The sequence below is a fragment of the Rivularia sp. UHCC 0363 genome, assembly GCF_034931125.1.
Classification (GTDB): Bacteria; Cyanobacteriota; Cyanobacteriia; order Cyanobacteriales; family Nostocaceae; genus Rivularia.
Genome location: NZ_JAYGHM010000022.1, coordinates 3,968 through 47,822, shown reverse-complemented (window position 1 = coordinate 47,822; position 43,855 = coordinate 3,968). Strand labels below are relative to the sequence as shown.

The 43,855-nt window shown below is 38.7% G+C and carries 34 protein-coding genes; 19 read left to right on the top strand and 15 right to left on the bottom strand.

What is annotated here, in order from left to right:
- Window positions 1–310, top strand: a 310-nt coding sequence (locus VB797_RS14445; protein ID WP_323238380.1) for a hypothetical protein, incomplete at its 5' end; no start/stop codon positions are given.
- A gap of 17 nt (window positions 311–327) precedes the next feature.
- Here VB797_RS14445 and VB797_RS14440 read toward each other — a convergent pair.
- Window positions 328–993: a gamma-glutamylcyclotransferase gene (locus VB797_RS14440; RefSeq protein ID WP_323238379.1), complete on the bottom strand. Its 666-nt coding sequence runs from the start codon at window positions 991–993 to the stop codon at window positions 328–330.
- A gap of 814 nt (window positions 994–1,807) precedes the next feature.
- On the opposite strand from VB797_RS14440, the gene VB797_RS14435 reads away from it, so the two are divergent.
- From VB797_RS14435 to VB797_RS14420, 4 genes are all read left to right on the top strand, one after another.
- Window positions 1,808–2,866 (top strand): DMT family transporter, encoded by a 1,059-nt coding sequence (locus VB797_RS14435; protein ID WP_323238378.1) that lies wholly within the window; start codon window positions 1,808–1,810, stop codon window positions 2,864–2,866.
- A gap of 205 nt (window positions 2,867–3,071) precedes the next feature.
- Entirely contained in the window at window positions 3,072–4,292 is a 1,221-nt protein-coding gene (locus VB797_RS14430) for a peptidoglycan-binding protein (protein ID WP_323238377.1), read from the top strand.
- 155 nt (window positions 4,293–4,447) lie between these two features.
- Window positions 4,448–5,515 carry a glycosyltransferase family 4 protein gene (locus tag VB797_RS14425; RefSeq protein WP_323238376.1) on the top strand — a complete coding sequence of 356 codons (1,068 nt, stop codon included), beginning with the start codon at window positions 4,448–4,450 and terminating at the stop codon, window positions 5,513–5,515.
- A gap of 152 nt (window positions 5,516–5,667) precedes the next feature.
- On the top strand, window positions 5,668–6,606 hold the full coding sequence (locus VB797_RS14420; protein ID WP_323238423.1) for an LD-carboxypeptidase: 939 nt from the start codon (window positions 5,668–5,670) through the stop codon (window positions 6,604–6,606).
- 165 nt (window positions 6,607–6,771) lie between these two features.
- Here the strand turns inward: VB797_RS14420 and VB797_RS14415 are convergent, their stop codons facing one another.
- Complete coding sequence (locus VB797_RS14415; RefSeq protein WP_323238375.1) at window positions 6,772–7,503, bottom strand: hypothetical protein; 732 nt, start codon at window positions 7,501–7,503, stop codon at window positions 6,772–6,774.
- A 67-nt stretch (window positions 7,504–7,570) separates the two neighbouring features.
- Here VB797_RS14415 and VB797_RS14410 point away from each other — a divergent pair, with 67 nt between their 5' ends.
- Both VB797_RS14410 and VB797_RS14405 read left to right on the top strand, forming a co-directional pair.
- Entirely contained in the window at window positions 7,571–8,305 is a 735-nt protein-coding gene (locus tag VB797_RS14410) for a PEP-CTERM sorting domain-containing protein (RefSeq protein WP_323238374.1), read from the top strand.
- Between the two features lie 55 nt (window positions 8,306–8,360).
- On the top strand, window positions 8,361–8,537 hold the full coding sequence (locus tag VB797_RS14405; RefSeq protein WP_323238373.1) for a hypothetical protein: 177 nt from the start codon (window positions 8,361–8,363) through the stop codon (window positions 8,535–8,537).
- A gap of 395 nt (window positions 8,538–8,932) precedes the next feature.
- Here the strand turns inward: VB797_RS14405 and dnaK are convergent, their stop codons facing one another.
- A complete protein-coding gene (gene dnaK, locus VB797_RS14400) occupies window positions 8,933–10,849 on the bottom strand; it encodes a molecular chaperone DnaK (RefSeq protein WP_323238372.1) in 1,917 nt (638 codons plus the stop codon).
- Window positions 10,850–11,726: 877 nt separating this feature from the next.
- Here dnaK and VB797_RS14395 point away from each other — a divergent pair.
- From VB797_RS14395 to dusB, 3 genes are all read left to right on the top strand, one after another.
- Window positions 11,727–14,843 carry an MFS transporter gene (locus VB797_RS14395; protein ID WP_323238371.1) on the top strand — a complete coding sequence of 1,039 codons (3,117 nt, stop codon included), beginning with the start codon at window positions 11,727–11,729 and terminating at the stop codon, window positions 14,841–14,843.
- Window positions 14,844–14,976: 133 nt separating this feature from the next.
- A complete protein-coding gene (locus VB797_RS14390) occupies window positions 14,977–15,780 on the top strand; it encodes an Rpn family recombination-promoting nuclease/putative transposase (RefSeq protein WP_323238370.1) in 804 nt (267 codons plus the stop codon).
- A 150-nt stretch (window positions 15,781–15,930) separates the two neighbouring features.
- Window positions 15,931–16,935, top strand: coding sequence for a tRNA dihydrouridine synthase DusB (dusB, locus tag VB797_RS14385; protein ID WP_323238421.1), 1,005 nt, complete (start codon window positions 15,931–15,933; stop codon window positions 16,933–16,935).
- A 236-nt stretch (window positions 16,936–17,171) separates the two neighbouring features.
- On the opposite strand, the gene VB797_RS14380 is transcribed toward dusB, so the two are convergent.
- The 6 genes from VB797_RS14380 to VB797_RS14355 form a co-directional block, all read right to left on the bottom strand.
- Complete coding sequence (locus VB797_RS14380) at window positions 17,172–18,218, bottom strand: J domain-containing protein (protein ID WP_323238369.1); 1,047 nt, start codon at window positions 18,216–18,218, stop codon at window positions 17,172–17,174.
- A gap of 62 nt (window positions 18,219–18,280) precedes the next feature.
- Entirely contained in the window at window positions 18,281–18,469 is a 189-nt protein-coding gene (locus VB797_RS14375) for a hypothetical protein (protein ID WP_323238368.1), read from the bottom strand.
- Window positions 18,470–19,326: 857 nt separating this feature from the next.
- On the bottom strand, window positions 19,327–20,040 hold the full coding sequence (locus VB797_RS14370; protein WP_323238367.1) for a Crp/Fnr family transcriptional regulator: 714 nt from the start codon (window positions 20,038–20,040) through the stop codon (window positions 19,327–19,329).
- Window positions 20,041–20,358: 318 nt separating this feature from the next.
- On the bottom strand, window positions 20,359–21,078 hold the full coding sequence (locus VB797_RS14365; RefSeq protein WP_323238366.1) for a Crp/Fnr family transcriptional regulator: 720 nt from the start codon (window positions 21,076–21,078) through the stop codon (window positions 20,359–20,361).
- A 539-nt stretch (window positions 21,079–21,617) separates the two neighbouring features.
- Complete coding sequence (locus VB797_RS14360) at window positions 21,618–22,784, bottom strand: low temperature requirement protein A (protein ID WP_416350870.1); 1,167 nt, start codon at window positions 22,782–22,784, stop codon at window positions 21,618–21,620.
- Window positions 22,785–23,002: 218 nt separating this feature from the next.
- Complete coding sequence (locus tag VB797_RS14355) at window positions 23,003–24,580, bottom strand: MFS transporter (protein WP_323238365.1); 1,578 nt, start codon at window positions 24,578–24,580, stop codon at window positions 23,003–23,005.
- A gap of 286 nt (window positions 24,581–24,866) precedes the next feature.
- Here VB797_RS14355 and VB797_RS14350 point away from each other — a divergent pair, with 286 nt between their 5' ends.
- From VB797_RS14350 to VB797_RS14340, 3 genes are all read left to right on the top strand, one after another.
- Window positions 24,867–25,004, top strand: coding sequence for a hypothetical protein (locus VB797_RS14350; protein WP_323238364.1), 138 nt, complete (start codon window positions 24,867–24,869; stop codon window positions 25,002–25,004).
- Between the two features lie 613 nt (window positions 25,005–25,617).
- Entirely contained in the window at window positions 25,618–26,946 is a 1,329-nt protein-coding gene (locus tag VB797_RS14345; RefSeq protein WP_323238363.1) for an efflux RND transporter periplasmic adaptor subunit, read from the top strand.
- 383 nt (window positions 26,947–27,329) lie between these two features.
- The gene (locus VB797_RS14340; RefSeq protein WP_323238362.1) at window positions 27,330–27,800 is read left to right on the top strand and encodes a hypothetical protein; all 471 of its coding nucleotides are present in this window, start codon (window positions 27,330–27,332) and stop codon (window positions 27,798–27,800) included.
- A 95-nt stretch (window positions 27,801–27,895) separates the two neighbouring features.
- On the opposite strand, the gene VB797_RS14335 is transcribed toward VB797_RS14340, so the two are convergent.
- From VB797_RS14335 to VB797_RS14320, 4 genes are all read right to left on the bottom strand, one after another.
- A complete protein-coding gene (locus tag VB797_RS14335; RefSeq protein ID WP_323238361.1) occupies window positions 27,896–30,580 on the bottom strand; it encodes a glycoside hydrolase family 10 protein in 2,685 nt (894 codons plus the stop codon).
- Window positions 30,581–30,928: 348 nt separating this feature from the next.
- Window positions 30,929–32,248, bottom strand: a complete 1,320-nt coding sequence (locus tag VB797_RS14330; protein ID WP_323238360.1) for a TIGR03279 family radical SAM protein — start codon at window positions 32,246–32,248, stop codon at window positions 30,929–30,931.
- Between the two features lie 265 nt (window positions 32,249–32,513).
- Window positions 32,514–33,470: an undecaprenyl-diphosphate phosphatase gene (locus VB797_RS14325; protein ID WP_323238359.1), complete on the bottom strand. Its 957-nt coding sequence runs from the start codon at window positions 33,468–33,470 to the stop codon at window positions 32,514–32,516.
- Between the two features lie 56 nt (window positions 33,471–33,526).
- On the bottom strand, window positions 33,527–34,489 hold the full coding sequence (locus tag VB797_RS14320; RefSeq protein ID WP_323238358.1) for an undecaprenyl-diphosphate phosphatase: 963 nt from the start codon (window positions 34,487–34,489) through the stop codon (window positions 33,527–33,529).
- Between the two features lie 478 nt (window positions 34,490–34,967).
- On the opposite strand from VB797_RS14320, the gene VB797_RS14315 reads away from it, so the two are divergent.
- The 3 genes from VB797_RS14315 to nadB all read left to right on the top strand — a co-directional run bounded on the left by VB797_RS14315 (window position 34,968) and on the right by nadB (window position 38,237).
- Complete coding sequence (locus tag VB797_RS14315) at window positions 34,968–35,627, top strand: DUF3120 domain-containing protein (RefSeq protein ID WP_323238418.1); 660 nt, start codon at window positions 34,968–34,970, stop codon at window positions 35,625–35,627.
- A 261-nt stretch (window positions 35,628–35,888) separates the two neighbouring features.
- Entirely contained in the window at window positions 35,889–36,329 is a 441-nt protein-coding gene (gene psbU, locus VB797_RS14310; RefSeq protein ID WP_323238357.1) for a photosystem II complex extrinsic protein PsbU, read from the top strand.
- A 237-nt stretch (window positions 36,330–36,566) separates the two neighbouring features.
- On the top strand, window positions 36,567–38,237 hold the full coding sequence (gene nadB / locus VB797_RS14305) for an L-aspartate oxidase (RefSeq protein WP_323238356.1): 1,671 nt from the start codon (window positions 36,567–36,569) through the stop codon (window positions 38,235–38,237).
- Between the two features lie 90 nt (window positions 38,238–38,327).
- On the opposite strand, the gene VB797_RS14300 is transcribed toward nadB, so the two are convergent.
- Window positions 38,328–38,600 (bottom strand): hypothetical protein, encoded by a 273-nt coding sequence (locus VB797_RS14300; RefSeq protein WP_323238355.1) that lies wholly within the window; start codon window positions 38,598–38,600, stop codon window positions 38,328–38,330.
- Window positions 38,601–40,031: 1,431 nt separating this feature from the next.
- Here VB797_RS14300 and VB797_RS14295 point away from each other — a divergent pair.
- The 3 genes from VB797_RS14295 to VB797_RS14285 all read left to right on the top strand — a co-directional run bounded on the left by VB797_RS14295 (window position 40,032) and on the right by VB797_RS14285 (window position 42,893).
- Window positions 40,032–40,526: an NUDIX hydrolase gene (locus tag VB797_RS14295; RefSeq protein WP_323238354.1), complete on the top strand. Its 495-nt coding sequence runs from the start codon at window positions 40,032–40,034 to the stop codon at window positions 40,524–40,526.
- Window positions 40,527–40,760: 234 nt separating this feature from the next.
- Window positions 40,761–41,579 carry an alpha/beta hydrolase gene (locus tag VB797_RS14290; RefSeq protein ID WP_323238353.1) on the top strand — a complete coding sequence of 273 codons (819 nt, stop codon included), beginning with the start codon at window positions 40,761–40,763 and terminating at the stop codon, window positions 41,577–41,579.
- 624 nt (window positions 41,580–42,203) lie between these two features.
- A complete protein-coding gene (locus VB797_RS14285; RefSeq protein ID WP_323238352.1) occupies window positions 42,204–42,893 on the top strand; it encodes a hypothetical protein in 690 nt (229 codons plus the stop codon).
- Window positions 42,894–43,047: 154 nt separating this feature from the next.
- Here the strand turns inward: VB797_RS14285 and VB797_RS14280 are convergent, their stop codons facing one another.
- Window positions 43,048–43,770, bottom strand: coding sequence for a pantothenate kinase (locus VB797_RS14280; protein ID WP_323238351.1), 723 nt, complete (start codon window positions 43,768–43,770; stop codon window positions 43,048–43,050).
- Between the last annotated feature and the right edge of the window lie 85 nt (window positions 43,771–43,855).

The window sequence follows — 43,855 nt, the reverse complement described above, 5'->3', positions numbered from 1 at the left end:
AAAAACACTAACACCAAAAAATAAAAAAATGACAAGAACCGAAATTGGTAGATACTTAGGAAAATTTGGTGAAGAATACGAAAAAATCGTCAAATGCCGATTATATTCAAACTTAGATGTAATTTTTGAATGGTGGATTCCGAATACAGAAATGTACCATCATGAAGAGACGAAACTTGAAGATATCGCCATCGAAATACAGGTAGAACTTGCTAAAAACGCGATCGCGCATCCAGATTTCGCGCAACTACCTCCGGATATCCAAGAATTGCTAAATGAAAAAAGTAGATTAACGAGTAATTCTCAATAAATTATACCAATTACCAATTACCCATTATTCTGTTGCACTGATACAGCAGAATGTAATTGCAACAGTTGTTTATCTGCTATTCCCACCGTTTCCAATCCCTTAACGGTTTGCATTAAATATTCAGCACTCGAACCGAGTTCACCTTTGGCTGTAGCAATAGTATTAACGGTGGTTTCAAAAGATATTTTACCCGCGTAATCTGGATGATGGCGGTTGATGATAAATGCGATCGCCATTACTTCGTCGGTACCATCTACTACCTTTACCCATCGGGGAATATACGAACCAATCACCATTTCTCTCCGCCACAATAGCAACAATTCTGACTCCACGTCAGCGGCAGGTATACGATAAACAACACCGCGACAGCTACCCCCACAATCTAACCCCAGCACCAAACCGGGATGCTCCGGAGTTCCCCTACCAACTAGCGCCCGCAAACAAAAGCGGCGATGCCAACCGTAAACAGTTCCTACTCGACGCTCGGTAAATTTAAATATAGGATTCCAGATTAACGAACCGTAAGCGAACAGCCAAACATCCGTATTTGGTTTATGGGATTTTAGCGTAACGCGAATAGATTCTTGCAATTGGCTTTCGCTTAATACTTGCATTGCCAAGCCCGATTGCGAAATCATTTGATGCAACCGGCTAGATTCCAAGTCAGCGCGGGTTAGTGACATACTTTATATTGGGAATTGGGCATTGGGGATTGGGCATGGGGAAGAGTAAAATGTAGGTTGGGTTAGGCGCACGAGCAATATTAAAGCCGATACAAGAAATCTATATGCGCCGTAACCCAACATCGAATATTGCGCTATTTTTTAAAACTCAATTTTCGCTAAACGCTAAACTAAAAAACAATTCATTCCAGCAAAGTCTCTCTCACCAGCAGCATATCTTTTTAAAAAACTTTCACCGCCAATATACTTCCCTTCATTTTCCACAATCATGCCCCTATATAAAATAAAATATTTAATTTTAACTCTAAATTATTGTGGGATGGGCATCCCGGAGCGTCTGATTCTATTTAATAAAAATCAAATTTATACCATTTGTTTATAAAGATGCGCTTAATTCAGCCCACGCAGGTGGGCTTTGTTTGGGTAGCCCCACTCTTCCGTCTTTGAGGGTGATTTAGCGGAGCCTCATACAGAATTGGTATTACTACAATAACTATGAAAAAAGTTCTTAAACAACCATAATTTCATGTTGGGTTACGGCGCAAACATAAATTGTCTATATCGCTTCCAATATCTAAAATGCGCCTAACCCAACCTACAAAAATCTTAACTTCTGTATTCTACCTAAGTAAAAACCGCTATATAAATTGCTTGTATCGCTCCAAATATCCAAAATGCGCCGTTAAGCCCACCTAAAAAACTATGCCCAATGCCCAATCCCCCATGCCCAATTAAGTATTATTTCCTTCATAAAACGCAATAATTAGTTAAGATAAATTTAACCTTGACCTGCGTAAATCAAATCCGTAATCTCATGCAGTTAAATAAAAGTGCGTCCCTGGATTCTCCTCTTTTAAAGCCATTGTTATTAATTTCGCCTTTCTTCTTTTGGGGTACGGCGATGGTGGCGATGAAGGGAGTTATACCACACACTACGCCTTTTTTCTTGGCAGGATTACGAATATTACCGGCGGGGATGTTGATTTTAGTTGCAGCGGCGATTATGGGTAAACCTCAGCCCAAAGGTTGGAAGGCTTGGCTGTGGATTGCTTTGTTTGGATTGGTTGATGGAGCGCTGTTTCAAGGCTTTTTAGCGACAGGTTTAGTTAGAACTGGCGCGGGCTTGGGTTCTGTGATGATTGATTCTCAACCTTTAGCTGTGGCGCTGTTGTGTTCGTGGCTGTTTGCGGAAAGAATCGGTTTATATGGATGGTTGGGGTTAGCTTTAGGAGTTACGGGCATTAGTATCATTGGTTTACCAGATGAACTAATTTTAAGTATTTTCTCTAGTACTACCGATTTTGCATTTACGATTTCTCAATCATTTTTCCAAAGCGGCGAATTCTTAATGTTGCTAGCTGCGTTAAGTATGGCTGTGGGTACGGTAATGATTCGCTTTGTGACTCGTTATGCGGATGCTGTCACCGCTACCGGATGGCACATGATATTGGGTGGTTTACCGTTGTGGGGAATTTCCGCAACTACAGAATCTCAACAAATCCAAAATCTCATTCCCTCGGACTGGGTAGCTTTGGGTTATGCGACTATATTCGGAAGCGCGATCGCCTACGGGATGTTTTTCTACTTTGCTTCTAGTGGAAATCTCACCAGTTTAAGTTCTCTAACCTTCTTAACTCCGATATTTGCTTTAATATTCGGCAACGTATTGTTAAATGAATCTCTGACTTCTTTGCAGTGGGTAGGAGTTGCCATCACTTTAGCGAGCATTTATCTGATCAATCAGCGCGATGCTTTGGATAAGCGCGATCGCGACACTCTACCTCAGATAATTACGCAACCTAATTTAGAATTATCCGAAAAGCTAAATCCTTTAAAAATAAAAGTAAAAGAGTCAGAACCAGATCTCCCATAACTAAGATGTTTTTTTATCAATGTAATTAATGTAGAAACGTTACACTGCAACGTCTTCATCAATTTCGGTATAGATGGAGCAATATTCTACTTCTTCATCTAGTCATTAAACTTTTTTGTCAAGTTAAAAGTTAACATTTAAGTAGATTAAAGTTATTGTTGTCTCGATAACTTTTATACTACTAAATATTGCTGAAATTTGCTGTATGAGGCGATGCCATTACCCTATAGTTATATTTACTTATCTGAGTTGCTTTGGAATTGACATCAATTCGACGGTTGCAGCTAATTTTGAGAAAACACCATTTTTATCAGAAATTGCTCAAGCTAACTCCTCAGATCCCGTTTCACGCTCTAACCTGCGAGTAGGTAGTGCGGGAGAAGATGTAAAGGTGCTGCAAACTCAGTTGAAAAAATTGGGTTATTATGACGGCATCGCAGATGGAGAATTTGGTGCAACTACGCGCAGTTCTCTAGTTAAATTTCAGCGAGAAAAAGGTTTGCTACCGGATGGTATTGCAGGTAGTCGAACCAGAGAAATTTTACAGACAGAAATTACCAAAGCAAGTGGTTTTACTTCTACTCCCACCCCAGAAGCTGTTTCCGAACCAATTGAAGAAAATTCACAAAGTGATTTGATTCGGTTTGGTTTGATAGCTATGGGAATATTAGCGGGTATAGGAATATTGTTCTATATGATTCAATGGCTGAGATATTCCCGGCAATTAAACAATGCTGACACCTACGTGGATGATGATACTGAAGTAGCTCAAGCATTCCCAGATAAACTTGAAAACGTCAACCGAGAAGCATATATAGAAGATACAAATTTGGTTAAACCATCTTTACCTAAACTTAAAGGTGCTGACGAAGAATATTTGCCCAACAATAATTTTGATGATGCATCCACAATTACACCATCTCCAAAATTACTTGCAGCAGAAACTTCCCGTCTTGCTAAAGTCAACGTTGTTGATGAACTGATGGAAGATTTGGAGAGTTCCAACCCCACAAAACGACGTAAAGCGATTTGGGAATTGGGACAAAAAGGAGATTCGCGAGCAATTCAGCCGTTGGTGGAGCAAATGGTTGATAGTGACTCACAGCAACGTAGTTTAATTTTGGCTGCTCTTGCAGAAATTGGTACCCGTACTCTTAAGCCAATGAACCGCGCTTTAGCAGTTTCTCTCCAAGATGAAAGTCCCGACGTGCGAAAAAACGCCATCCGTGACTTAACCCGCGTATACGACATGATGGCTCAAATTAGTCAAATGCTGTCGATCGCAATGGAAGATGAAGATTCGGAAGTGCAGGAAACAGCAAGATACGCCATTTCACAAATGAATCGCATTCGTATCCTACCATCTGAGGGGCCAGAAACTCAAATTCAATATCCGCAAGAGTGGGAAGAAACTGATAGCGAATAATGTTAGGAATTGGGAATTGGGAATTGGTAGTTGGTAATTGCGAATTGTCCCCCCATCCCCTTGTCCCCTTGTCCCCTTGTCCCCCTCACACCCCGCTAGCTTTAAGCGACGGAGAGATTTAATATTTAGTTTGTATTAAGTCTTTAAAATTGCGGATGAAATTACTTTTTGTTTCTACCCCAGTCGGAGCGCTTGGTTCTGGACTTGGTGGTGGTGTGGAATTAAGTTTGTACAATATTGCTCAAGAAATGATGCGTCGGGGACACGATTTACAAATTGTTGCTCCTGCTGGTTCTGCATGGGATAACTTACCCATAGTGCAGATTTCGGGGAATTTACAAATTATTGCCCAAAGCTTAGAACGTGAAGCGGCGATCGCTATGCCAGAAAATTCAGTTTTAGCTAATATGTGGGATTACGTTCGTCAAGTAGAGGACGAATATGACTTAATTGTTAATTTTGCTTACGATTGGTTGCCTTTTTACTTGACACCTTTTTTGAAACGTCCTGTAGCTCATTTTGTCAGCATGGGTTCGCTTGCGGATGCTCTCGATCAAATTATTATCCAAATATCGCAGCAGTTTTCCGGCACAATTGGTTTTTATACTGCCGCACAAGCCGCAACTTTTCCCGAATTAACTCCACCTATATATTATCTGAGCAGCGGTATCGATTTATCTTTGTACCAATTTTGCAGCGAACCCAAACAACAGTTAGCTTGGTTAGGTCGAATTTCTCCAGAAAAAGGTTTAGAAGATGCGTTTGCTGTAGCAGAGAGTACTACCATTCCGCTTAAGGTTATGGGTAAAATTCAAGATGAATCTTACTGGCAGAAAATTCAGCAAGATTATCCAAACGCACCGATTGAATATTTAGGGTTTGTGTCTACTAAAGAAATGCAGCGAGTTCTCCGTGAATGTCGGGCATTAATTATGACACCCCGTTGGGTAGAAGCATTTGGGAATGTAGCAATTGAAGCTTTGGCTTGCGGAGTTCCAGTAATTTCTTATAGTCGTGGTGGTCCTGCATCTATTATTCAAGATGGTGAAACTGGCTTTTTGGTAGAACCAGATAGTATTGACGGATTGATCGTAGCAACAAAGCAATTAGATCGAATAAACCGTCAAACTTGTCGCGATCGAACACAAAAAGAATTCTCCTTAGAAGCATTAGGAGAACGTTTTGAAAAATGGTTTGTGGACATTTTGAATTTTCAACCTTAAAATTCAACTTTAAATTCAACTTTAAATTCAACTTTAAAATTATATTCCATCTCATTTTTACGGATAAACACCTAAAAATCGCGAATTAGGAAACACAATGTCTTCGAATGACAACTTCCCCGTTACCATCCATTACAAATAACCCTTCTTCAATGCAAGTCAAAATTCAACAGTCCAACTTACTTATACCGCAACCGTTGCAACCCGGAGATTTATTGAGAGTAATTGCTCCTAGCGGTGCTTTGCGAGAATTTGAAGCTTTAAAAAGTGGTGTAGAAATTTGGCGATCGCGAGGTTATCGAGTGGAGGTAATTCCGGAAATCGAAGGTAGATGGGGATATTTAGCTGGTAATGACGCAGAACGCCGCAATCATTTAGCTTCAGCATGGCAAGACCCCGAATGTCGCGGTATTCTTTGCGCTAGGGGTGGTTTTGGCACCACGCGGATTTTGGAAGAATGGACGTGGATGCTGCAAGATCGAAAAAACCCCAATGCTCCATGCCCCAAATGGTTAATTGGCTTCTCTGATATTACAGCTTTATTGTGGAGTCTTTACAATGCCGGAATTTGCGGAGTTCATGCACCCGTAATGACGACTTTAGTTGAGGAACCAGCTTGGTCAATCCAAAGATTGTTTGATTTAGTAGAAGGTAACTCCCTCGAACCTTTACAAGGTGAAGGCTGGGGAGGTGGTGTTGTTAGCGGTAGACTACTACCAGCAAACCTGACAGTAGCAACTCATCTATTAGGTACCCCGATGCAGCCAGACCTTGACGGTGTAATTTTAGCCATAGAAGACGTAACAGAAGCACCCTACCGTATAGATAGAATGTTAACTCAATGGCGGATGAGCGGAGCTTTAGCAAAAGTAGCCGGAGTTGCCGTAGGTAGCTTTACTAACTGCGAAGCCCCCCCAAATATACCTAGCTTTAGCGTAGAAGAAGTATTGCGCGATCGCCTTGGCGATTTAGGTATTCCCGTTGTTTCAGGCTTACCCTTCGGACATCAAGCACCCAACGCAGCTTTACCTGTAGGTGTGATCGCAACTTTGGACGCAGATCAAGGAGTTTTGATGAGCAGTGAGCAGTGAACAGTGAGTGTTACCCTGAGCTTGTCGAAGGGCAGTTATCAATTCAAATAAAACATAAATATTAGGACTTACGCATTGACAAAAAATACAAAATATGGATGTGGGGAAAGCCATATCTATCGTAGGGGTTTAGCAGTGCTAAACCCCTACTGCTAAATTCACTGCTCACTGATAACTGTTCTTCCGTAAGCGACAAAAACTAATAGCCGGAATCGCAGCTAAAATTAATGCTGTTAATCCTTGCTTTACTAAATATAAAGTTATATCGCGATGTACTGCTGGAATCAAGTTTTGCAGCAAAGAAACTAATAGCATCGAGATACTAATAAATAAATATGAAATAGACGGGACAAAATTCCACCACCATCCACTTTTTACATATTTACGTAATACCAACCATTGCAATAAACCCAGCCATATCCAAGAAAAAATATAGGCAGCAGTTGATAATATTCCGAAAAAGATCAATGCTTGTGACGATATTTGATTTGATGATGCGGCAATAGATGAAATATAGGCAATCCAGGCTGTGGATACAGTATCGGCGACTAACCAGCCAATTGTGGTGGCAAACATCCACGACCAACCGGAGATATATTTGCTTAAAGGAATGGATTGATCTGCTGCGAAAATTAAGGCAAATAAACTAGTAGCAATTAATTTTGCAATCCGGTACCACAACACTTCATTATCAGCAAAATAAGCGGGTATATTCTCTCGGAGAATCTTTTCTAAAGCAAGACTGGCAATTCCCCCACCAATCCATCCCAAAGCTGTCATAAAAGTAAACAATAAAAAGAATTCTCGCCGTTGGGAACGAGGTACAAGTAAGAATTTTTTCTCTTGAACATTAGCTTCAGATGGACTTTGCGGAATCTTCTTAAATAAAGATGGCATAACAATCAACAATAAAGGTAATTACGCTTTCACAACTTTAAACAGCAAAATTTCTAGAAACTTAAGTATGACTATCACTTATAAGTTATCTATTGTTGCGATCGCACAAATTACAACCTTTATAACTTCAGTACCCTCGAAAGTCCAAGCAGTTACATTTATTTCTCAAAATGCTTTGCAAGGTAATGACCAAGTTGATTGGTCTTTAGGTAAGGTCTTTAATCCACGTTCTCCCAATCCTAATGATTTTCTGTCCAATTCGTTTTCAGTAACATCTGCAAGAAATTTGGGATTACAAGTTGATATTCCCCAAGTAGATGGATTAACACCACCGTTCGTGTTTCAAACTTTACCTCCATCTGAAGGGGTTCCAACTAACTTCGCGAATGGCGATTTTCTTCTATTCACAGGTTTTTTACCCGGTACTTTTCCCGCTCCTGGAAACCCAGGTCTTTTGAGCATTACTTTTGATAGACCCGTCTCAAGTGCTGGTAGTCAAATAGCTGTATATGAAACTCTTAATTTCACTGCGTTCATTTCCGCTTTTGATAAACATAATAATTTATTAGGGACTTTTTCTAATCCCGGTACTTCTTCTTTAGCATTAGATAATTCTGCGGTTTTTCTGGGAATTCAAAGCGATAAAGCTAATATTTCCCGATTAGTTTTTAGTACTTCACAGCCCAATCGTGCATTTGCAATTAATAGGTTGAGTATTGCATCCGTTCCAGAACCAAGTAGTATTTTGGGTTTATTGGGAGTTTTAGGTATGGGTGTGATATTGAAGCAGAACAGAAAATAAGCAGCTAGAATTAATAGTTAAATTTGTTTTATTCCAATTTTTTGGAGCTAAAAAAATGCTTAAAATCTGGGCAATTGTTCGCAATGGCAAAGTTGAGCTACTGGAGGATATTCAATTATCCGAAGGTAGTAAAGTTTTACTGACTTTGATTTCTGATGAAGATGAAGAGCAATTTTGGATTACAGCTAGTGAAAAAGCTTTAAATAAGGTTTGGGATAATCAAGCTTGTTGACATTTATGCCGAATTACTCAAAAAATAGTGTAATTTTAGTGCGCTATCCTTTTTCCGACCTTTCAGCAATAAAAGTACGTCCTGCTGTTGTCGTCAATTCTGACTCTTTTTCCCAAGATTATCTTATCGTTCCCTTTAATAATAGTCTATTTCATTAATTTTGATAGGTAATAATTTTGTAGTGTCCGGGTCTCGCTCCGTGGTATAAATTAGCGAGCAAGATGCATGTCCTTACGGACACGCTGCGCTACCGCACTACAATTCTAAATATTAATAACTATGATTTTCTACAAATGATTTAGGGTTGCTATAAATCAAAAATCCCCACATTCCAAGTGCGGGGATAAAAAATATTATTTAAGTCAAAGCTGAGTTAGAAACTCACCGTAAACTTACTACTTGGACTCGGTAAAGTCAGCATCAATTACGTCATCACCAGTAGGAGCGCTACCTGCATCTCCAGTAGCACCAGCACCAGCCCCAGCATCATCGGGAGCAGCACCAGCACCGGCTTGCTGATAGATATTGCTACCAACTGTAAACAGTGCTTGCTGCAATTCTGGCGTTAATTTTTGAATTTGCTCGTCGTCTTCTTTGGTGACAGCATCTCTCACATCTTTGACTAAACCTTCAATTTTGGTTTTGTCTTCTGCGGGAACTTTATCTCCCAATTCTTGCAACTGCTTTTCTGCTTGATAAGCTAAGGAATCGGCTTGGTTCTTGCGATCGATTTTCTCGCGACGTTCTTTGTCGGTGGAGGAGAATTTGTCGGCTTCTTGAACCATCTTCTCGACTTCGGTTTTATCCAAAGTGGAAGCACCAGTAATGCTGATGGATTGTTCCTTACCAGTACCTTTATCTTTAGCGGTAACGTTCAAAATACCGTTAGCGTCGATGTCGAAGGTAACTTCAATTTGAGGTACTCCACGAGGTGCGGGAGGAATTCCATCAAGACGGAAGGTTCCCAAACTCTTATTATCGTTGGACATTTCACGCTCACCCTGGAGGACGTGAATTTCCACATTGGTTTGACCGTCTACAGCGGTGGAGAATACTTCGGATTTCTTGGTAGGAATGGTGGTGTTGCGAGGAATAATTTTGGTCATTACTCCACCCAGAGTTTCCACACCCAAGGACAACGGACTTACATCTAAGAGTAAGATTCCGGTAACGTCACCAGATAGTACACCAGCTTGGATCGCTGCACCGACTGCTACAACTTCATCGGGGTTAACGGTTTGGTTGGGTTCTTTTCCTAATACGCGCTTAACTACTTCTTGGACTGCGGGAATTCGGGTAGAACCACCAACTAATACGATTTCGTCAATATTTTCTTTGTTTAATTTCGCGTCACGTAATGCGTTTTCTACCGGAATGCGACAACGATCGATTAAATCCGAGCAAATTTCTTCAAATTTAGCGCGAGTCAGGGTTGTATCTAAGTGCTTCGGACCATCCTGAGTTGCGGTAATAAATGGTAAGTTAATTTCCGCTTGAGTAACGCTGGAAAGCTCAATTTTAGCTTTTTCTGCGGCCTCAGTTAAGCGCTGTAAAGCTTGCTTATCTTTACGTAGGTCAATACCTTCTCGCTTTTGGAAATCTCCAGCTAGGTAATCAACGATTTTTTTATCGAAGTCGTCACCACCAAGGTGAGTATCTCCAGAAGTTGAAAGTACTTCAAATACACCGTCACCTACTTCCAAGATAGATACGTCGAAGGTACCACCACCAAGGTCAAATACCAAGATAGTTTCGTTGCTCTTCTTATCCAAACCATAAGCTAAGGAAGCTGCGGTAGGTTCGTTGATAATCCGTAATACTTCAATCCCGGCAATCTTACCAGCATCTTTGGTTGCTTGACGCTGAGAGTCGTTGAAGTATGCGGGAACTGTGATTACCGCTTGAGTGATAGTTTCTCCGGTATACTTACTAGCGTCTTCAACTAGCTTACGCAGAACCTGCGCGGAAATTTCTTCAGGAGCAAACTGTTTACCAGCTTGGGGACAATCAACCTTAACGTTTGCGTTGCTGTCACGAGTAACTTTATAGGAAACTTCCGTTGCTTCGTGAGTGATTTCGTCATACTTACGACCGATGAAGCGCTTAACCGAGTAAAAAGTATTCTCAGGGTTCATTACCCCTTGACGCTTCGCGATTTGTCCTACTAAGCGATCGCCATTTTTAGCGAAAGCTACAACACTAGGAGTTGTACGAAAACCCTCTGCATTAGCAATAACCGTGGGTTTACCACCTTCCATGACTGCTACGCACGAGTTAGTTGTACCTAAGTCAATTCCAACTACTTTTGCCATCTTCTTTTTGGCTCCGTATAACTACAAAAACAATGAATGGGAATATAAAAAAATTAATTTTGAGGTAACTAGCTTAAAAAAGCAGCCAGTCAGACTTCAATAGGAAATGTAAATTGGGCATTATCCTGCTTACACTGTTATATATACTGAGCCTATGCAGCCTCTGAATGAAGGGTGGTTTCCCGAACCCGTAATTGGACGGTTATGCTTCATAAATTTTTTATGGCTTGTAATGGCTCAATCAGTGTTTGCTTTCATAATCACTAATGTATGAGAATTAATACTATGAGTAATTCGGGTGAACCGTAATATTAGAGTGGTGTTTGCCGTCTTTTCGGTTAAAAATAGGATTTTAATCAGGTTATTTCTGATAAATCTGGTTAGAAACTAACTTGAGAAACAGAATTTTTGTTTTTATTTGAAAAAGTTTCAAGGTTCTAAACTGTAAAATATATCTTGAAAATTATAATCCGCAGCGTCGGTGTACCGTAATAATTTTGTTTCTATTAGAATAATGACTATAAAACCGCAAAGACGCGGAGGACGCAGAGTCAAGATAATAGAGGTAGATAAGTAGTTAAGCAAAATAATTTATATAATTACTCGTGAGTTATATAAGCCTTCCCTATTCCCTATTCCCTATTCCCTACTCCCTAGACGAAATGTTTAATTTACTTTGCACGAGTACTTAAGTTGAAAGCTTGTTAGAAATAATATCAGTAAATAAATTTGAAAATTCTGACATTTAATCCTTTTGATATCAAGATATATTTCTTTGGGAAGTAAAACGGATGGTATCTGCTAGCTAGCGTGAGAACAGGTTATTTCGACTCAAGAAATAGCAATATCTCATTCATCTAGATAAAGGACTCAAATTATGTTTCCAATCCCAAATATTACTGGTCTTGGGTACTGGTTAATCGGACAATTACCACTAACACAAGGATATGTTACTCCCGAAGAAGCATCACTAATTTTTTCCGGACCCCAATTTTTAGTTGCTTTGGTATCTGGAATAGTAATGGCGATCGCGTTTCAATTACTCCTAACTAATTTATCAATTGCGATCGGCATCTCCGCGTTGGGAGGTGATTCGGATTCGGATTCTGACGATACTGATACTATCGGTGGAGCGATTAGCAAGGTGGAAGCGAAAGTTGGTATTTGGGCTTTAATTACCGCCACATTGGCTTTATTTATCGCTTCTTTTTTAGCGGTGAAACTGAGTTTCATCGAAAGCACGCTTTTAGGCGCAATTATTGGTGTTGTCATCTGGTCTACGTACTTTTCGCTGATTGCGTGGCTGGGTTCATCGGCTGCTGGCTCCCTAATCGGTTCGCTCTTAAGTACTGCTAGTTCTGGCGTTCAAGGTATTATGGGTACTGCTGCGAGTGCGATCGGAGCCAATGCTGCTAAAAATCAGATGGTTTCTACAGCAGAAGATATCACCGCCGCAGTTCGTCGCGAATTAACTTCTGGCTTTGATGCAGATAGTATTAAAAATACTGTACAAAGTTCTTTAGGGTCTGTAGATTTACCGAAATTAAACGTCAAAGAAATTCGCGAGCAATTTGATAAAGTCCTTAAAGATGGCAATTTACAATTTGGTAATAGCGATTTACTAAAAAGCGTCAACCGCGATACTTTTATTAACTTAATCAGCAGTCGGACAGATTTTTCTAAAGAAGATATTAATCAAGTAGCAGACCAACTCGAAGGAGCTTGGCAAAATGCTGTAGGGGGTCAAAATCCCACGCAGCAAGTAATAGATTTACTTACGAAAGCTACTCCCGATCAATTAAATTCGGAAGATTTAGGTTCGCACTTACAGAAACAACTAGCTGGAGTTGCAGGTAGTGCTGGTAGTGGTTTATTAATGCAGCAAGCGGTTAAGTATGGTTTGGGTGCAGCGGTTCCAGCGTTGATGAGTAAGGTCAATTTATCCGATTTGGATATTGAACAAATTAAACCTCAACTGCAAAAGCTTAAGGAAAAAGCTCCCGACATCGATGTTGATAAAATCGGTCAACAGTTACAAAATCTTAAAGAACAAGCCACTCAGAAAATATCTCAACTATCTTCTAATCCCATCAAAGCAGATATTGAAGACTACATTCTAAATTCTTATCCTTGGCATTTCAACCGTTTAACTCTCAAGGATGAATTCAAAGAAGCCATTTACGATATAAATGCAGACCCCACCAAGATTAAACAACAACTCCAAGAACTCGATCAAGATTACTTAACCAACTTACTCAAACAGCGAGAAGAACTCAGCGAAGCTAGGGTAGAAGAAATAGTCCAACAGATGGAAGAAGTTCGCAGCGAAGTTTTACAAACTGTAGGGGAAGCAGCAGAAAAACAAACATCAACAAACCTCCGCAGTCAAATTGAGAACTATCTCAGTTCTACAGGTAAGGAAGAACTCAACCCCGAAGCGATTAAGCGCGACTTCAGTAAATTACTAGAAGATTCTCAAACCAATTTTGACGAATTGAAGAATCGCTTGCAAGAATTCAACCGCGATGATTTAGCAAAACTACTTTCCCAACGTCAAGATATTAGTCAAGAAGAAGCCGATAATATAGTCGGTCAATTGGAAAGTACCCGCGATAACGTTTTGAATAGCGCTCAAGAACTGCAAGAAAAAGCCAAAAATAAAGCGGACGAATTGCGACAAAAAGTAGAAAACTATCTCGTCAATACCAACAAAGACGAACTCAATCCCGAAGGAATCAAACGTGATTTCAAAGCACTGATAGACGACCCAGAAGTCGGAGCCAAATTATTGCGCGATCGCCTTTCTCAATTTGACCGCGATACGTTAGTTAAGTTACTCGGTCAGCGTGAAGATCTGAACGAGGAGCAAGTAAATCAAAAGATTGACCAGTTATTGTCTGTACGCGATAGCGTCTTACAAGCACCACGTAAAGTTGCAGAACAAACCAAACAACAATACGAAAAAACAGTACAAAGTATTTCCGAGTATTTACGCAACACCGACAAAGAAGAACTCAACCCCGACGGAATCAAACGCGACTTACAAAAATTGCTCGAAGACCCCAAACAAGGAGCTTCAGCGATTAAAGAAAGACTTTCCCACGTAGATAGAGAAACCTTAGTCAAATTGCTTTCCCAACGAGAAGACTTGAGCGAAGAACAAGTTAATCAAGTAATCGACAACGTACAGGATACAATTGGGGATATTGTCAAAGCACCGCGTCGTTTAGCCAAACGTACCAGCGAAAAAGTTGCTAACTTCCAAGCCGACATCGAAGAATATTTGCGTTCTACCGATAAAGAAGAACTCAACCCCGACGGAATCAAACGCGATTTACAGTTATTATTGCAAAATCCCCGCGCAGGAATTGAAAACATAGGCGATCGCGTTTCTCAGTTTGACCGTTCCACATTAGTATCCGCACTTTCGCAAAGAGAAGATATTTCCGAAGAAGAAGCAAACCGAATTGCAGACCAAATCGAATCGACCCGCGACTCAATCGTGCAGCAGTACCAGCAGGTGCAGCAGAAAGTCCAATCAGCGGTTGACGGCAGTTTAGACAAAATTCGCAATTACCTCAACTCCTTAGAGCGTCCAGAGTTAAATTACGAAGGAATCAAACAAGACTTTTCTAAATTATTTGATGACCCGCAAATGGGATTTGAAGCCTTACGCGATCGCTTGTCAGAATTTGACCGAGATAGTTTAATTGCTGTACTAAGTTCCCGTGAAGATATTTCTCAAAAAGACGCTGAGCGCATAGTAGGTCAAATCGAATCAGCCAGAGACAGCGTTTTAGAAAGAGGAGAACGTATCCAGAAAGAAACCCAGAAAAGACTAAAAGCCATCACAAAACAAGCCAAAAAACAAGCTAAAGACGCAAAAACCGCCGCTGCGAGTGCCGCATGGTGGTTATTTGGTGCAGCTTTAACCTCACTTATAGGAAGTGCTGTAGCCGGAGTATTAGCCGTCAGAAGCGTATACTGGTGGTAATCGTTAACTTTTGAATTAAACCCAAAACCCTTGTAGAGACGTTGCAGTGCAACGTCTTTCTATATTTTGATTCCACAACGAATTAATCTGAAATACTATAAATAACAGCGCCTTAGTTAAATATCAAATCCGCGTGAAAACAGATAGCATCTTCTACCGACTTTTTAAAGAACTCCCCAGCATCTTTTTTGAATTAATTGGTAATTCACCTCAAACCGCAGATGCTTACGAATTCTCCTCAATCGAAATTAAACAAACAGCATTCCGAATCGACGGCGTTTTTCTCCCCAGTCAAGGAGAAGAAAACCCAATATACTTTGTAGAAGTTCAATTTCAAAGCGACGAAGAAATTTATTTAAGAGTATTTTCAGAAATAACATTATACCTTCGTCAAAACAAATCTAAAAATCCTTGGAGAGGAATAGTAATTTATCCCAGTCGTAGCATAGATACAGCAGATATCAATCATTACAGCGAATTCTTTCAAAGCGGACGTGTCAGCAGAATTTATTTAGATGAATTAGGAGAAACAACATCATTACCAGTAGGAATTGCTACCATAAAATTAATAATTGAAGATAAAAATACTGCCATTGTTGCCGCAAGGGATTTAATCGCCAGAACCCAGCAAGAAATCAACATCGAACAGCAAAGACAATTATTAGAATTGATAGAGACAATATTAGTTTACAAATTCCCTAAAATGAGTAGAAAGGAGATTGAAGCCATGTTTGGATTAAGCGACTTGAAGCAAACACGAGTTTATCAAGAAGGAGTCGAAGAAGGAATACAAGAAGGAAGAGAAGAAGGCGCACGGCAGAAAAGTTTAGAACTTATACCTGTATTATTACGATTAGGATTAAGCTTGGAAGACACTGCAAAAGAATTAGATTTGGATTTAGAAGAAGTTAGAAAACAACTGGAAAATCAATCTTGAAATCAACATGAGCAGAAAGGAGATTGAAGCCATGTTTGGATTAAGCGACTTGAAGCAAACACGAGTTTATCAGTTTATTTAGTCCACGAAGGTGGACTTTGTTTGTGTAGACGCGGTTTCAACCGCCAATTAACTTTTAACCTATTATTAATGCTTTCCCCCGAACTAAAAACAAAACTTTCAACACCTTTAAAAATTGGCTCGGTGGAAGTCAACAGCCGAGTTTTACAATCACCTTTATCAGGTGTAACCGACTTGGTATTTCGGCGTTTCGTGCGTCGCTACGCACCGGATTCAATGATGTATACCGAGATGGTTCATGCTTCGGGTTTGGCTCATGTTAAAGAGCTACCAAAAGTGATGGATGTTGATATCAACGAGCGTCCCATCAGTATTCAATTATTTGATTGTCGTCCAGATTTTCTTGCCCAAGCTGCTCAAAAAGCGGTAGCAGAAGGTGCGGATACTATTGATATAAATATGGGTTGTCCGGTAAATAAAGTCACTAAAAAAGGCGGCGGTTCTTCACTATTACGACAGCCGGAAGTAGCTGAAGCAATAGTTAGAGAAGTTGTCAGCGCCGTAGATATCCCGGTAACAGTTAAAACTCGCATCGGTTGGGATGACGCGGAAATTACTATCCTCGATTTTGCTCAACGAATGCAGGATGCAGGAGCGCAAATGATTACCATACACGGACGAACTCGCGCTCAGGGATACAACGGAAATGCTCGTTGGGAATGGATTGCTCGCGTTAAGGAAGTGCTTGATATTCCCGTAATTGCTAATGGAGACATTTTTTCTGTGGAATCAGCAATTAAGTGTTTGGAAACAACTGGTGCTGATGGGGTGATGTGTTCGCGGGGTACTTTGGGTTATCCGTTTTTAGTTGGAGAAATCGATCATTATCTCAAAACTGGAGAAAAATTAGCTTCACCAACAACTATCGAGCTTTTGGAATGCGCTAAAGAACATTTAAAAGCTTTGTGGGAATACAAGGGAAATCGAGGAATTTATCAAGCACGAAAACATATGGCTTGGTATGCAAAAGGTTTTAACGGTGCTGCGGAGTTACGACAGCAATTTAACACAGTGGAAACGGTTTTGGCTGGAGAAAATTTGATTGATCGAGCAATTGAAAATATTGCTAAGTAAGTCAGAGGATGCGCTAAAATAACCGCAGCCTAGAAGGCTGGGGCTAATATTACAAAGCCTACCTGCGTAGGCTAAATTAGGCGTATCTTTATAAAGAAACGGTATTACTTAAAAGATAGTTTTTTAATAGCATAATTTAGCTATATATAATACTTAAATAACAAAATAGAGATGCAGTAATCCTACATCTCAACTTCTGATAACTAAATATTTTGCTTAAACTAACTTGCAAATACTCAAAATTCCTCAAATCCAAACATCTCCTCAAACAAATTATCAATCATTTCTTGATTTCTTTGTCGTAATACTGGAGGTCCGTCAAGAAATTCTTTAATTGTAATTTTCTTGTCTTTAAAATCTTTCACAAAGTTACATATAGAAGAAATTACTGTAATTTCAGCTTCCACTTGTTGTACCATTTGAGCGATCGGGTCTATTTTTTCTCGAACGGCTTTTCTGTAACCCGAAACTATTTGTCCTTCATTGGTATTTTTCGCAAGTCGAAGCTCGTTTTTTAAATTTTCATATTGAGCTTGTAGAAATTCGTTATGCTGCTCCAATTTTTTACACTTCCGAGTTACATCATCTTCGCTATCAAAGGAAAATGATTCTTCTACCTGATGCAATCTTTCAATTTCCAACAATCTGGCTAAATCACCTTCTTGATATGCTTTATTAATTTCCTTCATAATTTCTGTATGATGCATCTGGATATCGCTGTCCGTGACTTTATCAGGATGAAATATCTCAGCTAATCTCAAAAACGTTTGACGAATCTTTTTCGACTCACCACTCTTACCTACACAAAAATCTGGTTGCGGTTGTTGATATTCTTGCTCGGTATCGCGATCGCCATTTTCATCGAAGAAATCAGAAAAATCTCCCTCTTCCTCTGTATCCAAAAAATCTTCTAAGCTATCGTCTTCGGTAAAATCAAGTTTGACACTGATTATTCGTGCAACTTGCAGACTACGATAAACCTGTTCAATATTTCTCCTGGTCTGCTTTCCTAACTTCCGTGCTGTTAAAATTTCATCGAAAATTGCGTGTATTTCCTCGTCTAAATGCGCCATTTTTTGGAAACAAGGAGTACATCTACCATGTATTTCCGTAGCTACAGAACGCATTTGTTCGAGAAAATTCTGTTGTTCGGTGCGTTTTTTCTTAATTTGCTTGAGCAACCACTGATGCTTTTTTTCTAAACTTTCCAGACGAATATGAAGAGATGAAAGAGCAAGTGAGGTTGCTGCGATCGCAGATGGGGATGAAACTGGTGTAGACATAAAAGAAATGGGTGAGTTCGTTTAAAGCTCCCAGACTTTTATAATTTACTACTTTTTACCGTTTATCCAAAGACTTCAATTTCTGATTCGTCTAAAGATAACAATAAAGCTTCCTTACTATCACCGAGAGTATCTTCCAATCTAATTATCCAGCGACCTGGTGTATTTTCCTGTGCTTCAACTACACCACAAAACTCAGATGCGTATTCAGGATATAGGATTTTAACCAAACTTCCGACTTGAATCATCATAAAAATATTCTCATATTTACTAACTTTTATAATTATCTAATTAATTAAATCATATTTATTTAATTGTTAAATATATACTTGTTTCAACTCTAACGTTCTCCATTTACAGAAGTTTTCTAAAATATTTTCATAACATATTACCTTTTTATAGGAAACCAGTTAGTCGAAGCTTCTTTCAATTCGGTTGAATTATATTCAGATTTCCAACCACAGCTAAAACATTGAAACTCAAACGTCCGATTTGTCAGATATTCACAATATTTTACTTTATTGGAACTGCAACATGGACAAGTCCCCATAAGTATAATTGATTTTAATTCTTTTCTTTTATCGTATTGCCGTTCACACATCTACTTGTCCCTCTGGATTTCATGTTGGCTCGTTTATTTCAGGTACAAAATTCGCATAAAATCATTGTGACTGTTAACAGATTATTCACACAATTTTCCTCTAAATTCAAAAGCTTAATCAAAAAATATCTCATCCATGAAGATAAGCTGGAATGTAAAATATTTTGATCTTACTATTGATTTATCGATAAAAAAATGAATTTGCTGTTAATTTTGCGCCTAAATAGTCGGTTGTAAAAAGTTTATTTTATCAGTGGCAAGTATCTATATAAATGCTTGCTATTATTGAATTTAATACACATTTTACTAACGAGCCACCGTTTATTTACCGATTAAAACATTTCTCACTTTTGAGAGGTAAGAATAATCTTCTTGTGCCTTGCCATTCAAAAATCCCTCAAATAAATAACCTGATAATTTAAAACTGTGTAAATGATTTAGTTATTCATTTAAAATCCCATAACGGGTTGATAAGTGTCTGTACGCTAACGTACTCATACCTGGAATTTATTTAAATTTAAGCAAGCGATTGTACTCATTTTTGATTGCGTCATAACATTCGCAGGCTGTAGCTTTAAGTGCAACACGATTAAGAATACTAATTCTACCTCTTGTATAGCGAATCATTCCAGCTTGTTGGAGAGTACCGGCTGCAACCGTGACCCCAGAACGACGAGTACCCAACATATGAGAAATAAATTCTTGGGTCAGGTGTAATTCATCTTTAATGATGCAGTCTTGCGCTGTCAGTAACCAACGAGCGAGTCTTTCTTCTATATTGTGCTGTCGATTGCAGGCAGCATTTTGCGAGGCTTGAGTAAATAATGCTTGTGTGTAGAGCAATAGAAGTCTTTGCAGTTCTCCCCCCCGATCAAACTCCTTTCTGAGAATATTAGCATTTAACTTCATAGCAGTACCATCCATCTGCACGATCGCACGACTGATGGTAGAGGAACCCCCTAAGAAAACAGGTAAACCTACCATACCTTCTCTACCTACTAAGCTAATTTCTGTTGTAGAACCGTTTTCCATGATCGAAACTAAAGAGATCATAGACAAGTTCGGGAAATAAACTTCCCTCATGGTTTCTCCCGGTTCGCATAAAACTTCCCCAGCCATCAAATAAATATTCTCTAAATGAGGAGCTATGTGTTGGTAATCTTCTGGAGGTAAAGCTGCCAGTAATTGATTAACTATTACACCATCAGTATCTTCGGACATATCAAAAAAAACAATCTTCTTGGGGGAGCATCTTGAAAAGCACCTGACGACACAAGAAGACTAAAAAACTATCTACTGATGTCTGAAGGTATCTTTCTTTAGAAACACTACAGCATCGGCAAATTATCAATACCAAATTGAAAAAAATAATTCTAGTGGATTCCCTAATACTGAATCGGGTTATCCTCAAAATTTAAAATCAAAAATGGTATAACGGCTGCTTACACTGCATCTGTGTAAACAAAAGAATAACTCGATTACAAAAAAGTTCAGTACGCTATGGTACGCATAAGCCAAAAGTTTAAGAAAATATAAAATTCATGAATTTACGCTGTTATCGAGCAAGCGGGTAAATTCGTTTTTGATTAAGCCGTAACATTCGCAAGCTGCTTGTTCCAACTCCTTCCTTTTCAAAACGGTAATTTGTCCTCTGCTGTACTTGATTAATTCGGCTTTTTGCAGCGCGATCGCAGCTTCTGTAACACTAGCACGACGAACTCCGAGCATTTCGGAGATAAACTTTTGGGTGAGCGGTAACTCGCTTTTCTGTACGCAATCGTGAATTGACAGTAGCCAGCGAGCAAATCTTGCTTCTATGAGATGATGGGATTTACAAGCAGCGATTTGCGATATCTGAGTTAATCTTGCTTGGGTATACAGCAATAAATTTTTCTGTAGCTGTTGTCCTTTTAAAAATTCTTCTCGCAGTACTGAAGCATCCATTTTCATGGCATTTCCTTCAATTTGCACGATCGCACGATTTGTAGTGATATTTCCTCCCAAAAAAACGGGAATACCGATCATTCCTTCATTACCTACCAAACCAATTTCTGTAGTTGAACCATTTTTCATTATAGAAACTAAAGAAATCATCGCTCCTAAAGGAAAATAGACTTCTTTGATTACTTGTTGTGGTTCGTAAATCACTTGTCCTAAAGCTAGATCGATCGGTTTTAGGTAAGGAATAAGTCGCTGATATTCCCCAGGAGGTAAAGCCATCAGTAGTTTATTAATCGATATCTGAGGCAAATCAAACATGGGGATTAGAAATCTCTTTTAGTTAGAGTTTTACTCTTGATAACCGATATTGCTTAGAAAAAATTTCTATTTATACTCAAGGTCAAAAGTTAGCTTGTCATCACAAAAATATTCAGTTTGTTTCGACAATCATCAAATTTAATATTTCGTTAACGCGGTTGAGACTCGATTAACTTTGGAATCATTCGTTTTATTCATCACAACCGATTTAAGTTCAATTATTAAATAATACTAATTTACAAATTATTAAAGCATACCTCTAACAAAATATAAATTAATTGCAGCTATTTAAAACTTTGCCAAGGTTTTTAATAAAAATATCATGATAATTTTTAATCATAATGATATGTCAATATTATATAGTTAGAAAATTGTATTGTGAGTGATAGCAAATAGAAAATAAATATGACTAATGCAAAATTATTTATATAATTACTCGTGAGTTATATAAACCTTGCCTATTCCCCCCAACCCTATTCCCTCCCCAGACGAAATGTTTAATTTATTTTGCACGAGTACTTAAATGTTGCCCCCGATCGTTATTTGGACGCGAACAACTCACCACTTTGGTACAAATCTTCGATTACCTGAGTCGCGCAAACCACAGCTATTAACCCAATAACCACTACAGGCTGTAGACTTATTCCAACTACAGCTAGAAAAATCAAAATTGCAGCCGCACCAAGTCTGTATTTAGCTCGCACTTTACATTTAAAAATGATTCCCGTCCTGTGGAGAATACTTAAACTCAATAAGCAAAGCGCTACACCACCACAAATCAGCCAGCGTTGGGGAGTTGGTAAAGCTTGATTAGCATCGCTCATAATAACGTGTTCGACTCCAACCCCTGTAGTAGCGAGTCCAATTACTAATAGTAAATGTCCGTAAAGCCAAACTTGAAACAATCCTATTTTTTTATTAGCACCAGTACCCTGTAAAACCGAACCTGTAACATTTTCAAAATAAATCCACCACAAACCAAAAGCGATACTGAAACCGAACACCGCAGAAATTGCGCTTTGTACGTCCCATTTTTGTTCGGAAACCCCATTTACAACCGCAATAATTGCTTCACCCAGAACAATAATCGTAAAAAGTCCAAAACGTTCGGGTAAATGTTCGGGATGGGGAAGCAAGGCAATTTGAAAGCGTTTTGTAGTAATTACTGTACTGAAATCTATAACTAAACCCAATCCCCAAAGTACAAACCGTATAGGAATTGGTACAAAAGCCGATACTAGCCATAAAACCGCAGCAATAGAGAAACCAGTGCAGTAATGAGTTGCTAAACCTCGTGCTTGAGGAATATGTTTAATAACCCGCAGGTATTCCAAAACTAAGACAAATCTTGTTGCAGCATAAGCGATCGCAAACCCAACAGAAGTTTCACCTAAACCATGATGAATATTTACCGCAAGAGCCGCTACAGCTAACATTTGTAAACCAGTCAACAGCCGATGTTTAATATCATCGCTATCAAATCGATTTGCATAAAATGTAGTTCCAATCCAAGCCCACCACACGGGTATAAATAAAAAAACAAAGCCCAGAAAGCCTTTTAAAGAAACATCTTGCTGTAAATAATGGGCAATTTGCGAGACAGCAACCACAAAAACCAAATCGTAAAAAAGTTCTAACCAGGTAGCATGACGGTTTTCTTCTGCTTCTTCACCTATGCGTAAACGGGGAATTTGCAAGCCTTTCATAATAAGTAGGGAGTAGGGAGTAGGGAGTAGGGAGTAGGGAGATGGGGAGATGGGGGGATGGGGAGATGGGGAGAGAGATGAACAATAGTAATAGTTAAGAGTTCGGAGTAGGGGTTTAGCACTGCTAAACCCCTACGATAGATATAGCTTTCCCCACATACATATTTTGTTTTTTCTGTCAATGCGTAAGTCCTAGAGTTATTACACCTTTAACCTGCTTACAAAGGTTTCTGTCGTTCGTTGATAGTTAATAATGCCACTCCAGCGCTTGCTAATGCTAAAGCTGCGGCAATAAACATTATTAGACGAAAACTGTCTACATAGGATAATGCAATTGCTTGTTCTAGTCCATCTTTTAATTTGTCACTGATATTATCGGGAATTTTTGCACCTGCTAAGTTAATTCTTTCTTTTGCTAATATTGACTGTACTTGAGGTGGTACGTTTAAGTTTACCAAACGTCGATCAAGATTGTAATTGAAAGCGTTGAAAACAAAAATATTGAAAATAGCGATCGCAAGTAGTCCAGCGGTACGGGAAACAGCATTATTGATTCCAGAAGCGATACCGGCTTGACGTTGCTTAACTGCACCCATGACGGTTGTTGTCAGGGGAGCGACGCTTATTGTCATCCCCAAACCTAATACTAGAATCGCGGGAAAAAATGTTGTCCAGTAATTCACATTAATTCCAGGTATTGCGAACAGCATAAAGCCAACTGCTGCGATTAATGGCCCGACCATCAAGGGTAATTTAGCACCATAACGATTTACTAAACTACCAGACCAGCGGGACATAGAAAACATGATCAAAATAAACGGTAAAAATACTGCACCAGCAGCTGTCGGGGAATAACCTTGCACCTGAATCAAGTTAAAAGGAACAAAATAGAAGACTCCCCCCAAAGCTGAATAAAGTAATAGCGTCAATAAATTTGCACCGCTAAAAGTACGCGATTTAAATAAAGATAAAGGCATCATTGGACTGTAGATATTTGCCTCTACAAAAATAAACGCACCTAAAATAAGTATTCCAAATAGTAAACAAGCTATTACTAAAGGATTGAAAAGACCTAAATTAGAAGATTCAATTAATCCAAATACCGTTGTACCCAAACCTAAAGTTACTAGCATCGCTCCCCAATAATCAAGCCGGGTAAATTCGCGGTCACGACTTTCAGGAACGTAACGAAATAAAATTGATATTACTGCGATCGCGATCGGTACGTTAATAAAAAATATCCATCTCCAAGAAAGATTTTCTATGAACCAACCGCCTAAAACTGGTCCTAATGCGGAAGTTATCGCCGTAAAACCTGACCAAGTGCCAATGGCTTTACCTCGCTCATTTTCGCTAAAAGAAGCGCTAATAATTGCTAAACTTCCAGGAACTAACAATGCACCACCGATTCCTTGAAAACCACGAGCAATTATTAATTGATTGATGTCAGAGGATAAAGCACACCATCCAGAAGCACAAGCAAATAAAGCAATTCCACAAGCGAAAATTAACCGTCTGCCAAATCTATCTGCTAAAGATCCACCGACCAAAATCAAAGCTGCAAGAAATAAAGCATAAGATTCAACTACCCACTGCACTTGAATCGAACTTGCGTTCATTGCTTCTTGCAATATTGGCAGCGCGACATTAACAACAGTTCCATCAATCATTGCCATACTCGAACCTAGTATAGTTGCGACAAGCACCCAACGTTCGGTAATCCGAGAACAAGAAGTAGAGCATGGTTTGGCATGAATTACTCCAGCATCACATGGCTGTTTGACAATGTTAGACATTTCAGGCGACTAAGAGCGTTACTCTGAAAATAATAAGCGGATTTTGTTAATTATTCTCTATTCAATACAAAATCTTAATTTTGTCAATAATCTTATTTTTGATTGCGACCATATATTTGACATAAATTAATTTATGTAAGCGATATATTTTTGATTAATAAAAATCATTTGCCTGAAAAATAATCGCAGGTTTGTATTACAATAAAATTAATGTGGAAGTGCAATATTTAATTAATATTTTGCCCGTTCCATCTATTGTTTCGCATACTTTTTTTACTTAGCAAACATGGCTGATAAATCCGACCGTCAAACGCGAATTATGGAGCATCTCGCTCGCAGTACAAATGATTTTATCAAACCTAAACTTGATTCTGTTGATAGAAAGCAGCGAATAATGGAGCATATTCGCTTGACTAAAGGTTAAAACTTTTTAGAGGTGGAATTCCGCCTCTTTTTATTTTTTTGTTTTTTATATAAATTGCAAATGTGAGAAAAAGAAATACCTGGCGCTTTGTTACCGCAGCTACACAATTAAAACCCCTCCGGGTTCACTATGTCGGCGGGACGGAAACCGACACCGCCAACTAGATTCACCGCCTGCGCGGGTTATTTTATAGAGTCCACGAAGGTGGACTTTGCCTGTGTAGCCGCGACTTCTAGTCGCCAGGATTAATGTAAATAATGTCTCCAATCTTACAGTAAAATAAATTTATTATTTATATACAAATAAATCGTCAGCTTTAGATAAAATGAGTTTATGAAAATAGTTAATATATCGCGCCGCTTAAAGTTTGCGGGTATTTTATAGTATTTACCGCAGGTTAAGTGTATCTTTTTTATGTATTTATTATTTATAGTTGTTTTAATTTATGGTTATTTAGTAGCTTATGAACTAATATAATTGATAAATATTTCTTTTTCGTGTTCTCCATCACCTGCTCCCTTCTACCCTTTAAAAATACTAAATCGATCTAACGATCTAAAAAATCAATCTCGATCTCAGTAGCGCTTCATTTGTCGTCAGTTTTGAAAAAGTCATGAAATCTCCAGAATCTCAAACCAAACTTCAAGGAAACAACCCTCAAAAACCAGTGCGATCGCCATTATGGCAACGTTTACTTTTGATATTGTTACCTGTGACCTTAACAGTTGGTGGAGTCGTAATATTGTGGCATTTGCTTGCTCGCAAAAACAATTCGTCTCCAACTACCACCGTGCAACAACCAGCGGTATCAGTCAAACTAGCTGAAGTACAACCAGGACAAATTAAAGAAAGTTCGGAATTTATTGCTAGCCTACAATCGTTACGTTCCGCTAGTCTTCAAGCAAATACCCAAGGTAAAGTATCGCAAATATTCGTAAAAGTTGGCAGCAAAGTTGCAGCAGAAGCACCTTTATTACAAATTAACTCGAACAATCAACCTATTCAAATTAGTAATACAAATAGCAGCAATTCCATTACTTTACAAACCACTCAACAACAAATACAAAACGCTAACAACCAGCTTCAAGTATTAGAATCTCAACGCTTATTATTACTTAAAGATGTCACATTAAATCAACAAAAATATGATAAATATACTGATTTAGCTGCACAAGGAGCCGTATCAAGACAAATAAAAGATGACTACGAGCAACAGCTTGCAGCAGCTAAAACAATTTTGAATAATTTAGATACTCAAATACAAGCCCAGCGAGTAACTGTATCTAATTTAGAAAAAGCATTTCAACAAGTACAAGCAAATCCTGGAAATAAAATTTCCCAGCCAACACCACTTCAAGACTACAAAATTAATGCTCCCTTCACGGGTACAGTCGCGAATATTTCCGTAAAAGTCGGAGATTTGGTAAACCCTTCAACCCGAGTTGCTACTGTCACTCAAAATCAACCTTTAGAAGTCGATATTCCGGTTTCCTTTGAAAAAAAAACACAGTTGAGTAAAGGGATGCCGGTAGAATTGCTCGATGCTAAAAGTGAAAATATTGGTATGGGAAAAGTATTTTTTATTGCTCCAGAAGTTAATGATAATACTCGCACGGTACTAGTTAAAGCTTTGTTTGATAATACAGAAGGGAAAATGCAAGCGGGACAATTTGCCAGAGCGAGAATCAACTGGAATCAATCTTCTGGCTTGTTAATTCCTACTCAAGCAGTGTTTCGCATCGCTGGAGAAGCCTTTGTATATGTAGTTGAATCAAATTCGACCGCAGCAACTCCTCAATTAGTAGCCAAACAAAAACAGGTAAAACTAGGTAAGATTGTAGATAATAAATACCAAGTAATCGAAGGATTGCAGCCAGGAGAAAAGGTTGTTGTTTCCAAATTACTAAATATTAAAGATGGTGAGATTGTTATGGCTCAGTAATGGATAGGGAGTAGGGAGTTGAGAAAAAGGACGATATAAGTATAGTGTATAAAACCTCACCCTCAATCCCTCTCCTTAGTAAGGAGAGGGAAGCCGGAGATGAGATATCATGCAAAATAATACTATCTATTTCAAATAGCCCAGTCTTGAAATATAAAAATTTTTATGTTAAAACGTCTCTCGCGAACCTTCGAGAAATTTGGCGGTAATTATTATACAATTTTCTTTGGACAATACCAAGCAGTCTTTGCGATTGAGCAAGCCATCTCAAGCACCTGAAGGTTCGTAACAATGGTATAGCTAAAGTCCTTCAAATGTGTACGCGAAGGGTTTGTTAATAGCCAAAACCATATATCATACAAATAAATTAATAGAAATTAACAATGGTAGAACGTCCAATTAAAAAATCCGAGCGTCAGGCAAAACCCGACGTTGAAAGCAATCCCGAAAGCAGTTCTCAACCCAGTCTCCAAACTAGTCCTCAAACTAGTCCCCAAATTAGTCCCCAAATTAGTCCTCAAACTAGTCCTCAAACCAGTCCTCAAACCAGTCCCCAAACCAGTCCAAGAAGTCAAAGCTTTGCACCTCCCGTAAAATCAGATCGTAAAGATCGCGATCAAGATCGAGATAATCGTAGAGATAAAGGTGAAGGTAGAGGTAAAGGTAAAGGTAGAGGTGGAAAATCATCTGAAAGAGATGAAGTAAGAACCCCGCTCAATCCGGCTTTAGCTCGTCCTCCCAAACCTCCTGCTAAAGTTGAACCTAAACCCGAAGAAGTATTAGAGACTGTTGCAGAACAAGATTCAAGCGGTTCCGATCCTGTTGCTGTTGCAGAAGATACTAGTGAAGAGTAGGGGACAAGGAGATGGGGAGATGGGGAGAAATTCAATTAATTAACTCCTAACTCCTAACTCCTAACTCCTAACTCCTAACTCCTAACTCCTCATTCTTAACTTTTTTTATTTTTGCGTTCTCCGAAACTGATTAATCTTTCGATTGTGGCAAGACGATTTTCCCATACTCCGACTTGGTACGAATTATTTAAAGCGTGTTGACGCATTAGTGTTCTAAATTGGGATTGAAAGCGGGTTAATGATGCTTTTGTCGTTTGTAAGTTTGCTGTTGATGGAGAGTTTGCAAGTTGATTTAGAGCGTTTTGTAAGATTTCTGCTTGAGCGTTAAATTCCGAAATGCCGGTGTTAGACATCTGTAACTGCTTGTTTTGCAATACAAACTCCCATTCTTTTTGTAGGGAAGTGTAACGCAAAGCGGCAGTTTTAAATGGTTGACGGTAAGGTATTGGATCTTGTTGAGCTTGACCTTGAGTACTGTTAAAAACTTGCTGTAGCTGCTGATTCTGTAAGTTTTCAGCAGCAAATAATGCGTAACCACCTACTGGTAAATCTCTAATTAACTGTATTTGATCGAAAGCTCCTAAAGTCGGTAGATTTAGTAAACGAATTCCGGGAACTAACAGAGCAGAACCCAATTTTCTCGATAATATCCAAGGCTGTGCTAATCTGCTGAAAGCTGAGGTATCTAAGGCATAAGTCATGGGAACAATTAAGTCTATATCGCCTCGATTTGCCCAAACTTCCCAATGCTGTTGTAATTTTTGAATTCTTTCTTGTTCTGGTAGTGGAAACACTGCCACAGACATAATTAAATCGGGTTTCTGTTGGCGCATTTTTTGCGAAACTTGAGCCACAAAGCTATCAATTTGTTGGGTACGAAATGCTGTCCATTTTTGCCACAGATCGGTTTGAGTCGGCGAAATTTGCATCGGATCGACTCCATAACTTTGTTTAAACTGCGATCGCGCTGCTTGACCGTAACCGTAACTGAGGTTGCGGCGATCGTCTTGGAAGGGATAGCGAATATAGTCTAAATGCAAGCCGTCTACGTCGTAGTTGGTAACAATTTCTTGGTACTGATTTAATAAATACTGACGTAGTTGAGGATTTGCTGGATCGAAAAACGGCTTGTTCTGACCTTGAGGAATCATCTTTCCTCGTTTATCGTAACCAGCCCAATCTGGATGAGCAGCAAGCACTGGTCCGGGATAGTTGGAGTCAATATTTAAAATCTGATTATGTCGCTGGTTCCCTGCTGCAAAAACCCACACCCAAGCGTGTAATTCCATATTCCTAGCGTGAGCTAATTTCACGGCAGATTTTAACGGGTCCCAATTACGAGTCAAGGGATTTTGCTGGGGTGCGACTTTGCTGGGATAAACTGTATAACCAGCATTTACGGTTTCAAAAAAGACTGTATTAATTCCTGCTTGCGATAATCGATCAAAAACTTGTGCTAGTCCTTGCTCGTTTCTAGCGTTGACAATCGTTCCTCGATCCAGCCAGATAGCGCGGATTTCTGGTTGAGCTAACTTTCTGCTGACCGGGAACTGATTCCATAAGGAAGCTTTGGCTGTTAACCACTGTTTGCGAGCTTCTGCGTATTTTTTCTGTGCTACCAACTGAGGTATTTGTTTGACAATTACATTAGCTTGTGATATCGCTTGCTGACTGTTAACAGTTAATGCACCGGGTTGAGTAGATGCAAACTCCGCAGATTGTGCTTTTGCAGATTGAATTCCGGGATTTATCGCCGCAGATGCTAAGTTAGAACTTTCAACTCGACCAATTAGTTTTAGTAGTTCTTGTTGTAATACTATGGCTTCGTTACTACTAATTGGTTTGCGCGAGTCGGCTTGAATATCCAGACGTACACTATCTTGTAAATGGTCGATTGGTTCATCCGATAGTTCATCCGAACGTCTGAAGTTGATGTTAGGAAGAGGATTATTGGGAACGACAGCGGTAATATTAAAGGAAGATGGAGAATTATTCGGTGTTGAATTGGGATTTTCTGCAACTGAATTAGCACAGGTAGGAGAACCACCGGGAACACTGGTAATAGTACTCGGTGTTGTATGTCGTTTCAAAGCAGCTTGCAACCAAGCACTATCTAATTGCGGATTTGCTGCGGTATCTACTCCCCATCTCCAGCCAAAAAACGTAGAGCGATCGCTAGCTAAAACTGCTGCGGAATTATCTTTGTTGTTCCATACAGCAGCGGTTTGATTAGTATCATCAGGAACTACAACACCACCGCGCACTTCTCCCATTAATTTGTCACTACTTGCCCATTTCTGTAACTTATTACTAGAAAGTTGCAGTTTTTCGGGTGTGTCTAAACTAAACCCCCAATAACCTCCCAAAATATTTTGCATTAATCTACGTACCCCCGGAGCGGATAAACTTCCCACCGGACCGCTAGCAATCACGCGACCACCTTTATTTACCCATTCTTCCAAAGTAATTGCTTGTGATGGCGTTAATTTTTCGACGTTAGGTAAAAACAACACCGTGCGGCTTCCCCAATCAGCACTACTTCTGATGTTATTTAAGGAAATCACACAGTAATTAACCCCTGCTGACTCCAAGCGATTAGTTATACCTTGCCACTGACTCGTATTTTCGCGACTTTGAACCACGCTGATTGTAGGTTCGGTTGCTGCCGCAGCCGGTAAAATATTTAATAAAGTACATAAAAACTGACAATTTAATAATAATAACCCAGTTTTAATCGACCTTAATTTGATTCTTCTGATTCCTTTTATTTGGTATGTCACTATTAGCCCCCTATTCGATTTTGGATTTTAGATTTTAGATTTTGGATTGACGGGATGGTATCTATTAAAATGTTGAATATTTGAGTAAAAAAATATTTAGCCAGGTATGGTAAACAGTCTTAAAAAAGATATAGCCGTTTTCAATTGGGTACAATACAGACTGAACCTCACCCCGCCGACCGCACCCCTCTCCTTAATAAGGAGAGGGGAAGGGGGTGAGGTTTTAATTGTGTGCTTCATTCAATAGAGAAACTACTACATTATTGTTGAATAAATATGGTATCCTATCAGGCAAAATAACAGGCAAAATAAAAAATATTTATCTATCATTAAAGATAAAAACAATAACTATTTAATACAAATTTCAATTAACTCTTCGACATTTGCCACTGGGAAAATTTTAACGTTTAAACTACTCTCAACTTCTTCCACTGTTTTATCATCTAGAAATATTAATTCTCCATGTTTTAACATCACACTCGGCAATAAAATTCCATCTCCTAAATCAACTCCTTGCAGTTTTAAAATTAAATCGTGACCCGTTAATAAACCAGTAACGCTGATATCTTGTCCCCAATAATCGCTAGATAAAGCAAGCATATTAACGGACAAACCAGAAACCGCATTTAACTGCTTTACAAGAGGTTGAAAAGCTTGCTCAACAGCATTCCCCACAACCCAAGTTAACTTTCTGTTCTCAACTTTCTTTGGTAATAATTCCCGTGCAGTTTTCAGAAATTGTTTAATAAACAAACGAATCGAACCGACACCATTATCAATTTGAGGATAATCCTCGTATTCCGCTTCACATGGTAGTTCTTCCCCCGCAATTAAAAACCATTCATCAGCTAACCAGACGCAGTTTGAACCAGAATTTTGTTTTAATTCTTGTTGAAACTTCCGCACTTGAAAAATTACTTCTCGTGCTTTTTCTCGCGTCACGGGTACAAGCTCATCTTCTTGCGGACGAAAGCGCGTCAAACCCACTGGTACAACCGCTACAGATGCTACGGTAGGTAAATCACCAGTATGAAAAGACGCTAAATCGCGCAAAGTTTGTTCCAAGTGTACGCCATCATTGATACCAGGGCAAACAACAACTTGTGCGTGAATTTGCAACCGTCTTTCTTGAAACCACTTAATATGCTGTAGTATTTCTCCCGCACGTTGATTTTTTAACAATCTAATTCTAACTTCGGGTTCTGTCGCATGAACGGACACATACAGCGGTGACAATCGCATCTGTTCAATTCTGTCCCATTCCCGTTGGGATAAATTAGTTAAAGTCAAGTACGAACCATACAAAAAACTTAAGCGATAATCATCATCTTTGAAATACAAACTAGAACGTTTATCCGGTGGTTGTTGATCGATAAAACAGAAAGGACAACGATTATTGCACTGAATTAAACCATCAAAAAGCGCTGTTTCAAACTCTAAACCCAAATCTTCATCGTAATCTTTTTCAATTTCAATTTGATGAGTTTTTCCCTTCTCATCCAAAACTTCTAATTCTAAAACTTCATCAGCACATAAAAATTGATAATCAATCAAATCGCGGGGACGCATACCGTTAATACTAACGATCGCATCACCTACATCAAATCCGATTTCTGCACCGATAGAATCCGGTAATACTTTTGTAATGCGAGCGGGACTAATGTTCATGAGTTAGGAAGTGAGAGTTAGGAGTTAGGAGTTAGGAGTTAGGAGTTAGGAGTTATAAATAAGAAATCGGGAAATAATTGAGATAACAATAAAATAACTGGTTTTGAAGCCAATCTGTAAATTAGTTTCCACTAGATTATCAGTCCATTTTAATGGACTTATGCTTTTAAACTAGGACTTGCACTCCTAGACGAATATGGGTAGAATCGGATATTTTTTTGCTAATCATGAAGACGTAGCACTGAGAAGTCTCTACAAATAACTCCTAACTATTTTGCAAAAAGCCTGCTGAAATACCACCTAAGATCGCGACTCCGAATATTAACCGATACCACACAAATACCCAAGTAGTTTGAGTTTTAAGAAAACGCAACAAACCCGCGATCGCAATATAAGAAAATATGGTCGATGAAGTTATTCCTGCTACTAAGGAAGCTATCTGACTACCATCAACTCCTGCTGCAAAGAAATCTTGTAGTTGGACTAACCCAGCTAAGGAAATAGCGGGAATACCGAGTAAAAACGAAAATCTGGCTGCGGTTTCCCGTTCTAAATTTAAAAATAATCCTGCTGTTAAAGTCGAACCCGAACGAGATACACCGGGAATCAAGGCTAATATTTGAGCTATACCCATTAACAACCCGTCTACCATTGTCAGATGCTCAAAGTCGCGCTGACGTTTGGTGAATTTTTCTGCTAATCCTAACAATATTGACATAACTATAGAAGCAATGGCGATCGCCGTCATACTCCTGAGCGGTGAGTTATTAAAGTCGGGAATAAAAATCTTGATGATAATTCCGCTGAATGCTATGGGTAAGGTGCCTAAAATAATACCTGCACACAAGCGGAAATCAAAGTCCATGTAGTCCGAGAGAACCATAGCTCTAGTAGCACCTTTGACAATTCTGGATAAGTCTTTCCAGAAATACCACAATACTGCTGCTATACTTCCTAATTGAATTACAGCACTAAAAGCAACTCCAGGGTCTCCCCAGCCAAACGCTACGGAAATCACTTTTAAATGAGCAGTACTACTAATTGGTAGAAACTCCGTTGCACCTTGTACGAAACCTAAAAAAATCGCTTGCAACATCTTGATTTGCACTCCCGTAGCACCCGGAGATTGGGCTGCAAAAGTTTTTAATGGATGTACTGCAATGCTTAATATGGCGAATGCTACGGTTAAAAACCAGAACAATTGACGTTTAAAAAAAGTCATCGCAACCATTAACGTTGAAACAACAGCAAACCTAATTCACAATGCCCCATGCTCAACTATACATTCTGAAGCACTCCAAATGATAAACCGGCTAATATGGCAATACCAAATATCAAACGATACCAAACAAATATCCAAGTGCTTCTAGTTTTGAGGAATTTCACTAACCAAGCGATCGCTAAATAAGAAAATATTGTTGATGATATTACACCTGCGATCAAAGTAGGCATTCCCGAACTACCAGCACCCACTTCTAATAAACCTTTGAGTTCTACTAATCCAGATAAGGTAATAGCAGGAATTCCCAATAAAAACGAGAATCTTGCTGCTGTTTCTCTTTCCAAACCCATGAATAGTCCTGCTGTCAAGGTAGAACCCGAACGAGAAGCTCCCGGTACTAATGCCAAAGCTTGAGCGCAACCCATTAATATCCCATCAGTCATTCTTAATTTTTCAAAATTGCGCCCTCTTGTACCCTTTATTTCCGCTAATCCCAGCAGCACTGCCATGATAATTGACACAATTGCGATTACCGTCAAGCTGCGTACACTATTGTCGTAAAACTCTTTAAATCCATACTTGACTAAAACACCCAAAAAGAGTATAGGCAATGTACCGATCGCAATTCCTACGGCAATCCGAAAGTCGGTATTTTGATAGTCTTTTCTGGCGATCGCAATCCACGCTCCTGTCAGTACTCGTGTCAAATCTCCCCAAAAATACCAAATTACAGCGGCAATACTTCCTAATTGAATTACTGCACTAAAAGCAACTCCTGGGTCTCCCCAACCAAGTGCCACTGGTACGACTTTTAAATGCGCCGTGCTACTTATGGGCAAAAATTCGGTTGCACCTTGCACAAAGCCTAAAACAATGCCTTGCCACACGTTCATTTGCGCTCCGTCTATGACGGGGGTAGTCGCATCCTGACTCAGAACTTTTAACGGAAATGTCGCTACTGATAAAACGCTACTTCCGACCATCAATAAAGGAAACAGCCAACGTTTGGATACAGCCATGAGTACACCTATCTACCTGTAGTTACCAGTCATTACATATTTAACTGCTTCATTCGCGTTTACAGGAAAAAAATCCGGTAGTTGAAATCCTTTCCCGCTTGCTCAGAACCGTGAAGCCGAATTCTCGATACAGCATACTCGTAAATTTGACTTTATTTTTTGTAATTTCTTTAAAGATTTCATAGTTGGCTACAATTGAGGTACTATAAATATGCCCCCCTAGGGGATTGGTAATATTACTATTTTTTCAGGAAATCAATCTAAAACCTTAAGAAAAGTGAAGTTAAGTAACATATTATGAAAATAGTTGACTAATAATACGTTATATTCAAATACAGTTTTTAACCCCGTGATTCAAACAGTCGAAAGTCTCGAAGCCTTAGAAATAAACATAAAAGCGAAGCAAAAAGTGATTAGCACGGCAATCCCCCAAGGACGAGAAGAAGATCTGATAACATCTTTTCCATCTTCTTCCTTAATACCTTTCTCATTTAAAGCAACATCTCGACAAGCTTTACTCATATTTGGAGCAGCGGTACTGTTAGTCTCGGTACCAGTATTTATTGAAGCACCGCTGGTCAGAATATTGCCGTGGTTAAGTGTAGGGCTAACAGTTGTGTGGGTGTGGTTGAGTAAATTATTAATGTCGCGGAGTGCAACATATGTTTGGGGAGATTTACTCTTGGGTTTTAGCTGGAGTTGGTTAGCAGGCTCTATATATTGGGGTTGGTTGCGTTGGGAACCGTTATGGCATTTACCAGTAGAATCCATTGGTTTACCCTTCGCTGTGTGGTGTTTGTATCGTAATTGGGGCAAAGTCGGTAACTGGTTTTATTTTGGTTCTTTACTAGGTACAGCGTTAACCGATATATATTTTTACATAGTGGATTTAATACCCTACTGGCGGCAAATTATGGTTGTAGAACCAGAAGCTGCTTCATCGATATTGCGATCGGCGCTTTTACAAGTCCAAACACCCGCAGGAGTCGCTTGGGCAATTGTTCTAGCTGTAGTTTTATTAACAGTAGGGATTGTGCCTTTAAAATACAAGCAGTTGCACTGGTATGCTTTTAGCGGTGCGGTTTTGAGTACAATCTTAGTAGACAGTTTATTTTTAATTGCTGCTATTGCGGCTTGATTCCGTGCAGTTCATGTAATCGCGTATTGCAGTTTGAGAAGGGTAATGATTTATTTTTAATAATTTTTTGCAAAAATATTGCTCAAAGCCCTCAAGAGTAAATATTAGAGTAATTAATAAGCTGTATAGTATTTGATGACTGCTGTGTTTTGCTGGCAGCTAATTACTACGAACAGATGTGATTTATATTGTCTTGAATGGTATCTGAGTAGGATTAGCTTAAAGCTTTTATGTAAGTTTGATGGAAAGAGGTAGAAAATCGTGAAACGATTGGCGCATTTAGTAACAGTATTTAGTTTGTTAATCGGATTTTGGGGATTGTTAGGTAGCCTAGACCTAGCCCAAGCAGCAAATTTTGATACATTTGCCGTTAACAAAACTCCCATTTTCGCAATTGATTCATCTCGAATACTGCGGAACCGAGCAGATGATAGACTTGCAGATGTTTATGGTGACAAAATTGACTTAAATAATACCAATATAGGGGCTTTCCAAAGATATCGAGGACTATATCCGACACTTGCGAGGAAAATAGTCTTTAATGCTCCCTACGAAAACGTAGAAGATGTCCTGAATATTAAAGATTTAACCGAAAGTCAAAAGAAACGTCTGCAAGCTAATTTAGATAACTTCAGTGTTAGTAAAACTGAAGATATATTTAATGAAGGTGCTGAACGTATTAACAACGGCATTTATAGATAACTCACCCATGAGCCGTTAACTATCGCAATATTACAGGGATTGTTGACTTAAGCATTTTCTGTGTTTAATTCAGTCAATTCTTAATAAACCTAGAGACGTTGCAGTGCAGCGTCTCTTAATAGTATATTTTTTTGTAAAAAGCCCTTTATTTTTCATTTGAGCGCATCGTCTTTAATTTAATCTAAAATCTAAAATCTAAAATCTAAAATCCAAAATCCTATTACCCCATCTACTACCTTGTCCGAAATCACTCTTCAGAATCAATTTGATGTTTTAGTAGTGGGTGCTGGTGCAGCTGGACTGTATACTGCCCTTTGCTTGCCTCAAGATTTGCAAGTTGGCTTAATTACTAAAGATACTATTGCTTTATCTGCTAGTGAATGGGCGCAGGGAGGAATTGCAGCGGCAGTTTCGCCGGAAGATTCTCCTCAATTACACGTTGAAGATACGATCGTTGCGGGTGCTGGTTTATGCGATCGCTCTGTAGTTGAATTTCTGGCTCAAGAAGCTCCTCAATGCATTCAATCTTTAGTTGATTTAGGTGTAGCCTTTGACCGTCAAGGTGATGCATTAGCGTTAACTTTAGAAGCCGCTCATTCTCGTCACCGCGTGCTTCATGCTGCCGATACTACGGGTTCCCAAGTAATTACCACTCTTAGCGATCAGGTATTGCAACGCCGTAATATCACAGTTATTCAACAAGCCTTGGCATTAGATTTGTGGTTGCATAGCGATCGCCGCATTCGGGGAATCAGTTTATTTTATCAAAATGAACTCAGATGGATTCAGACTAGTGCAGTCATACTAGCAACGGGTGGTGGTGGCCAAGTTTTTGCTCAAACGACAAATCCAGCTATCAGCACTGGTGATGGTGTGGCGATCGCTTGGCGTGCGGGAGCAATTCTTAGAGATTTGGAGTTTATGCAGTTTCATCCCACTGCTCTAAGTAAACAAGGTGCTGACCGATTTTTAATCAGCGAAGCGGTGCGCGGTGAAGGAGCGCATTTAATTGACAATCAAGGACAACGCTTTGCATTTGACTATCATCCATCTGGGGAACTCGCACCCCGTGACATCGTTAGTCGCGCTATCTTTACTCACCTCCAGCAAACAGAAAAAGACCCCGCTACAGCAAATGTTTGGTTGGATATGCGCCCTATTCCTCCAGAAAAAATTCGTCATCGGTTCCCTAACATCGTCAAAGTTTGTCAGCGCTGGGGAATTGATGTTTTTTCCGAACCCATTCCCGTTACACCCGCAGCCCATTACTGGATGGGTGGTATTAAAACTGACTTGATGAATCGAACCAATATTCCGGGTTTGTACGCAGTTGGAGAAACAGCGAGTACGGGAGTTCACGGAGCGAATCGTTTAGCAAGCAACTCTTTGCTCGAATGTATAGTGTTCGGCGCTCAAATGTCTCGTCTTAAGCTAGATAAAACTACATTTACAGAGGCTCAACTCTCTGTAGACATATTTGAGATTAATTCCCAAGAAATAGAACAAGAATATCAATATTTAAAAGAATTACGCAGTGAAATACCGCTTTTGGTTTGGCTATCTGCTGGAATTTGTCGAGAGCAATCTACTTTAAACGAGGCAATTTCTAATATCGAATCTTGGCACCAAGAATTTACAAACCTTAAATTAAGTAAATTTTTATCATCTTTACATCCACCAAAATCAGTTTGCTTTCAATCGAGCAACGCTCAACAACATCTGAAACTGTGGACGCAAGTACATAATTTACTCGATATTGCCTATCTGATTCTTAAAAGTGCTGCCTACAGGACTGAGAGCAGAGGAGGACATTATCGTTTAGACCATCCCAAGTCAGACCCCAAATGGCAAGTTCATACATTAGTCCAGAATCACCATTGGTCGAAAGAGCCTGTGAGTAATGATTGAATAAGACGGCAATAAGCTATGTACGTGCATCAGTAGCCCTTCACTGCTGTCTAAAATCAAAAAATGTATCGTTTGTCACAAAACACCAGATCAGCGCGTACCGCTACCATAAGCGCTTGCAGGACGACCAAAATTGGGTGGTTTATAACCGCCATTCAATGAATCTTGAGGATTGGCTTTTTGTCCACTGGGTCTGCTTCTTTTGACAACAGGAGTCGAATCTTTAGGAACCATATGCTTTAAAGTCCCAGCCGCGTCTGCAATCTTGGGAATCGCGAAAGAAGCTCCAACAACAAGAAGTATTGCGGTGCTAATCCTTAAACTATTTCTAAAAAAGCTAGGTGCATTAACCTGAGTATTCATAAAATGATGTTAGTTGCGTGTATTTACGTATGTTTTATTTAAGATTCGTTTAAGCTTAAACTAATTTTTGTAAAACCGAAGAATTACTTAAGATTTGCTTTTATAGAAAACTAAACCAGAAAATTTCTTCACAATTGGAAATCTATATAAATAAGTATTAATGCTAATACATATTTATTTGCATCTATCGCAGGTTAGACACTAGGACAGCAATTGATTAGAAGAGCATCTAGTTAAAAATTTTCTTTAAGTTATCTTAATATTTTAAGTAGCTTTACGGTGTAGAATGGGCGACAAAACTGAACTAATTCTATTTTTTCGGTGTTTTTTACTCTTTTGCTAATAAATCTTCATCAGAGAAAATAACTAAAAATAAAAGCTCGATGTTGCCATTTTGGCATTATTTTACAAAACTTAACATTTTGAAACAAATAAAGCAGTAATGTAGCTAGTTAAATTACTTAAGTAGAACTTACTCAGCGATCGGGAAGAATATTGTGTTCCAGGGATTTAGACTTAATGCTAATCCACCAAACGACTATGGAAATCCATTAGATAGTCTAAAAAAACATTTGCGGAATATCCATATAGACATTCCGCAAATGCTTCTTTCAAAAATGAAGGTTGGAATTAGAAAATTAATCAGTCGCAGCTGCGCCGGTATCAGATGCTGAATTCTCTTCTTCTTCTTTCGGCGGTCTTTGCTGGAACCTTCTTTGATAACGTCCTGTAGTAGTCCGTTTACGAAACTTTCTGGCGTATGCCTGGTTCCGTAGCGCCTTTTCTTTCTTCAGGTTACGGCGCTTGGCCATATTCACCTCATTGATAAACAACGTTTAGCTTGCCGATTGGCATCACATAGATAATTGTAACTATCTAATTTATGGGATTGATACAATCTTAGCCTAAACCAGCAGTAAGATTTTTTAAATAGCAATATAATATATCGTATTTACTATGTGATGTCAAATACTTCCGCCCGGTTAAAGTTATTTGAGATTTTATATAGCGTGGATGATTATTAGGTTAGCGTTAAATTTTTTCGTCTAGATAGGGTTGAATTTTAAAAATATTCCCCCATAATTATTTTAAATTATTACTTTTTACAATTTAGGTTTGTTTTATTTCCTGGCTAGATAATTAATTTACTGAACTTCTAACTATTGTAACGCCGATTACAAGTTGATTATTTTTTTATAAATTACTGCTGAGAAAGTATATTTATACACAATATATATTAAGTCTTTGGATGGTAAAATTAAGCTGTTGTTATATGATAATCGTAGTATGTGACGATAATCGTCAGAGACTCCTATTAACAATAAAAGCCTGACCTACGAGTAATATTGTATCAAAGCTACTTTTAAGATGGTAGTTTTAGGAATATTGCAATGGGTGAGAGCAAGCAAGTAAAACACAGAAATTTGAACATTGAACGTTGCTGCTTTATTTGGCGCAGCCGTACAGTCTACTCAGACTCTATGGCGCTATGGACAAACGATACTAGGTATCATATTTCGTCATCCGATAACCGGAACAAGTGTGATTCCGATACTACCTGATGGTCGGATTGTACTAATTAAACGACGAGACAACGGTCTGTGGAGTTTACCTGGTGGGATGGTAGATTGGGGAGAAGATATTCCTACGACAATTCAACGTGAATTAATGGAAGAAACCGGACTGGAGTTAGTAAAAATTCGGCGCTTAGTTGGAGTTTACTCAGCACCAGATAGAGACCCCAGAATTCATTCAATTTGCGTTGTAGCTGAAGCGGAAGTAAAGGGAGAAATGCAGATTCAGGACACTTTAGAAGCAATGGAAATTCAAGCTTTCCTTCCCGACTCTTTACCAAGTGAACCCATGTCTCACGACCACTATCGCCAGTTACAAGACTACTTAAATAACTTGACAATATTGGCATGAAATTATGTACTAAGCTGATGTGCAGCTAAATTGTATAAAACGAAATATCAAATTCTTGTAGTGCGGGCATCTTGCCCGCTAGTCAAATACAAATTAAATGCGTAACAGCTTAATATTTAGATTTTAGGTTTTTAATTTAGTCTAAAATCCCGGACACTTGCTATAAAACGGCGATCGCCGTAAAACGCAGTGTCCTTAAAATCTATTAAACTTAACTACTAAATTAAATTGAATATGGATACGATGTTATTTCGGAACTCCCGAAGAAAGCTTTCTCAAGGGTTATTATTTTGGCGTGAAGTTGGTAATGGTATTCCAGTAATTTTTTTGCATGGGAACTGGTGCGATAGTAGTGAATGGGTATCGACAATGGAATTAATATCGCGAGATTTTCATTGTTTTGCACCGGATTTGTTAGGATTTGGCGAATCAGAATATCCCAACATTCATCATGCGATTGATTTACAAGTTGATTGTTTAATTGAATTTCTGCAAGCTTTAAAATTAAATAAAGTATATTTAGTCGGACATTCTTTAGGAGGATGGATTGCTGCTAGTTGTGCTTTAAAGTATCCAGAGAAAGTTCAAGGTTTGATATTATTATCACCGGAAGGTGTAGAAATCGAAGGATTGCAGAAACATTGGCAAAAAATGCAGCGTTTAATGCAAGGTCCATCACTTATATTTAGGCTTTTAAAAATATTTCGTCCTTTAGCAAAAATGCTTGGTTTGGACACAAAAATAGCAGAAGATTCACAGCAAAGACGGATATTATTAGAGAATCCGACAGCAACTCAACTTTTATATCAGCGTCAGTTCCCAGAAATTGCAGCAGAATTATTACAAGATAAATTGGATTTGATTCAAATTCCGGTATTAATATTGCAAGGTGGAAAAGATAAGCCAGATGCTTTAACAAGAAGCAATGTTTATGCTAAGTTAACTCCTCAAGCGGAGTTAAAAATAATCGCTCATGGAGGAGATAATTTACCTCAAAAATGTGCTTCTGTTGTCACAGGCGAAATTCGAGATTTTATTAAAGGTAAAAGGTAAAGAGTTAGGAGTTAGGAGTTAGGAATTATTTGTTGTTACTTTACATCTTGCACCATGAGCAACTTGCCCCCAAACCCGCCTTGAAATCAATTGATGCGGCTGATATACAAAGTACGTTGAAAACTTACTAAAAATCTTACTTAGTCTGATAAATCAGACTTTGACTTTGAGCGGGGGGAATTTATTCCAAGGCGGTTATTGCAACTGGTGCAATTGAGTTACCCTCGATTTGCGATTTAACTCTTTTTTTATTAAATTTATTATAGTAACCCTAAATCATTTGTAAAAAATCATAGTTATTAATATTTATAATTTTAGTGCGAGCTTCTAGCTCGCTACTGCCAGCGAGCTAGAAGCTCGCACTACTTATTTATATTTCGCGAATCATTTAGGACTGCTATATAAACTATAATTAGTTGCAATCAAACTGAATGATATAGTTAATTATTAGATAGTTTTGTGCAAAAAATTATCTAAATTAAAATCAAATAAAGCAAACAAAAGTTTATTTACCGCACGACCAATACATGATTAACTAAATAATATTATTGACATTAATCAATACTTTTCGGATTATCTTATTCGATGGCAATAACATTAAGCTCTTAATTTATACTAATTAATATGCAAATTAAGCAATTAATTTTAGCTGCTAGTGGAGTCGTATCTTTGGCTTTAGGAACTGGAAGCATTACACCAGCAGAAGCTGCCTTATTAGACTTTAGCTTTGAAGGTGAAAACGGTACAACAGGTTCTTTCACTTTAGATACAGATGCTAAAGCTTCCGATGTACCTGCTGATTTTGGATTTGGTACGGGAATATTATATACTAATGCTGTTTCTAACTTTGATTTATCAGAGCCTCAGCGAGGTTTGAATTTTAGTGGTGAAACTGCCGATTATCAAGTTCTAACCAATATAACTCCACCTCCCGCTGATTCTCCGGTAACTCCTCCTCCTGGTGGTGCTTTGTTTCCTGTAGGAACAACTCTTAGCGGTGTAGTTTATCCCTCTGAATGTTCGGAAGGAGTTTTTACTTGTGGAATTACAGTTCCTATATTTTATAAAGGGGACATTTCAGAACTTCCCGAACTTTCCGATAATGTGAATTCTTACTCTGTAGAAAGAATTGAATTCTTCGATCTAAATCCCGAAACCCAAAAGTTAGAAGTTAACCGCGAGTTCTTTACAAGTTCTAATATTGCTTCTAAAACTGCTTCTGTTCCTGAAGGTAATTCTATTTTAAGTATATTTGCTTTTGGAATTGTGAGTGCGGGTTTGTTGTTTAAACGTGAATTAAGTAAGGCTGTTTGATTAAGTTATATTTTCGCGTATATAGGACTCCTATTTGATTTTTGAAAAAATAATTTAGCTCTAAGCCTGCTATATAAAGCTTTTATTCTAAGTATACTTAGCAAGATTCAAGTAGGATTCCTATATATCAAATTTATAAGGAGATGTAGCATTGCTACGTCTCTACATTAGTTTTTTGTATTCCCCATAAAATTAGGTTTTTTTCTACATTTATTTTCTTCGCTATTTCAGGATATTGCGATTTTAGATAATTAAATAATAAAGTGCGATCGCCACCTGTAATTGCAATTTTACTTTCAGGGAAATCTTGTAACCAAGCTTCAACAAAATCTTTGATTCCTGCTAGTATTGTGTAAATTATGCCGCTTTGGATTGCTTCTGAAGTATTTACTGCATAGCGTGGTGGTAGCTGTTGCGGTAATTCTACATTTGGTAATTGTCCGGTTTTGTTGGTAAGAGTGGAAAATTGTAAACCCAATCCCGGTAAAATTGCGCCACCAGTTAAATTACGGTTATTATCGGCACCTGTAAAAGTAAGTGCGGTTCCGGCATCAATTACTAATATGGGAAAACCCCAAGTTTCTCCAGCACCAAGTAAAGATAAAGCGCGATCGATTCCTAATGTTGGGTATAAGTTGTTTAAGGGTATTTCGTTTAAGGTAATAAATTTTGCGTTGGGGTAATTTCGCCAAAGTTCTGTTTGACTGGGAACTACGGAAGCTATGAAGAGAGGGGATGAAGGGATGGGGGGATGGGTAGATGGGAGATAGTTGGTGTCCCAAGCTTTTGTGAGGTTTTTTCCGCTAAATAAACCCCAGTGTAAACGTGAGTTACCGATTATTAATGCTAGCCAGGTTTTTGAGGGATTTGATAACACTTTTTTAACGCAAAGGTACGCGGAGGTTAGCGCAAAGGTACGCGGAGAATTGGGTATATTTATTCATCATTATAGGGTGTGTGAC

What these genes read in the sequence shown, in the direction of transcription:
- VB797_RS14360 (WP_416350870.1), bottom strand. Translation starts at nt 22,784, where the DNA reads ATGAAAGGCTTGCAAATTCCCCGTTTACGCATAGGTGAAGAAGCAGAA.
- VB797_RS14290 (WP_323238353.1), top strand. Translation starts at nt 40,761, where the DNA reads ATGGATACGATGTTATTTCGGAACTCCCGAAGAAAGCTTTCTCAAGGG.
- VB797_RS14325 (WP_323238359.1), bottom strand. Translation starts at nt 33,470, where the DNA reads ATGACTTTTTTTAAACGTCAATTGTTCTGGTTTTTAACCGTAGCATTC.
- VB797_RS14410 (WP_323238374.1), top strand. Translation starts at nt 7,571, where the DNA reads ATGACTATCACTTATAAGTTATCTATTGTTGCGATCGCACAAATTACA.
- VB797_RS14345 (WP_323238363.1), top strand. Translation starts at nt 25,618, where the DNA reads ATGAAATCTCCAGAATCTCAAACCAAACTTCAAGGAAACAACCCTCAA.
- VB797_RS14380 (WP_323238369.1), bottom strand. Translation starts at nt 18,218, where the DNA reads ATGTCTACACCAGTTTCATCCCCATCTGCGATCGCAGCAACCTCACTT.
- VB797_RS14415 (WP_323238375.1), bottom strand. Translation starts at nt 7,503, where the DNA reads ATGCCATCTTTATTTAAGAAGATTCCGCAAAGTCCATCTGAAGCTAAT.
- VB797_RS14420 (WP_323238423.1), top strand. Translation starts at nt 5,668, where the DNA reads ATGCAAGTCAAAATTCAACAGTCCAACTTACTTATACCGCAACCGTTG.
- VB797_RS14350 (WP_323238364.1), top strand. Translation starts at nt 24,867, where the DNA reads ATGGCTGATAAATCCGACCGTCAAACGCGAATTATGGAGCATCTCGCT.
- VB797_RS14365 (WP_323238366.1), bottom strand. Translation starts at nt 21,078, where the DNA reads ATGTTTGATTTGCCTCAGATATCGATTAATAAACTACTGATGGCTTTA.
- VB797_RS14320 (WP_323238358.1), bottom strand. Translation starts at nt 34,489, where the DNA reads ATGGCTGTATCCAAACGTTGGCTGTTTCCTTTATTGATGGTCGGAAGT.
- VB797_RS14435 (WP_323238378.1), top strand. Translation starts at nt 1,808, where the DNA reads ATGCAGTTAAATAAAAGTGCGTCCCTGGATTCTCCTCTTTTAAAGCCA.
- VB797_RS14375 (WP_323238368.1), bottom strand. Translation starts at nt 18,469, where the DNA reads ATGATGATTCAAGTCGGAAGTTTGGTTAAAATCCTATATCCTGAATAC.
- dnaK (WP_323238372.1), bottom strand. Translation starts at nt 10,849, where the DNA reads ATGGCAAAAGTAGTTGGAATTGACTTAGGTACAACTAACTCGTGCGTA.
- VB797_RS14330 (WP_323238360.1), bottom strand. Translation starts at nt 32,248, where the DNA reads ATGAACATTAGTCCCGCTCGCATTACAAAAGTATTACCGGATTCTATC.
- dusB (WP_323238421.1), top strand. Translation starts at nt 15,931, where the DNA reads ATGCTTTCCCCCGAACTAAAAACAAAACTTTCAACACCTTTAAAAATT.
- VB797_RS14405 (WP_323238373.1), top strand. Translation starts at nt 8,361, where the DNA reads ATGCTTAAAATCTGGGCAATTGTTCGCAATGGCAAAGTTGAGCTACTG.
- VB797_RS14340 (WP_323238362.1), top strand. Translation starts at nt 27,330, where the DNA reads ATGGTAGAACGTCCAATTAAAAAATCCGAGCGTCAGGCAAAACCCGAC.
- VB797_RS14395 (WP_323238371.1), top strand. Translation starts at nt 11,727, where the DNA reads ATGTTTCCAATCCCAAATATTACTGGTCTTGGGTACTGGTTAATCGGA.
- VB797_RS14425 (WP_323238376.1), top strand. Translation starts at nt 4,448, where the DNA reads ATGAAATTACTTTTTGTTTCTACCCCAGTCGGAGCGCTTGGTTCTGGA.
- VB797_RS14300 (WP_323238355.1), bottom strand. Translation starts at nt 38,600, where the DNA reads ATGAATACTCAGGTTAATGCACCTAGCTTTTTTAGAAATAGTTTAAGG.
- VB797_RS14430 (WP_323238377.1), top strand. Translation starts at nt 3,072, where the DNA reads ATGAGGCGATGCCATTACCCTATAGTTATATTTACTTATCTGAGTTGC.
- VB797_RS14370 (WP_323238367.1), bottom strand. Translation starts at nt 20,040, where the DNA reads ATGTCCGAAGATACTGATGGTGTAATAGTTAATCAATTACTGGCAGCT.
- VB797_RS14355 (WP_323238365.1), bottom strand. Translation starts at nt 24,580, where the DNA reads ATGTCTAACATTGTCAAACAGCCATGTGATGCTGGAGTAATTCATGCC.
- VB797_RS14285 (WP_323238352.1), top strand. Translation starts at nt 42,204, where the DNA reads ATGCAAATTAAGCAATTAATTTTAGCTGCTAGTGGAGTCGTATCTTTG.
- VB797_RS14440 (WP_323238379.1), bottom strand. Translation starts at nt 993, where the DNA reads ATGTCACTAACCCGCGCTGACTTGGAATCTAGCCGGTTGCATCAAATG.